A 56206-nucleotide genomic window follows, 5' to 3' on the forward strand; every position below is an offset into this window, starting at 1 on the left:
CCCGGCGCCGCCGCGATGACAGTCGCGGCGGACGGGCGCAGCGCCACCATCGACGCCAGCGGCAAGACGGTGGGCAGCACGACGATCACCGCCCATATCAAGGGTGCGCCGGATACGGCGCAGTACAAGGCCAGCTGCACCGTTACGGTGGTGACCATCGGCAGCGTGAGCGTCAGTCCCGGGAACTACACCATCTACACCCTGGCCGAGCCAAGGACGGTCCAGCTGACCGCCACGGTGACCCCGAACGCCGCCCCGGTCTGGAGCAGCAGCAACCCGGCCGCCGCGACGGTCAACCAGACCGGGCTGGTGACAGCGGTCGCGCCGGGGAACACGACTGTCACCGCCACGGTGGGTGGCAAGAGCGGGAGCAGCACCATCACGGTCAAAGACAAGATCCCCGTGACCTCGGTGACCGTCTCAGGCACCAATAGCTTGGTGCGCACCAGCGACAAGACCACCGTCACCACCCAGCTTGCGGCGACGGTCAAGCCGGACAATGCGCACTTCAAAGCGGTGAGCTGGGCGAAGACCGGCGGCAGCGCCAGCATCAACATCAACGCTTCCGGGCTGGTGACCGCCACCGCGGCGGGCAGTGCCACCTTCACCGCCACGGCTGACGGTGTGACCAGCACGCCCTACACTGTCACCGTGACCGACCAGAAGGTCACGGGCATTACCATCAGCGGTGAAAATTCCGTCTTGGTTGGGAGTGCGCTGAGCCTAACGGCAAACGTCGCGCCGTCCACGGCACTCAACCGCGATGTTACCTGGAGTATCGTTTCAGGCAGCGATTATGCTTCTGTAAGCAGTGTGGGGGCAGTGAGCGCTAAGGCATTCGGCAATGTTACGATACGCGCCTCTGCTAATGACGGGAGCGGAAAATTTGCCGAAAAAAACATCTTGGTCAGCACGGCGGCCGGGTCAGAAATTTCCTGGGGAGGAAAGACTTGGTGGCTGGCGGACAGTAACGGTTCGGACTACGGCGGCAATGCTGGGTCGGTGGTGTTGTTGCAAAGGGGAAATGTAGCGTACCGGCGTTTTGCGGCGAACTCCCGCAACTGGGAGGGCAGCGAGATACAGCAATATCTTAATGATACCTTTTACGAGGAGTTAGGAAGCTATAAAAGCAAACTGGCAGTACATAAGGGATTAGGAGGCAATAATCGAGTCTGGCTACCGAGCACAGGTGAAATATATGGCGCCAGTGGAAGACCCGCCTATGTGGGGAGCGGACCCGGAGAACTGCGGCAATTACAAATTTTCAACATGGCAGGTCAAACATACTCTAACTATAGCTATATTAAGACAGTATTTAACGGAATAAATAGCTGGACCAGAAGTCCATATCTCAACGCATATGGAAATATCGGAGTCTGTATAGTCCGAAAGGATACCGGGCAAATAACGCAGGGCTATTGCTATAATACAGATGTTTCACCGCGCGCAGCTATCATCCTCAACCCCTAATGCAGCCACAAAAGCGGGGCCGCTTCCAAAACAGGAAGCGGCCCCGCAGCCTTTTGAAAAACTAATTCAGAAGCGCCTTCAGTTTTTCCACGCCGGACAGGTTCTCCAGGCTAATGGGCTTGGTCCCTTTCAGCGTGCGCTTGACAAGGCCGCTTACCACCTTGCCGGGACCCACCTCGACAAAAAGCGCCGCGCCGTCGCGCTGCATGGCCATGAGCTCCCGGGTGAAGAGGACGGGGGAGAGCATATGCGCGTGCAGATAGCCGTACAGGTCGCCGAAGTCCTCCATGCACTCCCCATCCCGGTTGGAGTAGAAGGGCAGCGCCGGCCGGTTATAGGGGATTCCCCGCACCGCTTCGCAAAATTCGTCGGCCGCGCTCTGCATGAGCTTGGTATGGAAGGCGCTGGCTACCCCGAGCTTGACCGCCTTGGCCCCCAGCTCCTGGAATTTTTGCACCGCCGCCTCGGCGGGCCCATTTTCCCCGGCGATCACCGTCTGGATGGGGGAGTTGTAGTTGACCGGCAGCACATATCCTTCTGTTTCTTCGCAGACCCGCTCGACGGTGCTTTCATCCAGCCCGATGATGGCGAACATCACGCCCCCGGCGCTCTGCGCCGCGCGTTCCATCGCGGCGGCCCGCGCCTTGATGACGCGAAAGCCGTCCTCCATGCTCCAGACCCCGGCGGCGCTCAGCGCGCCGTATTCGCCCAGCGAATGCCCGCCGACGCAGAAGGGCGCGAGCCCCAGCTCCCGCTCCAGCACCCGGTACCCCGCCAGGGATACCGCGAAGATGGCCGGCTGCGCCACCGCGGTCGGGGCGAGGGCGGCCTCGTCCCCCTCGAAGCAGGTTTTTTGCAGGTCGAACCCCAGAATGTCGCTCCCGCACTCGAAAATTTCCCGCGCCGAGGCGAAGTTGTCGCAAAGCTCTTTGCCCATTCCGGGCGCCTGCGACCCCTGGCCACAGAATAAAACCGAAAGATTTTCCATATTTTTACTCCTTTTGCCCACTTGTTCAAAAAATATCTATTGACATCCCTGTCAAAAATCGGTATGATAATCGTAACATGCGTTACATTAACAACTGTTACATTTCTTTTAAATATTACCAGAATCCTAACATAAATTCAAGGGGGTCCTTTTATTGAATGGAATGACCATCGTCAGCACGGGGCGTTATATCCCGCAGACGGTCGTCAGCAACGACGACATGGCAAAAATTGTGGAGACCAACGACGAGTGGATTTCGACCAGGACCGGGATCAAGACCCGGTGCATGGCTGGGGGGGAGCCCACCTCCTACATGGCCGCCGAGGCGTCGAGGCATGCGCTCGAGGGATTTGACGGGAGTGCTTCGGACATCGGAATGATCGTCTGCAGCACCATCACGCCGGACTTTCACACCCCGTCGGTCGCCTGCCTGGTGCAGCAGGCCATCGGGGCTAAAAACGCCTTCTGCCTGGACATCAGCTGCGCCTGCAGCGGCTTTGTGCACGCTTTGGACCTGGCCTACCGTTACATCTCCTGCGGGGAGATCGAGCACGCGCTGGTGGTCAGCGCCGAGACCCTCTCGCACATCGCGGACTTTACCGACCGCTCGACCTGCGTGCTCTTCGGGGACGGCGCGGGCGCCTGCGTGGTGAGCCGGGGGGAAAATAAGTTCGCCTCCTATATGGGAGCGGACGGCGACGGCGCGCAGTTCCTTTACGCCGCCAGCGTCTATCCGCAGACCCCTTTCGAGACCGAAACCGGGCGGAACGGGCACAAGTCCTTCGATTATGCCGAGGACGGGTTCATCCATATGAACGGCAAGGAGGTCTATAAGTTCTCCACCAGCGTCATGCCGCTGGCGATCGGGAAGGCCTGCGAAAAGATGGGGATCGCGCCGGAGGAGCTCGACCTGATCATCCCGCACCAGGCCAACGTGCGGATCGTGCAGACCGCCATGAAGCATCTGCACCTGCCGATGGAGAAGGCCTATCTCAACATCGACAAATACGGCAACACCTCCTCCGCCAGCATCCCGATCGCGCTGGACGAGGCGGTGCGCGAGGGCGCTGTTAAGCGCGGGGACACCATCGCGGTGGTGGGCTTCGGCGCGGGGCTGACCTACGGCGCGTCGGTTTTTAATTGGTAGTAATATTTATCGGAACCACTTTTCTTTGTGTCCGAGTTCTGTTAGAATGGGTTCAAACGGCGCAGGGAAGCCGCCGAAAGTTGGCGGCAGTTTATAAGGATTAGAAAAAGGGGAATGCAATTTGGCTAAAACAGCATTGATTACCGGAGGCAGCCAGGGGATCGGCGCGGCCATCGCGCGGCGGCTGGCCGATGATGGGATGAACGTCGCCATCAACTGCCTGGACGAATACAACCGCGACACCCACGGCGAAGCCGTCGCCGCGGAGTGCCGGCAGCGCGGGGTGGAGGCCGAGTGCTTCATCGCCGACGTGTCGGTCCACGCCCAGTGCGATGAGATGATTAAGGCCATCAAGGAGCGCTTCGGCTCGCTCGACGTGGTGGTCAACAACGCCGGGATCACGGCGGACGGCCTGCTCGTCAGGATGAAAGAGGAGCAGTACGACAAGGTTATCGCGGTCAACCAAAAGAGCGTCTTTAACATCTGCAAATTTGCCGGGGCCGTGATGATGCGCCAGCGCAGCGGGCGGATCATCAACGTCTCCTCGGTGGCGGGGCTCTACGGGAACCCCGGGCAGTTCAACTATTCCGCCTCCAAGGCGGCCATTGTGGGGATGACCCTCACCGCCGCCAAGGAGCTCGGGCCCCGCGGGATCACCGTCAACGCGGTCGCGCCGGGATTCATCAAAAGCGCCATGACCGATGTGCTTTCGGATGAGCTCAAGGAGAAGATCCTCGCCCAGATCCCGCTCGGGCATTTCGGCCAGGTGGAGGATATTGCCAATACCGTGTCGTTTCTGGCATCGGAGAATGCGTCGTACATCACCGGCCAGGTGATCGTGATCGACGGCGGCATGATGATGTGAAGGTTTGAAAGACAAATCTTTCAAACTCACGGAATTTTCACCTTGGCGGTCCCCGGGCCGCCAGTTCGGCAGAGCCGGAACCGGTGTGAATTCTCGGGAAAGGAATGGTTATTAGTATGAGAAGAGTAGTCGTTACCGGCATGGGCGCGCTCTCCCCGATCGGGATGGACGCCGACAGTATGTGGCAGAGCATGATAGCCGGCAAGCACGGCTTTCGCAAGATCGAAGGCTTTGAGAGCGAGGACATGGGGATCACCTATGCCGCGCAGATTCATAATTTTGACCCGGTGGAGCACGGGATCGGCAAGAAGGAGGCCCGCCGCATGGACCGCTTCACCCAGTTTGCGGTGATCGCGGCAAGGCAGGCGGTCGGGATGTCGGGCTATTCGCTCGAGGGGGAGGACCCGTTTCGGGTCGGCGTGATCGTCGGCAGCGGGATCGGGGGCTTCAACACCATCAACACCGAGCACACCAAGTACATCGAAAAGGGCCCCTCGCGGGTGTCGGTCTTCTTTATCCCGATGATGATCTCCAACATGGCCGCGGGTTCCATCGCCATCGAGCTGGGGTATAAGGGCGCCAACTTCTGCACCGTCACCGCCTGCTCCTCGGGCGCGCACGCCATCGGGGAAGCGTTCCGCAACATCAAGCACGGCTACCTCGACTGTGCCCTGGCGGGGGGGAGCGAGGCCTCCCTCGAGCGGTTTTCGATGGCGGGCTTCAACAACATGGGGACCCTCACCAAATCCACCGATCCGGACCGGCTGTCCATCCCGTTTGACAAGGAGCGCAGCGGCTTCGTGATGGCCGAGGGCGCGGGGATCCTCTTTTTGGAGGAGCTCGAGCACGCCAAGGCGCGCGGAGCGAAAATCTACGGCGAGCTGATCGGCTACGGCGCGACCTGCGACGCCTATCACATCACCAGCCCGGACCCGCAGGGGCTCGGCGCCTCCAAGGCGATGGAGCTGGCGATCGAGGAGGGGCAGATCGCCTGCGAGAACGTGGGCTACATCAATGCGCACGGCACCTCCACCCCGCTCAACGACCTGTATGAGACCAGGGCGATCAAGGCCACCTTCGGCGCGCACGCAAAGAAGCTCGCCGTCAGCTCGACCAAGTCGATGACCGGGCATATGCTCGGCGCGGCGGGCGCCATCGAGGCGATCGCCTGCGTCAAGGCGGTCCAGAGTGGGATTATCCCGCCCACCGTGGGCTACAAGGTGCCGGACGAGGAGTGCGACCTGGATTACGTGACCGGGGGCGCCAGGGAGGAGCACAAGCTGCGCTTTGCGCTGTCCAACGCCCTGGGCTTCGGCGGACATAATGCGTCCCTGTGCTTTAAGAAGTACGAGGAAGAGGCGGGAGGTAACGAGGAATGAGCTATTCGGTGCAGGAGATCAAGGAACTGATCAAGGCCTTTGCGGACAATTCCCTCACCCGGCTGGAGATCGGCGAAGGGGAGTATTCCCTGAAACTGCGCCGCGAGTGCGGCGAGACTTTTGTGAGCGTTCCGGCCCCCGCCGCGGCCGCGGCGGCGCAGCCCGTGCCCGAGGCGGAGCCTCAGGCGGCTGCGGGGGACGAGGGCAGCTATGTGACCTCCCCGATCGTGGGCACCTTCTATGCCGCGCCCGCGCCGGACCAGGCGCCCTTCGTGCAGGCCGGCAGCGTGGTGCACAAGGGGGACGTGCTCTTCATCATCGAGTCGATGAAGCTGATGAACGAGGTCACCAGCGAGTGCGACGGCGTGGTGGCCGAGGTGCTGCTCGAGTCGGGCACTCCGGTGGAGTACGGCCAGCGCATCCTGCGCATGGAATAGGAGGCAAGCAGTAAATGGCTTTGATGGATAAGGAACAGATCAAGAAAATCATCCCGCACCGCGATCCCTTTCTTTTGATCGACGAGGTGCTCGAGCTCGAGCCCGGGGTGCGCTGCGTGGCGCAGAAATACATTGCGCCGGACAGCTTCTGGTTTGAGGGGCACTATCCCGGCTACCCGGTGACCCCCGGGGTGCTGATGGTCGAGATGCTCGCCCAGACGGCCGCCGTCTGCGGGATGAGCGTCAAGGGTAACGAGGGGAAGATTCCGCTCTTCGCCGGGGTGAACAAGGCGCGCTTCCGCCGCCAGGTGCTGCCGGGGGAGACTCTGCGCCTGGAGGTTGAGATTGCGCAAGCCCGCGCCTCGATCGGGGTCGGCAAGGGGACTGCCACGGTGGACGGCAAGCGGGCGGTCACCTGTGAGATGACCTTCGCTTACTCCGAAGCCAACGACCAGTAGGCTTTATATTTTTTACAGCAAGGTGTGTCGGTTATGTTTGATAAAGTCCTGATTGCCAACCGCGGCGAGATCGCAGTGCGGATCATACGCGCCTGCCGCGAGCTTGGAGTGCGCACGGTGGCGGTTTGCTCGACGGCGGACCGCCAGGCGTTGCACGCCCAGATTGCGGATGAAACGGTCTGTATCGGCCCCGCCCCGACCAAGGAGAGTTATCTCGATATGCGGGCCATCGTTTCGGCCTGCGAGGTCACCGGCGCGGATGCGGTCCATCCGGGCTTTGGGTTTTTGTCCGAGAACGCGGCCTTTGCGCGGCTGTTGCAGCGCTGCGACATCAAGTTTATCGGTCCGGACGCGGAGAGTATAGAGCGCATGGGCGACAAGGCCCAGGCCAAGATTACCATGAAGCGCGCCGGCGTGCCGGTGATTCCCGGCTCGGACGGGGTGGTGCGCTCCCTGGAGGACGCCAAGGCGATCTCACGGGAGATCGGCTATCCGGTGATGGTCAAGGCCAGCGCCGGCGGCGGCGGACGGGGAATCCGCAAGGTGATGGACGAGCAGGAGCTTGAGAAGGCCTATACCGCCGCGCAGCAGGAAGCGCTCAATTTCTTCGGCAGCGCCGAGGTGTACTTAGAAAAGTTTATCGAGAACCCCCGCCATGTGGAGGTGCAGATCCTCTGCGACGAGCACGGCAACGCCGTGCACTTCGGCGAGCGGGACTGCTCGCTGCAGCGGCGCAACCAGAAGGTGCTCGAGGAGACGCCCTGCCCCTCGCCCCAGATGACCCCCGCGCTGCGTCAAAAAATGGGCGAGGCCTCCCTCGCCGCCGCCAGGGCGGTGGGATACAAGAACGCCGGGACGGTGGAGTACCTGCTGGACGGGGAGGGCAACTTCTATTTCATGGAGATGAACACCCGGATACAGGTCGAGCACCCCATCACCGAGATGGTCTACGGGGTGGACCTGGTCAAGCAGCAGATCCGTATCGCGGCGGGCGAGCCGATCACCTTTAGGCAGGAGGAGATCGCCCCGCAGGGCCATGCCATCGAGTGCCGGATCAACGCCGAGGACCCCGCGCACGGCTTTCGGCCCTGCCCGGGCGAGGTGAGCTCCCTCTACATGCCCGGCGGCCCGGGGATCCGGATTGATTCCTCGGTCTATGCGGGCTACACCATCACCCCGTACTACGATTCGATGATCGCCAAGCTGATCGCCTACGCGCCGACGCGCATGGAGGCCATCGCCAAGATGCGCTGGGCGCTGGCCGAGTTCTTGGTTGACGGGGTGCAGACCAACATCGACTATCAGCTCTCGATTATCGCGGACCCCAACTTTATCGCCGGGGATTATGACAACGGCTATCTAACACGCAAGCTGGAGCAATAGGCCCCGGCTTTCACGAAAGGAGTGACTGTGCTTGATCCAGGAACTGTTCCAGCAGGTCAAAAGCCGGGTCGCCATGCCCATCATCTCGGCCGCCGACAAGAAGGTAAACGTCCCGACCGACCTGCTCTGGCGCTGCCCGCGCTGCGGCAACGTGGTGATGATGGACGACTATGAAAAGAACCACAAGGTCTGCGCGAGCTGCTCGTACCACTCCAGGCTCTCCGCCTTCGAGCGGCTGGCGCTGACCGCCGATCCGGATTCCTTTGTGGAGCTCGACCCGGACATGAAGAGCGTCAACCCCTTGGAGTTCCGCAACTATCCCAAAAAGCTCGAGCAGCTGCAAAGGAGCACCGGCCTTCGGGATGCCATCCTCACCGGGGAATGCACCATCAAGGGGCATCCCTGCGTGATTGGGATCATGGACTCCCGCTTTCTGATGGCCTCGATGGGCTCGGTGGTGGGGGAGAAGATCGCGCGCGCCTTCGAGCACGCTGCAAAGCTCCGGCTGCCGGTCATCCTCTTCACCGCCTCGGGCGGGGCGCGCATGCAGGAGGGGATCATCTCGCTCATGCAGATGGCCAAGACGGCCGGCGCCGTTTCGCGCCACAATGCGGAGGGGCTGCTCTATATCACGGTGCTCACCGACCCCACCACCGGCGGGGTGACCGCGAGCTTCGCGTCCCTCGGGGACATCATCATCGCCGAGCCGAAGGTGCTCGTGGGCTTTGCGGGGCGCAGGGTGATCGAGGGGACCATCAAGGAAAAGCTGCCGGACGACTTCCAGACGGCGGAATTCCTGCTCGAGCATGGATTCGTGGATATGATCGTCTCGCGCCACCAGCTGCGCCGCACCCTTGGGCATATCCTGAAAATGCACATTGAAAAACCGGCCGGGGAGGTGGGCGAGAATGGCTAAAACTGCACAGCCCAGCGCGTGGGACCGCCTGCAGATCGTGCGGGAGAAGACCCGGCCCACCGCGACCGACTATATCCCGATGATCTTTGACCGGCACTACGAGCTGCACGGCGACCGCTGCTTCGGTGACGACCATGCCATCTGGGGCGGGATCGCCAAGATAGACGAGATGCCCGTCACCGTCATCGCCCAGGTCAAGGGCCACAACCTCGAGGAAAACAAGCGCTCCAACTTCTCCATGCCCCATCCCGAGGGGTACCGTAAGGCCCTGCGGCTGATGAAGCAGGCCGAGAAGTTTCACCGTCCGGTGATCTGTTTCATCGACACCCCCGGCGCGTTCTGCGGCGTGGGCGCCGAGGAGCGCGGGCAGGGCGAGGCGATCGCCCGAAATTTGATGGAGCTCATGCAGCTGCGTACCCCCATCGTGTCCATCGTGCTGGGCGAGGGCGGCAGCGGCGGCGCGCTGGCGCTGGGTGTCTGCGACGAGCTGGCCATGCTCTCCAACGCGGTCTATTCGGTCATCTCCCCGCGGGGATTTGCCAGCATCCTCTGGAAGGACCCGAGCCGGGAAAAGGAGGCGGCCAATCTGATGAAGATCACCGCGCCCGACCTGGTAGAAATGAAGATTGCCGAGGCGATCATTGCCGAACCTGCCGGCGGGGCGCATATGAACCCGCCTCTGATGGCTAGTAATATCGCTGAATATCTACGGAGCACTCTGTTAAAATTAAACAAATTGCCTATTGATATTTTGTTACAGAAACGATATGATAAGTTTAGATTAATCGGGGAATACACCGAATAAACCCGGTTGTTTGATATTTAAAAACAGATAATCAGGAGGAAAATCAATGGATATTTTTGAGAAGGTACGTCAGCTCTTAGTCGAGCAGCTGGACGTCGATGCCGAGCTGGTCACCATGGAGGCTTCCATCACCGAGGATCTGGGCGCCGATTCGCTGGATCTCGTGGATCTGGTCATGGAGCTGGAGAACGAGTTCGATACCGAGATTCCGGATGAGGACATCCAGACCATCAAGACTGTGGGCGACGTGGTCAAGTACATCGAGAAAATGAAAGCCGCGGAATAAAGAAATACAAAAAAGGGCAGCCGACGGGCTGCCCTTCTTTGTTCTCTTTATTGGGAAAGGCCGATGGAGGCCCTTTCCGGCGAAGCCGCGCCTTGCGTCCGCGCGCCGCTTTCGCGGCGCTCGAAGGCCTGGAGCACCGGGGCTGAGGTGGTGCGCTCGCTGCCTGAGGCGTCGGTATAGGTCACTTCTCCCATCGTCCAGGTGTCCGTAAAGTCCCAGCCGGGGAAGGAGCTCTCGACGGCGAAAGCGGCTTCTCCGAGGGGTGCGGCTCCGCTGTTCGAGGCCGGGGAACCGATCCCATAGCTGGCGGAGCCGGACAAATAATAGGAATCCGAAACCGAGCCATAGTTGAAGGAGGAGTGGAGCAGGCGGCTTCCCACCACTGCGCCGGGGACGGCGGTGCCGCCCATGGCATTGGGGAGCGAATAAGAATTGTGCAGCTGCGCAGAATAGCCCGTGCTGCAAAAGAGATACCCGGCGATGCCGCCGCCCGCATGATAGGTATAACTTGAATTAGAGATGGTAATTTTTACTTCGACACCCGCACTGTAACAATCGGAAAGCGCCAGGTTGCCGCTTGAGGCATGAAAATAGCCCGCGATGCCTCCACAGGAGGGGGCCTCAAGGGTTCCGTTGATGGCCCGGCAGCCCCGGATGCTGGCATTATAATGAGAGGCGCCGACAATCCCACCAGCGCCGAACAACTTTCCGGAGAACGAGAAGTTTTCGACCCCAAAATTTTGAATGATGCCCTCGGAGACATAGCCGAAGACCCCTGAATCATAACCGTATGTGCCCATATCCGTCGCGTTGCCTGTGGCGCAGTAGCTCAGATTGTATAGGGAATGACCCGCGCCGTCGTACTGCCCGATGAAACCGGTATTGGCAGAGTGTTGCTTGGCGATCGGCACCCAGTTGCCGTTGTCGGGGTCGCTGTCCGCATCAAAGGGCCTCCCATCCCGGTAAAACGTGGGATCGAGCAGGTCGATGTCCCGGCTTTGGAGAAAGTACTGTCCGGCCCGCCTGTGCGCGTCGTGGTCGAGGTGGCGCAGCTGTGCGGGGCAGGAGACGATATAGGGATCGTCCGCCGTGCCGCTGCCGTAGAGGAAGCCGCCCTCCGCCGCGGTATGCCCGCAGACCGGCTGGGGTGTGAACACCTGCTCCTTGCTCGAGGCGGTATCCAGCCCCTCGCGGCCCGGCTCGGGCAGGGCGGTGACCTTGATCGTATAGGTCTTTTCCGGCAGGCATTCGACCGGCAGGAAAACCGTCTGCGCTCGGGTGATCGAGTCGAAGGACTTGGAGCAGACAGCCTCTTGGCTCCCCGCCTCATAGACCTCGAACCGGTAGCGCCCGGTTCGAGGGGAGGGGGTGAATTCCACCTCGATCCCACGCACGCTCTGATACCCTGCGGCCTGCGCCCCTGCCGCCGCAGTGGGCAGCGCCAGCCAAAGCAGCAGGAGCAGTAGCGCACAAAATCCCAATCGTTTCATCAATCTCCCTCGCCTTCTTGACCGCTAGAAAGGCTTGCATGCGGTCAAGTCAGGGCGGGATTCCTACCCTCGATGGAGGCAAAGGGGCAAAATGCTTGTAAAATTTTCAAGGATATGGTAAAATTAAGGTAGTTTTTCCAGGATTCCTGTTCTTTTCTCTGGGTTTTTGAGCATTCCATTAACAGATAAGACCGCCAGCAAGCCTTGCTCGCGGTCTTTTTTATGTCCGCAATCCTAATCCGAAAGGCCGATGGAGGCTTCTTTCAGAGGCGCGGCGCTTTGTATCCGCGCGCTGTTTTTTTGACGCTCGAAGACCTGGAGGACCGGAGCTGAGATGGTGCGCTCGCTGCCCGAGGCATCGGTATAGGTCACTTCTCCCATCGTCCAGGTGTCCACGAAGTCCCAGCCGGGGAAGGAGCTCTCGGCGGCGAAAGCGGCTTCTCCGAGGGGTGCGGCTCCGCTGTTCGAGGCCGGGGAACCGATTCCATAGCTGGCGGAGCCGGACAAATAATAGGAATCCGAAACCGAGCCATAGTTTTCAGAAACAGCCGCATCCAAATACCGGCTTCCTAAGACGGCGCCGGGCGTGACCACGCCTCCCATAGCATTTGGAATGGCGTAGGCATTTCGCAGCTGTACAGAATTTCCGGGATTACGGAACATGTGTCCTGCAATCCCGCCGCCGGCGTGGTAGCGCGACTCATAGTTGGTGATGGTCACTTGCATTCCGGCGCTGTAGCAGTCCGACACCACCTCGTTGCCCCATGACGCGTGAAAATACCCGCTGATGCCGCCGCAGGAAGGCCCTTTGAGCGTGCCGTTGACCGCCCGGCAGCGTTGTACGGATATTGCGTAGTGGGAAGCGCCGACAAACCCTGCGGCGCCGAAATTTCCACAGGAAAAATTGAAGTTCTCCACACTGAGATTTTGAATGCTTCCGCCACTGATGTAGCCGAAGAGCGCTGCGTTGCAATTGGTGGAGGTGGCGTGATAAGTCAGATTCTTCACTGAATGACCGCCGCCGTCGTATTGCCCGATGAAGCCGTCAGTGCTGAGATGCTCCTTGGCGATCGGCACCCAGTTGCCGTTGCCAGAATCATTGTCCGCGTCGTAGGGCCTCCCATCCCGGTAAAACGCAGGGTCGAGCAGGTCGATGTCCCGACTTTGGAGAAAGTACTGTCCGGCCCGCCTGTGTGCATCGTGGTCGAGGTGTCGCAGCTGCGCGGGGCTGGAGACGATATAGGGGTCGTCCGCCGTGCCGCTGCCGTAGAGGAAGCCTCCTTCGGCCAGGGCGTGCCCGCAGACCGGCTGGGGTGTGAACGCCTGCTCCTTGCTCGCGGCGGCGTCCAGCCCCTCGCGGCCCGGCTCGGGCAGGGCGGTGACCTTGATCGTATAGGTCTTTTCCGGCAGACATTCGACCGGCAGGAAAACCGCCTGCTCTCCAGTGAGCGAGTCGAAGGACTTGGAGCAGGCGGTTTCCTGGCTCCCCGCCTCATAGACCTCGAACCGGTAGCGCCCGGTTCGGGGGGAGGGGGTGAATTCCACCTCGATCCCGCGCACACTCTGATACCCTACGGCCTGCGCCCCTGCCGCCGCAGTGGCGGTGAGGAGCGTTCCCAGCAGGACGAGCGCGGCGAGACAGTATAACCTGATCTTTTTCATCGGATATTTCCCTTCCTTTATGACCGCAAGAAACGCATGCTTGCGGTCGCCAAAGCGCGGGAACCGGGCTGCAGGAGAGCAAAATAGCCGGGATGCTTGAAAAAAATGCAAGTATATGGTAAAATTAAGTCAAAATTTCCATGAAACTGTTTTGAATTTCCCAGTTTATGGGGAAAGGCCTAGAAATCCTGACCGCAAGCATGCGTTGCTTGCGGTCATTTTAATTGCAAAAAGGCCGCCGGACGTTCCGGCGGCCTTGGATTTATATAGGTGTTGGGGGGTGTAAAACGTTATTGAGCCGCCCCCAGGGCGATGGCGCGCTTGTTGGCGTCAATTAAATGCGCCTTGCGCGCGGGCACACACTTGTCGATCGCTTTGTCGATGCTCTCATTGCTCACGAAGGGACGCTCGGCAATCATCTTCCCGATCAGGATGATGTTTGCGAGCCCGTCGAGCCCCTGCTCCTTGCTGAGGCTGGTGGCGGGGACGTAGCAGACGGTGATGTCCTCTCTTTCGCACCTGCGGTCCACCAGCGCGCTGTCCAGGATGGCCAGTCCACCGGGTACCACCGCGTCGATGAACTTGTCATAGGACGGGGTGTTCATCGCCACCAGGATGTCCGGTGCGAGCACCAGCGGCGAGCCGATGGGATGGTCCGAAATGCAGACGCTGCAGTTGGCGGTGCCCCCGCGCATCTCAGGGCCGTAGGAGGGCAGCCAGCTGACCTGGCGCTCCTCCATCAGCCCCGCGTAGGCGAGCACCTTTCCCGCGAAAAGGATCCCCTGTCCGCCGAAGCCGGCAAGAAGAATGTTTGTCGCAGCCATCAGTTTTCCCCCTCCCCGGTTTTGTCCTTGTATACCCCCAGCGGGTAGTAGGGCAGCATGTTGTCCTTGAGCCAATCCAGCGCCTCCACCGGGGTGAGGCCCCAGTTGGTCGGACAGGTGGAAACCACCTCGACCATCGAGAAGCCCTTGCCCGCGAGCTGGGCCTGGAAGGCCTTCTTGATGGCGGCCTTGGCCTTGCGGATGTTCGGGATGTCGCAGACGGTCACCCGCTCGAGATAGGCCGGCCCGTCGAGGGTGGCGAGCATCTCACACACATGCACCGGCCAGCCGGCCACCTTCGGATCCCGCCCGTAGGGGGTGGTCTGGGTGACCTGCCCGGGCAGGGTGGTCGGGGCCATCTGGCCGCCGGTCATGCCGTAAATGGCGTTGTTGACGAAGATGACGGTGATGTTTTCACCCCGGGTCGCGGCATGCACCGTCTCGGCGGTGCCGATGGCGGCCAGGTCCCCGTCGCCCTGGTAGGTGAAAACCACGTTGTCGGGCAGCGAGCGCTTGAGCCCGGTGGCGACGGCGGGGGCCCGCCCGTGGGCGGCCTGCACCATGTCGCAGGTATAGTAGTCATAGGCCGTGACCGAGCAGCCGACCGGCGCCACGCCGATGGTGATCCCGTCGATCCCCAGCTCCTCGATGGTCTCGGCGACCAGCTTCTGGATGATCCCGTGGGTGCACCCCGGGCAGTAGGAGAGGGTCGCGTCGGTCAGGGTGGAGGGCTTCTTATATACGATGGCCATTATCTCTCGCCTCCCATCAGCTTCTTGATCTCACAGAGCACCTCGTCCGGGGTCGGAATGATCCCGCCGGTGCGCCCGTAAAACGCGACCGGCTTACGGCCGCTGACCACCAGGCGCACGTCCTCGATCATCTGGCCCATGCTCATTTCCACGCAGAGGAACCCCTGGACCTTGCCTGCCGCCGCCTCGATCGCCTTCTCGGGGAAGGGCCAGAGGCTGATCGGGCGGATGAGGCCCACCTGAAGGCCGCTTTCCCGCGCCGCGTCGATCGCGTTCATCGCGATGCGCGCGCTCGCGCCGTAGGCCACCACCGCGAGGGTGGCGTCCTCCATCCTGTATTCCTCCCAGAGCTGTTCATTCTGCTTGACCTGCTCATAGCGCTTGGCGCGCTCGAAGACGGTCTGCTCGAGCTGCTCAGGCTTTAAAAGCAGGGAATTGACGATGTTGTGCGTCCTCTTTCCCTTGTGGCCGTTGGTGGCCCAGGGCTTTTCGATCGCCTCGGCCTTGTCCTCGTCCGGGAAGGAGACCGGCTCCATCATCTGCCCGAGCATCCCGTCCGCCAGGATGACGGCGGGGATGCGGTAGGTGTCGGCCTTGTGGTAAGCGTTAAAGACGGTGTCCACCATCTCCTGCACGGTCGAGGGGGCGAAGACCAGTAGCTGCTTGTCGCCGTGCCCGAGGCCCCTCGTGACCTGCCAGTAATCCGCCTGGGAGGGCTGGATCCCGCCCAGGCCCGGCCCGCCGCGCATCACGTCCACGATCAGGCAGGGCAGGTCGCAGGCGGCTATGTAGGAAATGCCCTCGCTCTTGAGGGAGATCCCCGGCGAGGAGGAGGAGGTCATCGCCCGTACGCCGGCGGCCGCCGCGCCGAGCACCATGTTGATGGCGGCGACCTCGGACTCGGCCTGCAGGAAGGTTCCGCCGACCTTGGGCATGCGCTTGGCCATATAGGCCGCGATCTCGGTCTGCGGGGTAATGGGGTATCCGAAGTAGTGGCGGCAGCCCGCGCGGATGGCGGCCTCGGCCAGAGCCTCGTTCCCCTTCATCAGAACTCGTTCGCTCACTGCTAATCAACTACCTTTCTACGGTTATCGCGCTGTCCGGGCAGATCATCCCGCACATCCCGCAGCCGATGCACAGATCGGCGAATTTGACGATGGACGGGTTATAGCCTTTGGCGTTGAGCCTGTCCGGGTCCAGAATCAAAACCTTCTTGGGACAGGTATGTACGCAGAGGCCGCAGCCCTTGCAGACGTTCTCATCAATGGTAACTTTCGGCATTTCATATGCCTCCTTTATCGAATAATCTATAAATGCTGCCTGTTCCAGGGCTTGTCGACATACAGGTCGATGGGGTAAATATCCTCGACACTTTGCAGCTCCCCACAAAGCGCGCGCGGGGCCGTGGTGCAAAGCAGGGGCAGCGCGCACAGGGCGGAGAGCTCCCACGCGGGCCCCAAAGCCCTTTGGATCACTGCGGCGCTCGTCTCCTCGCCGAGGTTCGAGTTGTTGACGAGGAAGCCGCAGGTAAGTCTCGCGGCTCCGTTGATCCCGTCCAATATTTCCTTGGTTTCCTCGGCCCCGTTTTCGAGGAAACGGTAATGGTTGTGGACATAGAGCATGCTGTAGGGGCGCTTCGCGATCTCGGGCGCGTACCGCCCGAGGGCAATGGCCCCCGCATCGTCCCCGCCCACATCCACGATCACGGTTTTCTCCCGGTCACCCAGCGCGGCGGACACCCCCGCGCCCAGCACCGGGATGTCCAGGTTGGTGTTGGCGAACGGCGGCATGATCGTCTCGATCCCGCGTTGCTGCAGCAGTCCGGTGAAGTCGGCCGTGCGGAAATAGGGGTTTACGATGTCCAGATCGCACACCGCCACCCGCCGCCCCGCCTTCTGCAAATCCAGCGCCAGGTTGACGGAAAAATTGGTCTTCCCGCTGCCGTAGTGCCCGGTGACCAGGATGACCCGTTCAAGCTTATCAAAAAACAACTGTGGTTCCCTCCGGTGATCGGCCTACAGCCATAAGAATTTAAATATAGCTCAGCGTAAGCAAAGCAATAAAATTGGCCATGGACGTAGGCTGGCCATGAGAATTTTAAAAAATAGCTCAAAGAGCTATTTTTTATTATATCACAACTAAAAACAGTGTACAACGAAAAAAATCATCCAAACGCCGGCGGGCCGCCAAAGCTTTGGCGGCCCGCAAGGGGAGATTGTCAGGAGCAGCCCACCGTCCCGCCGTTGGGATGGAGCACCTGCCCGCTCATATAGCTGGAATCGTCCGAAGCGAGGAAAACATAGCTGCCCGCCACCTCATAGGGCTGCCCCGCCCGCTTCATCGGCACCTTGGAGGTGCCGGTGCCGAAGGTTTCGACCTGTTTTGGGGAGAAGGAGGCGGGGATCAGCGGGGTCCAGATCGGCCCGGGGGCCACCCCGTTGACCCGGATCCCGGCGCTCTCGAGGGACAGGGAGAGCGAGCGGGTCAGCGCGAGGATCGCCCCCTTGGTGGCGCTGTAGTCGATCAGGGTGGGCTCGCCCTGGTAGGCGGTGACCGAGGTGGTGTTGATGATCGAGGCCCCGCGCCTGAGATAGGGCAGGGCGGCCTTGATCATAAAAAAGAAGCCGAAGACGTTGGTGCGGAAGGTGTTTTCCAGCTGCTGCTCGCTGATGTCGAGGATGCTTTTCTGCACGAACTGCACGGCGTGGTTGTTGACCAGCACATCCAGCCGCCCGAAGGCGCCGATGGCCTGGCGCACCGCCTTTTGCGCTTCGCTCTCCTTGCGCAGATCGCATTGCAGCGCCAGGCAGCGCCGGCCCATCGCCTCGACGTGTTCGCGGGTTTCCTTGGCGTCCTGCTGCTCGTTCAGGAAAACGAAGGCGATATCCGCCCCCTCTGCGGCGAAGGCATAGGCCACCGCCCGCCCGATCCCGCTGTCCCCGCCGGTGATCAGGGCGACCCGCCTGGCGAGCTTGCCGCCCTCTTGGCGGTAGGGGTTCTCGCTGATCGGCCGGGGGGTCATCACCGCCTCGATCCCGGGCTGGACGTCCTGATGCTGCGGGGGGAACGCCAGCGGGATGTCTTCACATTTTTGCTCGGTGCCGAGATATTCATAAACCGGATACATCGTATCGCCGCCTCACTCTGTCATTTTTGCGCGGCTCCGCCCGGCTCAGACCGGACGGCGCCGCATCAAAAATATATTCGGCTCCCCGGCGTTCCATTCCGCACAGCACAAGGCGGTATGCCCGTCCTTTAAAGCTGGCTCTGCCACTCCCGGCGCAGAGCCTGCCAGGCAGAACGGGAGATCGCCCCGCGGCTGCACAAATCGTCGAGCGCGCCGATCTGCGCCTGGATGAAGGCGGAGTCCGCCCCCATGTGCGCCGGCGCGGGCGGATAGGCGGGATACCCGCCGCCCCGGCAGGCCGACATGGCCGGGGCGGGGGCGGGGGCGACGGGTACCTCCACCACCCTCGGCTGCCCGCTGAGCAGCGAACGGGTGTGCCGGCTTTCGAGCAGGGCGCGCATCTGGCAGATATTTTGCGCGAGGCTTGCGCCGAACATGAGCAGACAAAACCATACAAAACCTCCTAAGGAAAGGGAGCCCGCCGCGATCCCGCCGCCGGGCGAAAAATCATAGCAGAGCCATGCGGCCCCGCCGAGCAGGCTGCCGCACAGCGAAATCCAGGCGATCAGGCGCAGCAGCCCGATCCAGATGCGGCCGTAAGATTTTTTCATCAGAACTTGACTCCTTCCGGGCACACTCAAAGGGGCGCAAAGATAGGTTACGGACGCGCCCTTTTTGATTAGTATTCCTGTTTTGAGAGCCGGATAAGCAGATGAAGGAAATTTTAGAGCGGCCCCGGGCAAAAAAATTCCCCGCCATCGAGGCGGGGAAAACGAAAATACGCAAAATCCGAAAAAACAATGGTAACGCTTCCGCTTATTCCTGGGGGGAGGACGAGACCTCGCGGTACTTCCCGGGAGTGATCCCCTCGTATTTTTTGAAGGTGCGGATGAAGGTGTTGCTCCCCGTGAAGCCGCAGGACTCGGCGATCTCCTGGATGGTGCGCTCGGTGCCGGTGAGCAGGACCTTGGCCGCCTCGATCCTCGTCTTGTTGATGTAGTCGAGCAGCCCGAGGCCGTGCACCTCCTTGAAGCGCTTGGAGAGATAGGAGGGGGACAGGCTGAGCTGCTCGGCGATCTGGGTGATGCTCAGCGTCTCGTCGCTGTAGTGCTTTTGGATATACTGCACGGCGCGCCGGATCAAATCGCTCGCCTCGTTCTTTTCCCGGGTGTACTCGCACAGCCGGATGAGGATTTTGTTGAGCTCCATGTCCATCTCGGTCACCGATTGGCAGCCCAGCAGCCGCTCGACCGCGCCGAGCTCGCTGAGGTCGTTGTGGTCGGGGGCGGTGATCTCATAGATGGTCTTCATGATGGTGCTGGTGAGGTTGAACATGAAGCACTTGGTGATCATGCTCGGGAGGGAGAACTGCTTAAAGTTGATCTCGAACAGCTCGTTTAAAATCTTTTTGGCGTTGTTGTAGTCGCCGGACTTGATGAAGTTGGTCAGCTGGACCTCGACCTGCAGCGGGTAGTAGTAATAGTAGGTCTGGTTGCCCTCCTTGAGCCCGAGCTCGATGTCCCGGTAGGAGGTCAGGTCGGCCCGGCCCATTAGGATGTTGTATTCGGTCGCGGTATACGCCTCGGTATAGGCCGCCGGGATCTCTTCCAGGGAGTGCATGACGGTGCTCTGGGTGACGCTGATGTGGATCCCGAAGTTTTCCTGCAAGAATTGCAGACCCTCCCGCGCCGCGTCGGCGAGATCCCCCTCGGGGTCGGCAGCGCCGGGCGAGAGGTTGCACAGCGCCGCCTGCAAATCGTCCACCTCGGTCATCAATCCGAAGTGCTTACGGCCGATCAGCTCCTCGAACACGTTGCGGATGATGTAGCGGGCCAGCTGGAACTGCTTTTCGCGGTCCATACCGCCCAGGGCCTTGCCCTCGATCTCCTTGATGTAGAAGACCATCACCGCGAAATCGTCCGAGGAGAAGTGCAGATCGTAAAGCGAGAGCGCCTCCTGCACGCTCATCGAGGGGTCCACCCGCCCCTTTAAGAGCCTGCCGAGGAAGCTCTGGCGCAGGTGCTGCAGCTGTTTATCCAGCACCCGGTCCACCTTCTGCTTGTCGCCCAGGGTGGAGGAGAGCGCGTCCTCGATGAAGCCGAACTCGTTGTGCCGCTGATCGAACGGGATTCCCGCCTTGTCGGCGAGCACCCCGACGAGCTTGCGCACCGGCAGGTAGTTGCTCTTGACGAAGAACAGGGACATCACCAGCCCCAGCAGCAGGCTGCACAGGATGGTGATATAGGTGATCCGCCTGATGTCGTTGGACTTCTCGAAGAAGACCTCGTTGGGGGTGATCGAGACGTACTTCCAGCCGATCACGTCCGAGGTGGTGTGCGCGACGGTGTACGCCCGGCCGCTTTCGTCGGTGTAGGTGTACAGGTCGTTCTGCTCGTCCAGATTGGAGTAGCGCAATTCAGTGGGCAGGGTATACGGCTCGCTGGAGGCGAGGATGTTGTCGTTCTCGTCCAGCAGCAGCACGACGCTGCGGTCGATCCACTGGATGTTGCGGATGGTGTCGGTGAGCTGGGAGTTGTTGAGCAGGATCAGCAAGGTGGCGTTCACGTCCACCGAGCTGTCCAGCGGCAGGGATTGCAGCAGCGCCACCACGGTGCGCTCCTCGCCGGGACGGCTCTCCTCCTGCAGGGTGATGAACTCGCTGGCGTGCTTGTTCCACAACAGCGGGCGCAGCGGCTCGCCGTTTGAGAGCAGACGGTAGCGGTCGATCATCTGCTCGTACAAATCGTCGCGCAGCACGGTGACGTTGGAGAGCGCGGCGTTTTTATCCTTGAGCAGGATGTAAAAATTTTCGATGAAGCTGTTCGACATCCGGTAGACCTTGAAGTCCCGCATGATCAGGTTATAAGCGTCGGCCGGATAGTTTTCCGAACGGTCGGCGATCAGGGACTTGAGCCGCGGATTCCAGCCGATCTGCACCGAGAGGGTCTCGGTGTCGGATAGGCGCGCATCCACATCGCTCTTGACCTGGCGCAGGAGCGCCGCGTTGACATCGTTGATCTCGCTGCGCAGCGCGCGGGAGTAGCCCATATAGACCAGCCCGCTCACCAGCAGCGGCACGATCAAAATTGAGATATAGGACAGGAGCCATTTAAAGATGACGCTGCGGCGGTTCGGTACGAATTTTTCCAACGCTTTGCCCCCTCTACTCTGCCATTTGCACAAGTACAGTATAACACAACGATTGTATTTGCGCACTTCTCTAAAAAGGCCCATCCTCCGCCCCAACGGGCGAAAAGCCTGCCGTCATGCGGTTTGGTGGACCGCCGAAACAAAATATTGACGATGGAGTGCCGATTTGGGCGATGGGAAAATGCTGGATTTTGGGAACGAAAACCGAAACGGGAGATAGCTTTTTTATGAAAGCCGGTGCTACAATAAAATCACGCAAAGCGGCGGCAGACAGATCGCGGCACCCCGCCCGGCTTTATATGCAACCGAAATAAAGGGAGGAACGAGCAAGATGAAAAAAAGGATACTTTCCATACTGTTGGCGGCCTGCATGCTGGCTTCGGCCAGCTCCCTGACGGCCTGCTCGAGCAAGAGCGGGACGCCCGCCGCGAGCGGCGAACCCAAGACCCCCGCTTCCGAGGCCGGCAGCGAAGCGGCGCCGGAAGCTTCGTCCGAGGGGGCGAGCAAGATTACGGTGCTCATGCCCAAGCATGAGATGGACAACATCGGCTTCATGGAGAAGGAAACCCGAGGCTATGAAAGCGAGTCGGGCAACCAGGTCGAGCTGATCAACATGAGCTGGGAGAACGTGGCCGACCGGATCACCACCGAGATGGCGGCGGGCGGCGGTTCCTACGATGTGATCGAGTTCGACAACTCCTGGGTGCCGAAATTCGTCACCAACAACTGGATCATCCCGCTGGACGACTACGCCACCGACGAGATGAAGACCGGCATGCTGCCCGGGCTGATCGACAAGTTCTCCTACGACGGCAAGCTCTACGGGATCACCTGGAACAACGATACCCGCTTCTTTATGTACAATAAGGCCAAACTCGAGCAGGCCGGCTTCAGCGAGCCCCCCAAGACCTGGGAGGAGCTGAAGGAGCAGACCAAGGTCATGCAGGAGAAGGGGCTGACCAAGTTCGGTTACTCGGATTCCTATATGCAGGCGCAATCCTGTGTCAACGAGATGTTCTTCGTGGTCTACTCCTTCGGGGGCGACTTCTTTGACAGCGAGGGCAACCTCACCATCACCACCGACCCCGGGGTCAAGGCGGCCTACGAGTTCGTGGCGAACGGGCTCAACACCGATAAGATCGTCGACCCGGGCTCGATGACCTCCGACTATGAGACGGTCGCCAATATCTTCAACATGGGCGACACCGCCTTCTGCGTGCAGGCGTGGCCGGGAATCTATCAGTCCTCGAACGACGAGAGCACCTCCAAGGTGGTCGGCGAGATCGCCGTGGCCGATTACTCGGTCTCGGGCGACGGGCAGACCCAGGCGGTCCTGACCCTGCCGGAAGCGATGGCCATCCCGAAGGCGAGCAAGAACTACGACGCGGCCTGGGATTACATCAAATACATGTCCTCCAAGGAGTTCGACAAGCGCAAGGCCGAGGAGATCGGCGCGCTGCCGATCTGGAGCGAGCTCTTTAACGATCCCGACCTGCTGGCGAAGTACCCGCACTGGTCCGGCTTCGGCAAGCAGGCGGCCAACTCCAAGGGCCTGCCGAGCCTGCTTTGGTACGACGAGTTTGCCAACGTCGTGCTGGTGGAGTCCCAGAAGATCCTGCTCGGCCAGGTCTCGGTGGACGACGGGCTCAAGGAGATGGAAGAGCAGTGCAAAAAGATCCAGCCCCAGGCGTAGGGGATACGGATTGCCGGCGGCGCGGGTAAATGCCCGCGCCGCAGCTTTAAAAAGCGGTGGCGGCTGTCCCGCTGTGAAAGGATATGTGATGAAGTATGAGCAAAAACCAAGGCGGGCAGCGGCATGACGGCCGCCCGTTCCTGGATAGGCATCTGCCCCAGCTTCTGATTGCGCCAAGCATTTTGATCATCCTGGGCGTGCTGATCCTGCCGATCCTCTATTCGATCTATCTGAGCTTCCACGAGATCAACTTCTCCAGCAATACCTACCAGTTGGTGGGGCTCAAAAATTACATCGAAATGTTCCAGGACACCTATTACCTCAAATCGATCTCGCTGACGGTCTACTTTACGGTAATCACCGTCTTCACCGAAATCTTCATGGGGGTCGGGATCGCGCTGGTGCTCAACCAGAAATTCAAGGGCCGCGGCTTTGTGCGCGGGATCATGATCCTGCCCTGGGCCCTGCCCACGGTGGTCAACGCGGTCATGTGGAAGTGGATTTTCAACGCCAACTACGGCGTCTTCAACGCCCTGCTCCTGAAGCTGGGGCTGATCGACAGCTACCAGGTCTGGCTGGGCACCCCGTTGAGCGCGCTCAACTGCATGCTCTTCGCCAACATCTGGAAGGAGACCCCCTACGTCGTGCTGCTGACCATCGCGGCGCTGGCCAATATTTCCCCGGACATCTACGAGGCGGCCAGGGTGGACGGCTCGAACGTCTTTCACACCTTCCGTACCATCACCCTGCCGCTGATCAAGCCGGTGGTGCTGATTCTGGCCATCACCAAGACCATCTGGGCGCTGCAGACCTTCGATCTGGTCTTCATCCTCACCGGCGGGGGCCCCGCCTCGGGCACCGAGCTGATGACCTTCTTCATCCACAAGAACACCTTTAAATTTCTCAAGTTCGGCTACGGCTCGGCCATGTCCTACATGCTGTCGATGGTCTGCTTCGTGCTGACGTTCATCTATATCAAGGTGTTCGCCAGCAAGGAAGATTAGGGGGGAGCAAGATGAATAAAAAACTTAAACACGTCCTTAAGCGCACCGGGCTCTATGCGCTGGTGCTGCTGATCGTCGTTTATGTCCTGGCGCCCTATCTGTGGATGGTGATTTCGAGCATCTCCACCAAGGTGGACCTGATGGAGGTGCCGCTCAAGTTTATCCCCCGGCACCCGACGCTGCAAAACTACAAGGATATGCTGCTGGGGACCTCGAACTCCACCACCGACGCGGCCTCGCAGTTCATGCACGCGATGAAAAACAGTGCGATCGTCACCGTCTGCGTGACCGCCGTCTCGATGGCGGTGGGGATCCTCGCCTCCTACGCCTTCTCGCGTTTCCGCTTCCGCTTCAAGCAACAGACCTTCATGGCCATCCTCTTTACCCAGATGATCCCGCCGATCGCGATCATCATCCCGCTGTACATGATCATGCTGCGCGCGAAGCTGCTGGACAACATCTGGGCGCTGACGGTGGTCTATCTCTCCTTCGTGCTCCCCTTCGTCATCTGGATCATGAAGGGCTACATCGACGGGATCCCCACCGAGCTGGAGGAGTCGGCGATGATCGACGGCTGCGGGCGGCTGCGCTCCTTCTTCCTGATCGTGCTGCCGGTCGCCTCGACGGGGCTGGCGGCCACCACCATCTTCGCCTTCATCATCTCCTGGAACGAGTTTTTCTACGCGCTCAACTTTACCTCGCTGGCGGCCAAGACCCTGCCGGTGCTGATCACCGAGTTTTCCAGCAAGTACGGCGCGGACTACATCCTGACCTGCACCTCCGGCGTGATTGCGAGCTTGCCCCCGGTGCTGCTGGCGCTCATCTTCCAGAAGTACATCATCGCGGGCCTGACCTCGGGCGCGGTCAAGGGATAAATCAAAATTAGAAAAGCCCCGCCCCGGCAAACGCCGGGGCGGGGCTTTTAGCGCCTAAAGAAGGAAAAATTCGGGCTCTTTTCTGGCGGAAAACTTTTTGACGAATCCCGCCTTGGCAATCTTGTAAGCCGGCCCGCGAAAGGCGCGGGCGTGCTGCGGGCAGGCCGCGATACAGGCGGTGCAGGAGATGCACCGCTCCTTGTCGGTTTCCTGGGGGTACCTGGGGTCGATCGCCCCGGTGGGGCAAATTTTAGCGCAGGCCCCGCAGCGGGTGCAGGAGCGGTCCGCCGAGGGCTTCAGCGGGACCGGAGCGGGCGCGCGGTAAGGGGCGTGCCCCTTGACGCTGGGCCTGCCCGGCTGCGGCAGGCTCTCCAACAGCTTTGCGCACTTACCGGCAAAATTCTGAAGCTGCCGCAGATCCTCCTCGTCCGGCCGCCCGGCGGCGACGTCGGGGAAGATGGAGTGCTGCGCGATCGCGGCGGCCGCCGCGATCACCCGGAAGCCCTGTCCTTCCAGCAGCTCCTGCAGCTCGAGCAGCGCGTCGTCATAGTCCCGGTTGCCGTAGACCGCCGCGATGATCGCGGGCGTTTTGTCGCCGCGGACGCCGCGCAGCCGCTCGGCGCAGGGGGAGGGAATCCGCCCGGCGAAGACCGGCGCCCCGGCGATCAGCAGATCGTCCGGACCGAGCTCCGGCATAGGCTCGCGCTGGGCCAGCAGGTCGCATTCCTGCCACTCTTTTTGAATCCCGGCCGCGATTTGATTGACGGTTTTTTTGGTCGTTCCCGAGGGGCTGAAGTAGATGCACCAGGTGTTCTTTATCATATTGTCCGCCTCCGTTTGGTTTTATCATAAACCAAAAGCAGAAGAGATGCAATCATTCGCAGGCGAGAGGACATTCCATCATTTCATTTTCGGCGCGAAAGCCCTGCCGCTCATAAAAGGGGACGGCCCGCCCGCTCGGCCAGACAAAGAGCAGCTCATATCCGTTTTCTTTTGCAAAGGCTTTCACCCGTTCCATCAGCGCGCTGCCGATCCCGCGGCTGCGGTACTGCCGCAGGGTATGTACGTTGGTGACGTAGCCGATCTGTCCTTGCGCCTCGCGGGGGCTCGGTATCTTCGGCACCCGGCAGACCCAGACGTTCGAGATGATTTTCCCATCCTCCTCGGCCAAAAAGCAAAAATAGGATTTTTCTTCCAAGGCTTTTGCCAGAAAAGCCTCGCACAGCGGGAGAAACCGTGCTTCTGCCATCGGCTGATTTGAATCCTGCTCCCACTCGTGGAGCCAGCGCAGCCGCGCGAGCTGCGGGGCGTCCGCGGGGGATGCCAAGCGGTAGGTGAGCATTCGTTTCCCTCCTTTTAAAATTTTTGTGGCCGGCGTTCCAGCAATAAAAACAAGGGCGGACAGCGTATGCTGCCCGCCCGGATAGACAATCTCGAAGGCTTAGTTGGCGACCTTGAGCCGCAGGCGGAGCTTATCCGCAATCATGGCGATAAATTCGCTGTTGGTGGGCTTACCTCTCTGGTTGTGGATGGTATAACCGAAGTAGCTGTTGAGGGTGTCCACGTCGCCGCGGTCCCAGGCCACTTCGATCGCATGCCGGATGGCGCGCTCCACGCGCGAGGAGGTGGTGTCGTGCAGCTTGGCCACGTTGGGATAGAGCTGCTTGGTCACCGAATTGATGATTTCCGGGGTCTGCACACACATGATGATCGCATCCCGCAGGTAGTGATAGCCCTTGATGTGTGCGGGCACGCCGATCTGGTGGATGATCTCGGTGACCATCACCTCGAGGTCCACCTCACGATTCCCGCTCTTGCTGGTGAGGTCCATCGGATGCTCGTTGCCCGCCATCTGGACGATGCGTTCCGCCATCACCTCCACGTCGAACGGCTGCAGGAAATGATAGACCGAACCGGTGGCGGTCAGCTCCCGCTGGAGCACCTTGTTGTCGCAGGTGGACATCGTCATGAAGAGGGGCGCGTCGGGCAGGTCGCTCGAAGCGATCTCCTTCATCACCCCGATCGCGTCCAGATTGTGCATGAAGGCATCCATCAGCACCACGGTTGGATGCTGTGTTTTGATCATCTCGACCACCCGCTTGCCGTCCTTGGGGCAGGCGACTATGCTCACCCCGTAGTGGCGCAGGATCGATGCGAGCTGTGCGCAGAAATCTTTGTTGGAGTCGTCGCCGATGAGAACCTTGATTTTGGAATTCATGATGTTACCTCCGATTGTCTAATTGGAATTTTCTTACATTCCCTGATGACCGTAGTTTACCATATATTGGTAGTAATTGCAAGTGGCTGTCGTAAAATATACATTATATAGTTATTCAAACATTTCTGGAAAATTTTGTAATATATCACGAAGCCCTTGCTTCTTCCACTGCGACACCCTTCATGGTATGGTCCATATTCTCGACGAAGATCCCGTAACCTTTTGTCGGATCGTTGACAAAAACGTGGGTTACCGCGCCGACCAGCTTGCCATTTTGCAGGATCGGGCTTCCGCTCATGCCCTGTACGATTCCGCCGGTTTTGGCAAGTAATTTAGGATCGGTAATCGAAATAACCATATTCTTGGTGTCGGTTTCGCTGGCGCCGTTGAGGCGGTCGATATTCACCGAATAGATTTCCGGCGTTTCGCCCGAAACGGTGCACAAAATGCTGGCCGGTCCACGTTCGACCTCATAGGAATGGGCCATCTCCACCGGCTGGTTGTAGGGATAAGAGGAATAGAGCTTTCCAAATACGCCGGTCTCGTTGTTCACGTCCAGCGTGCCCATCGCCCGGTTGTCCACAAACATCCCCTTGAGCTCGCCGGGCGCGCCCGCGTGCCCGAGCGAGACGCCGCTGATGTTGGCGCGCACGATCTCGCCGGAATACAGCGGCATGACCATCTGGGTGTCGATGTCGCAGACCGCGTGCCCCAGCCCCGCGTAGCAGCCGGATTTGGGGTCGTAGTAGGTCATGGTGCCGATCCCCGCCGAGGAGTCGCGCACCCAGATCCCGGCCTTATATTGGCCGTCTATGCTGGAAAGGATGGGACTCAGCTTTAGATTAAAGACCTCATCCCCGCGCTTGAGCTGTACGCTCAGCGGCACGCCGCCGCTCTTTTGCACGATTTCGCCGACCTGCTCGTTGGAGGAGACCTTGGTGCCGTTTATGCTCATCACGATGTCGCCGATCTGGATCCCGCACGCCTTGGCCGGATTGAGCAGCCCGGCGTCGGTGTCGACGTCCGACATGCCGACCACGATCACCCCTTCGGTAAACATTTTGATCCCGAAGGGAATCCCGCAGGGGACCACCATCTTGCGGTCCACCACCTGTACCTGCACCTGCTTGACGCTCACCCCGCCGAACATCCGCAGGTTGAGCGCGTAGGTGTTGCCCGCCGTGTCGTAGGATTCGATCGGCAGCATGGTGTTCTGCGCCTCGGGGTGCAGCTCAAACGGATAATGGATTTTGAGCTGTTCGCCCTGTGCGACGTAGAACTGGTCTGGAAGCGTGTTCCCGACGTATATGGCGAGAGACAGCACGCCCATCACACAGATGGACAGCACGCCTGCCACCGCCTTGTAGAACCTTCTCATTGGAATAACCGCCTTTCCCGCCCGCCTGAAACAGACGGATGCCATCCGGCAAACATTTTGATTTGGATTGCACCAGACAATCCAAACTTAATTTCCCACGGGTCGGGCGATAATATGATAGGCAAATCCTTTTGCTTTTAGATAGAAATTCCGCGTGCCTCCCGGCACGGGATATTTCCAAGCCGCAAAATTTTCTTGCTCCCGGAAGGAAAATTAAAGGCATAAAATACTAGAATTTGTATTATTTTCAGGAAAATTGTACCATCCTTATTTTAACCCTAATTTCCGGATGCTTCAAGCCCCATTCTGCTAATATTACATACAATTTCAAAATTAAACCCCGAATTTTCGAACATGGCTTCAAGATTGTCGCGGTGTTCGTTGTAATAGTTTGGAAGATACTTCTTGACGTGGTCGGTGAGGCGCAAAATATCCGCGCCGTGCCCGCGCAGGGTTTTGTTCAGTGCGAGATTGATCAGCTGCCGGATTTTGCGTTCCTGCATCTGCTGCACCAGGGGAACGATCTCCTGAGTGATGTCTCCGCCCTCGTCCGAGATCAGCTCGCGCAGCGCGCTGTCGCAGCGGATCTTCACATCAAAAACCAGCCTGCCCTCCTCAAGGCGGGGCTTCATGCGCGAGGAGCACTCCAGTATCTCCAGCGCGGCGCTGCCCTTTTCGGGCAGGGAGACGGTCATGGTCGCGTCCTCCATTTTGCCCAAAAACCAGATGATCCCCTGGATCTCCTGCTCGGTGAGGGTGTCCACCATCTTGTCCTTTTTAATGAGCGCCCCGCCATCGATCTCCACCTCGGGCTTCCCGCTCTGCTGGCTGAGCTTTACCATCGGCACGTCCACCGAGTCGTGGCCGGTTTCCAGCTTGGACACCACGTCCACCATCCGCCCGCCGTTCATGTGGCGGTGGTTCATCGCGTTGTCGGCCACCTGCTCGATGGCCGAGGCCGGGACGATCCCCCGGCTGATCTGCGCGGTGACGATCTTCGAGGCCGACTCCTCGGCGATCATCAGGTAGACGCTCGGATGGAGCTGATGGTTGGCGTTAAAGTAGTCCACCGCTTTTTTGAGGTTTTCCTCGGCCATCGCCTTTCCGATGACGATGATCTTGTTTGAGCCGAAGAAGATCTGCTTGCCCTCCTTGCGGGTGGCCTCGCTCACCGCCTCGGTGATGGTGTCGCCCTCGCTGCGGATGATGTTGTTGTTGAGCTCGGATGCGTCGAAGGCGGTCTGCCCGCCGCTGCCGCTGGGTACGAAGTATTGGAAGGTGAGCTGGAATTTTTGGTCCTCATAGTCCACCCCGACGGCCTGCACGATGGCCCGGTCCTTGAGGCGGATGGTCTCCATGCAGCCGCAAAGCGGCAAGGAAAGGGACAGCACAAGGGCAATCAGCAAAGACAAACGTTTCATGCCTTATCCTCCTTCCTGCGCCGCCCCGGGATGAGGATCAGCAGCACCGGCACCAGGAGGACCGCCACATAGAGCGGGATGCCGGTGAGGGTGAAGTTATACAGCGCCTGGTAGGCGGTGAAGTAGTGCGCCAGCAGCAGGGAGCAGAGGATGGTGATCCCACCCAGGGCGAGCAGGATGGTGTTTTTGCGCTTGGCGCCGAAGAGGAAGCACAGGCAGCGCTGCGCGATAAAGAGGTAGAGCGCGCTCTTGATCAGCCCGATCATCGTCCAGATGACCATATGGACCGCATCCATGCGCTGGAAGTAGAACAGCCGCGCCATCTTGGCCACCGCGTAGAGCGGATAGGACTGGGTGACGGCGTATTGCCCGACGGTGCACAGGGTGACGAAGATCATCCCCTCCAGCAATGCGAACACCCCCAGCACCCACCACAAAAACCCCTTTTTGACGTTCCCCTTGAGGTAGGGGATGAAGAGCAGGACCAGCATGAGCTCGCTGGATTCGTTGACGGTGACCGCCCCGCCCTGCACCACCGGCCTGACCCCACCCAAGAAGGGGGAGATCAGCCCAACGGTGTCAAACTCCCGGGCCAGGGAGAGGACGATCATCACCAGCGAGCCCAGCAGCAGGATCAGCGCCAGCCCCGAAAAACGGGCGGTGGATTCCAGTCCCAGATAGACCATGTAGAGCGCCACCAGGGTGAACAGCACCACAAAGATCACGTTGGAGTCGTTGGGATAGACGGCCGAGGTGATGAACACGGCAAAATGGACCACGTTGTCGATGGCGACGCTCAGCGCCAGCAGCGCAAAGAGGGTGGCGCAGGCGAAGCCCGCCCCCTGGGAGCGCTGGTAGGCGAATTCGATCAGCCCGACCCCCTTCTGGCGGCGCAGGATCAGAAAGCTCGGCAGCATGATGAGCACGCTGAATACGACAAAGAGGACCAGGCTCGCGAGCCCCGCCGACCCGCTCGCCGACTCGCGCAGTCCGGGCACGATGGTGAAAAAGGAAAAGGAGCGGCAGAGGAAGAGCATGATGAAAAATTGTGAAACTGTGATCTGGGGCAAAAGCCAGGACTCCTTTCTTTATTGCCTTGAATCGTCGACCTCGCTGCCTGGCAGGTCCTGCACCTGGAGCTGCTGCTGGCCGAGGGTGCGCCAGCTCACCCGGGTGAAGATGTCGCGCATGGGATAGGCCGAGAAGGGGGAGGCGGGGGCGGTCTCGGGGATCCCCATCGGGCGCTTGGCGCAGAGGTTGCAGAGCATTGCCGTCAGCCCCAGGGTGATCCCGAACACACCCAGCGTCCCCCCGATGAGGATGAAGGCGAAACGCAGCACGGTGATCGACTGGTAAAGGGTGGGGATGACGAACGAGCTGATCGCGGTGACGGCGACCACCATCACCATCGGCGCGCCGATGAGGCCCGCCGTCACCGCCGCATCCCCGATGACCAGCGCGCCGACGATGCTCACCGCATGCCCGATGGGGCGGGGCAGGCGCAGCCCGGCCTCGCGCATCAGCTCATAGATAAAGTGGATGATCAGCGCCTCGAACATCAATGGGAAGGGGGTGCTCTCCTCGCTGGTGGCGATGTTGAAGAGCAGGGCGTTCGGGAAGAGCTCGGGGTCGAAGGTGGCCAGCGCGACATAGGCCCCGGGCAGCAGGATGGTCAGAAAGAACGCCGCATATTTGAGGAAGCGGATGAAGGTGGCGTAGTAGGGCCGGTGGGTGTAGTCGTCGATGCTCTGGAAGTTTTCGTTAAAGAGGTAAGGGGTGATCAGCGCGAAGGGGGTGCCGTCCACCAGCACCGCCACGCGTCCCTCGCAGATTTTGGCCACCAGGGTGTCCGGGCGCTCGGTGGTGCCCACGCCGGGGAAAAGGGAGAGCGGCCCCTCCTCCAAAAATGGTTCGAGGTAGCCCGATTCGAGCACCACGTCCAGCTTGGCGCTGCGCAGCCGGCCGCGCACCTTGTCGAGCAGGGAGCCCGAGACGGTGTCGGACATGTAGACCAGGCAGATGTCGGTCTTGGAGCGCACGCCGCAGGACATGATCTCAAAGCGCAGCGCCGGGGATTTGATCCGCCGGCGGATCATGGTCATGTTGATCCGCATGGGCTCAACGAACCCCTCCCGGCTGCCGCGCACGTTCACCTCGCTCGACGGCTCGGAGATCGAACGGAAGGAAAAGCCCTGCATGCCGCAGGCGACGCCGAGCGCCTCGCCCTCGATGAGCAGGACCGCGAAGCCCGAGTCGAGGAAGGTGAAGAGCTCCGCATAGGTATAAAATTCCTTCTGGTCCATCCCGAGCAGCGAGAGGGTGCGGGTAAACTGCAGCACCTCCTGCGGGGTGCTGTCCGGCCCGAGGCCTGAGTTCATCAGCGGCTCGGCCATGATCTCGGAAAAGGTCGCGAGGCTCACCATCCCTTCGCTGATGAGCACCGCCATCTCGACCCCGCCCACCGCGATGCGCCGGTCGGTCAAATCGGAGGAATTGCCGCACAGCCCCCGTATTTTGATCATGTTGTCGGACAGCGAGGCCACAAGCCGTTCATTCTCACCCGGCACGGGGCTCGGCGGCTGGTATTCCCGGCGTTTTTCCTGGCGCACCTTTTTCTTTAAAAATGAAAACAAACGAATCGCCTCCTATCAACATAAGCGGGCACAGCTAACGCTATTATTACCAGCTTTGGCGGGTATATTTATGGTGGGAAAAACAATACTAATGGAAGTTAAACGTACAAAACGGATTGGAGTGTAAGGCCGGATGTTTACAATCTTTTTCAAAACCATCATCCTCTATGCGCTGATCATCGTCGGGCTGCGCCTGATGGGCAAGCGCCAGCTCGGCGAGCTGCAGCCCTCGGAATTTGTGGTGACCATCCTGATCTCAAACATCGCGACCCTGCCCATCGAGGACGTTGACATCCCGCTGCTGACCGGCATCCTGCCGATTTTGACCTTGGTCAGCTGCGAGGTGATCATGTCCACGGTGGCGCTCAAGAGTAAGCGTGCGCGCAAGATTCTCTCCGGGTCGCCCAAGATCGTGATCCGCGACGGGGTGATCGACCAGCGCCAGCTGCGCGACCTGCGCTTTTCGATCGACGATTTGATGGAGCAGTTGCGCCAGAACAACGTCTTTGACATCGCGGACGTGGCCTTCGCCATCGTGGAGACCACCGGAAAGGTGTCGGTCTATCAAAAGTTCGAGGCCCGCAATGTCACCGCCGAAATGCTGAACCTGCCGAGTGACGGGCAGGAGAGCGCCCCGCCGGTGGTAATGATCTCGGACGGGCAGCTCATCGAGGAGGCGCTGCGCTACTGCAACCTGCGCCATGAGTGGCTGGAAAAGACCCTGGGGGATCAGAAGGTGCGGCTCGAGGACATTTTTTTAATGACCTGCAACCGGCAGGCGAACTACCACATCATTAAGAAGGAGAAGGTGGCCTGATGGGACGCTTTTATATTTCCCTGGCGCTCCTGGCGGCAATCCTGGGAGTCTGTACCTTTTCGCTGCACCAGTACAGCACCGCGGCCGAGGAGATGACCGCCCAGCTTGACAGGATTGAGCAGGCCGCCCTTTCGGGGGAGGCGGGCCCGGATAAGCTCTCTGAAATGTGCCGCCTATACGGCGAGCAGTGGGAGGATAGGGAGGAGCGCCTGCTGCGCTTCATCCGCCATCCGCAGCTCGACGAGATCACCTCGCTGACCGCCGAGCTGCAATACCTGGCTACCGACGACAGCCCGAGCCACCTGCTCGCCTCAATCGAGCGGATCAAGGTGAACATCAAGAAAATCGGTACCGCGGAATTTTTTAACGGCTGACAAAAAAGAAGCGTCAAAACCATTTGGTTTTGGCGCTTCTTTTGCCCATCCCAGCTTTTTGTATTATAATGGAGAATACAACGACATCTATAAAAGGAGCGGCCTATGCTGGAAAGTAAAGTCAGAACGCCACAGGAGCAGGAAGCCTATCTAAAGGAGCTTCGGGAGTGGCTAAGCTCGGTGCGGGAAGAGGCGCCCGAGGAGATGGCGGATTTTTTTCACAACAGGATCGGCATTTACGAGGACAGACACCTCGGGCGCTGGGCAAAGGAATACGAGCACATCGCCGACTATTTTCCGGGGGATCCCCGGAGCCTGCTGGACATCGGCTGCGGCACCGGGCTGGAGCTCGCTTCGGTGTTTCGCCGCTTCGACCAAATCGAGGTCACCGGAATCGATTTGTCGGGCACCATGCTGGGGAAGCTCCGGGAAAAGTATCCCGGCCGCCGGATCACGCTCATTCAGGCGGATTATTTTGCATATCCATTGGGGGAGGAGCGTTTCGGCGCGGCCCTCTCCTTTGAGACGCTGCACCACTTTAAGCCGGACAAAAAGCAGGCGCTCTACGAAAAGCTCTGCCGCGCGATCAAGCGGAGAGGGTGCTATCTGGAATGCGACTATGTCGCCTGCTGCGACGAGGAGGAGCGGCTCTGCCTGGAAGGGTACGAATACCGGCGGCAGAAATTTGGCATCCCGCCCGGGCAGTTTGTCCACATCGACATCCCGCTGACCCTGGAGCACCAGCTGACACTTCTGAAAAACGCGGGCTTTCAGAAGGCGGAGGCGCTCTACGAAAACCGCGGTACGGTGATCATCCGGGCAAAAAAATGACAGCTGCAGGGTTTTATGCAAAACGGGGCCCCGCGCCGTTTGGAATGCAGCGATTTGTCTCAAACGAAGAAAAATGATATACTGATCCTATTGTAAATTTTGGAGGCTGACAAAATGGACAGCGAAACCGTCGCACTGATCCTGACCCAACTGGAGTACCTGCTTCGCCTGGTGATAGCCGCCGTCTGCGGCGCGCTGATCGGCTTCGAGCGCAAGAACCGGCTCAAGGAGGCGGGGATACGCACCCACCTGATCGTGTCCCTCGCTTCGGCGCTGATGATGCTCATTTCAAAGTACGGTTTTTACGACGTGGTGATCTACGACAGCATAAATCTCGACCCCTCCCGTGTGGCCGCGGGCATCGTCACCGGCGTCGGCTTCCTGGGAGCCGGGATGATTTTTGTGCGCCGGCAGGGGGTCAGCGGGCTGACCACTGCGGCGGGGATATGGGCGACGGTGGGCGTCGGGATGGCGATCGGCGGCGGGATGTACGTCATCGGGATCGCCTCCACATTGCTGATCATCCTGGTGCAGGTGCTGCTGCACAAGGACCTGCGCTGGATGAAGATCCCGGTTGCCGAGCAGATCTACATCGAGCTGGACGACTCCTCGGTGGAGACGGTCGACGCGCTGCGGGAAATCCTGCGCGAGCACGGCATTCAGGTGCTGGGCGTCAAGGCGAAAAGGCACAAGAGCGGGGCGATCGACATGGAATTCACCGCCAAGTTCCCCGAAGCGTACGACGTCGCGGACATCATGAACCTCTTTTCAGATGCCGCGCATGTGCGCACGATCGAGGTGTAAGTGGTTGATACAGTAAGAACAAAGCGGCCCGGCAGAATGCCGGGCCGTTGTTATTTCGCCTGCTTTTTCCGGGAGGGCGGGCCCCGGCGGCGCTTCTTGACCGAGAAGCCGAAGGTGCCGATCCGCTTGCCCAGCGCGAAATACTCTCCATGGGCATAGGCGGCGAGGTTGCATTTGCCGAGGTTGAGCCTGCCGTTTTCATCCACCAGAGAGGCATCCACCTGCACCGCCACGATCTCGGCCAAAAACATCTCGTGCGAGCCGAGCGGCAGCGCCTTTACAACCCGGCATTCGAGGCTCAAGGGGCTCTCTGCGAGCAGGGGGGCGGAGATTTTCTCCGCCTTTTGCGGATGGAGATGGGTGGCTTCAAACTTGTCCAGGTCCTTTCCCGAGCGCACCCCGCAGAAGTCCGCCGCGCGCACCAGCGCGCCGGTGGTCAGGTTGATGGCGAACTCTCCGCTCTCCTTGATCAGCCCGTAGGAGTACCGCTCGGGCCGGATCGAGACGTAGGTCATGGGCGGATTGGAGTTGACGATCCCCGTCCAGGCCACGGTGAGCAGGTTCGGGCGCTCCATCGACCCGCAGGTGACGATGGCGGGCGGCACCGGGGAGAGCAGGGTGCCGGGCTTCCAGATTTGTTTTTCCATTGTACTACTCCGTTTCCAGATAAAGATAAAAACCGGTCCCCACCGGGCTTCCCCGGCGGGCACCGTCGATTCATAAGGTTTTGCCGAGATAGATCATGTCCACGCATTGCTCGCCCTCGTCGTAGACCGGCTCAGGGTAATTGTCGGTAAAAAAGTTCTTGAGCACCCGCTCCCGGCGGTAGCCGCATTTTTCATAAAAGTCCAGGTTCCCGTGGCTGGTGTCCGCCGTGCCCACCGTCATACGGGAGGCGCCGCGCTTTTGACATTCCCGCTCGCAGGCGGCGATCAGCGCCCGGCCAAAGCCCCTGCGGTGCATATCCTCGCGCACCGCAAGGTTTTTGATCTCCCAGCATTCCGCCGCCTCGGGCACCGCGACAATTACGCCCACAGCCTGCCCGTTTTCCACTGCGGCGAGCATGACCCCGCGGCCGAGATAGCGCTCCACCATCTCCACGCAGGGGTCGGCGAGCAGCAACAGCTCCATGTATGCGCGGCGCTCCCCGAGCGGGCCGACAGAAAGAAAGGCCAACGTTTGACCCGCTTCCTTAAAAGCCTTCATGGTCACTTCACTCCCATACGAAATAGGAAAATCACCTTGCCCATCAGGGCGGAATCGTCCGGCATGCCCACCGAGCTGTGCCGGCTGTCGAGCGATATCTCGCGGTTGTCGCCCAGGACGAACATCTGCCCCGGCGGCACCTCGAGCGGGAATTCGACGTCGTACTTCTGCTTGGTCCCGGTGCTGATGTATGGCTCGTCGAGCTGCTCGCCGTCGACCAGGACCGTGCCCCGCCTAAAATTAATGTCCACCGTCTGTCCGCCGGTGGCGATCACCCGCTTGAAGACGGGCGCCTCGCCCTCGCCGGGGCGAAAGAAGACAATGTCCCCCGTCTGCGGGGTCTTATAGAGGCGCAGGATGAGCGCCAGGTCCCCGTCGCTCAGGGTCGGATACATCGAATTGCCGGAAACGAACACCAGCCCGACGACATAGGTCATCACCAGCCAGACGATGACGGCCGCCAGCAGCAGGACGAATATCTTGCGCCGGCGGCGTTTTTTGCGTTGCAGCGCGTCCAGCTGTTTTTTGATCTGTTCGCGCATGGCGTTTGGATTTGTAGCCGTTATCTGAGTTGCCAAAAAGTCCCCCTCCAATCAGCAACCGGTATAAAAACATTTTATCACAGTTTCTGGCAAAAGAAAACACATTCTTTTCGTCCCCGCTGGATTTTTGCCTTCCGGTGGGGTAGAATGGAAGCCAGCCACGCAATTCCCGAGAGAGGGGTAAGGATAGGGATGAAAACAATCATCGCCGGGATTAACGCCAAATACATCCACACCGCGCTCGCCGCGCGCGGCCTGGCCGCCTATGCGGCACAGCGGGGGATTGACGGGGTACGCGCAATGGAATTTACCATCAACCAGCACCCCGATGCGATTTTGCGCGCGCTCTACGCCGAGAGGGCGGACTGCTACCTCTTCTCCTGCTATATCTGGAACTGGGAGCTGGTGTGCCGTCTCGTGCGGGACCTGCGCACCCTCTGCCCGCGGGCGGCGATCTACCTCGGCGGGCCGCAGGTCTCCTTCCACGTGGGGGAGCTGCTAAGGTCCCTGCCCGGCGTTGACGGCATCCTGCGCGGCGAGGGGGAGGAGCCGCTCTGCCGCCTGCTGCGCGCGCTCAGAAGCGGCGGGGACCTCTCGGCGGTCCCGTCGTTGACCTTTTGGCGGGAGGGGGAGGTCTGCGAAACCCCAATGTGCGCGCCGATGGAGATGCGCGAGCTGCCCTTTTGCTATCCGGACCTTGATGGGCTGCGCCACCAGATCGTCTACTACGAGTCCTCGCGCGGCTGCCCGTTTCATTGCACCTATTGTTTGAGCTCGCTGGAGCGCCGGGTGCGCCGAAAGCCCCTGGAGCTCGTACTCCCCGAGCTTGGGCACTTCCTCGCCGCCGGGGTGCGGCAGGTGAAATTCTGCGACCGCACGTTCAACTGCGACAGGGAGCACTGCATGGCCATCTGGCGCTACCTGATGGAGCGGGACAACGGGTTTACCAACTTCCATTTTGAAATCACCGCCGAGCTGCTGGGCGAGGAGGAGCTGGGGCTCCTGGGCCGGGCACGCCCCGGGCTCTTCCAGTTCGAGATCGGGGTGCAGTCGGTGAACCCCGACACCCTGCGCGCCATCCGGCGCGGCGCCGACCTTTCGCATCTTCGCGAGGTAATGTCCCGGCTGCGCGAAAATGGGAACATCCACCTGCACCTCGATCTGATCGCCGGGCTGCCGCTGGAGGACTACCAAAGCTTTGCCCGCTCCTTCGACAGCGTCTTTGCGATGGGGCCGGACCAGCTCCAGCTCGGGTTTTTAAAGGTGCTGCCCGGCTCAAGGATGGAGCGGGATGCGCCCCGCTATGGGATCGTCTCCCGCGCCTGCCCTCCCTATGAGGTGCTGTTTACCGATCACCTTTCGGCGGACGAGCTCTTCACCCTCAAGGGGGTGGAGGAGATGGTCGAAAGCTACTACAACAGCGGCGCCTTCGCGCATACGCTTCGCTTCCTGCTCGAGGGCCGGGGTGCGTTTGACACCTTTCATGCGCTGCGGCGCTTTCTCGAGGAGGGCGGCTGGACGGGGGAGAGCCTCTCGCGCACCACCCTTTACGACTGGCTCTACGCCTTCGGCACGCGGCGCTGCGGGGCCGAAGGCCCGCTGCTGGGGGAGCTCATCCTGCTGGATATCTGCCTGGAGGGCAAACCGAAGAAGCTGCCCGCCTGCCTCGCCGGTCGGGACCAGACAAAGTGGTACCGCCCCATCCGGACCTTTTACGAGGAGCCTCATAACCGCGGGAGGTACCTGCCGGACTATGAGGGGGAGGACCCCGCCGTGCTGCGGCGGATCACCCATCTGGAGGTCTTCTCCTTCGACCTGCTCTCCCCGGGGAGGGAGCGGGCCGGGTGTGCGCTGCTCTTCGACTACCGCAAGCCCAAGGCGCGGCGCGCGGTAAAAGTGCCCTTGGAATAAGATGCGCGCCAATGCAAAGAACCGGCCCCGAGCAAAAGCCCGGGGCCGGTTACTTAATTTTATTTAATCCGCGCGATGTATTGGCAGTAGACATAGACATTTTTGATCTTCTTGGCCTCCACCCCGTCGCCCGCCTCGATGACCGGCTGGGTCTCGGAGGGGGTCTCGTACAACTTGAAGGCGATGGCGTCCTGCCCGGGGCGCATATTGCGCACATGCTTATACTCGTACTCCTTGCGCGCGATCCCGAGGTAATTGAAGATGATGTCCTCGATCCCATTGTTGGTGAAGCACTTGATAATATCCTTCTCATCGTACATTTCGATGATGGCCTTCGCCTCATGGAAGGAGAGGTTGGAGCACTTAAACTCCCCCTCGTTGACGACCGACATCATGTTCCCGTTATCTAGCAGCAATAGTGGATTGTCGTTTGCTTTCGGCATGGTAAAAAGCCTCCTTCTGTCCGTGTGCGCGATAGTGATCGGTTTCCTGTTTCCATTCTATCCATGATTTTATAAAATGTCAATTTAATTTTAGACAAATTCACTATATTATTTTGTGATAAAGGATAAGGAAACGAAGGGGCTCCTATAACTTTCCCCGCTTGCGGTAGCTGACCAGCCAGAAGTCTGCCGTGGTGCGAAGGCGTTCGAGCCCGGCCAGCCGCTTTGCGCCCTCGATGGGGGTCTTATAATAATAGGGGGTCATCATGAAAAGGCTTTGCAGCACCTGCGCCCCCTCGGCGGTAAAGTCGTAGCAAAGGCGGCGGCGCCCGGTGATGGAAAAACCCTCGAGCTCGAAGCTCTTTTCCTCGTTTTCATAGGGGTGCTCGTAGAGCACCTCCTTGAGGGAGTAGAGATGCCGCGCCGCCGGATAGACCGCCACAAAGTGCCCGCCCCGGCGCAGCACCCGGTGGAACTCCTGCGGGCAGAGGGGGGAAAAGACGTTGTAAACGAGGTCCAGGCAGTGCCCGGAGAAGGGCAGCTCGAAGATGCTCGCCACCGCGAAGCGCCCCTTAGGGCAGCGCCGCGCGGCGTGGCGCACCCCATGCTTCGACAGGTCGATCCCGTAGAGGGTGGGCTCCCAGCCCAAGGCTTGCAGGTAGGCGCAGAGCCCGTCTATGTAATACCCCTCGCCGCAGCCCGCATCCAGGATGGCGGGGGAAGGGGAGGTGCACAGCGCGCCGATCGTCTCACAGAGCGCCTCGCGCAGCGGGGCGTAGCCCCCGCTTTCAAGGAAGGTGGTGCGCGCGCGGATCATCCCCGCGTTGTCGCCCGGGTCGCGGCTGCCGCCGCGGTTGGGCGGCAGGAGGTTCACATACCCCTGTGCGGCCAGGTCGAAGCTGTGCCCCGCGGCGCAGCACAGCGCGCGCTGCTGCACAAACAGGGGCCGCTGACAGAGCGGACAGCAAAACAAACCGGGCTCCTCCTCTTCAATAATTTTCTGCCCGGCGCTCCCGGCGCAGGTTGCGCCGGCGCACCCCCGCCTCCCACTCGGTGCGGTCCTCCTCGCTCTCCAGGATCAGCGGGGGCACCGGGGTGGGCTGCTCGTGCTCGTCGAGCGCGACCATCACCAGGTATGCGCGGTTGATCATCTGGCGCCGCCCGTCGAGCTCCTCGACAAAGGCGTCCACCCGCACCTCCATCGAGGTGCGCCCGACATAGGTGATCCGCCCGATCAGCACAACGGTGCTGTTGATGTGGGCCGCGGCCTTGAACTGCAGGTTGTCGATCGCGGCGGTGGTCACCTCCCGCCCGGAGTGGCGGCGGGCCACCACCCCGGCGACCACGTCGATCCATTCCATCAGCTTGCCGCCGAAGAGGCGGCTGTAGCCGTTGATGTGCTCGGGCATCAAAATCTGTATCTGCTCGGTGCGCGATTGCGCGACCGTCTTGGCTTGCAGTTCCATAGCTACTCCTTTATCCATCATATCGGCGTTTGGCTTTATATTGTCCCCGTATCGCCTGGGGCGTGCAGGCAGTAGACCAGCTTCCCGCCCTGCTCCCCTTCGATTTTCATCCCCAGCCGCTCGGCCACCCGGCGCGCGGGCAGGTCCGAAGCGGGTACCGGCGCCACCACGAAGGGGGAGCGCAGGGCCTCAAAGGCATAGGACAGGCAGCGCGCCGCCCCCTCGGCGGCAAGGCCCCGGCCCCAAAAGGCGGGCAGCAGCCCGTAGTAGAGGCCGCACAGCCGCCGGCCGCCGAGCGTGCAGGAGAATAGCCCCATCGCGCCCGCCGGCTCATTTTCGTACAGCGCCGCGAGGCAGCCATACCCCTCCGGCTGGCCCTCGTCGCTCAGCCATCCGGGAAAGTGCGGCAGGCGCTGGAGCGCGGCGCGCTGCTGCCCTCCGGGCAGGCAGAGAAGGAGGTGTTCGGTTTTTAAAATCAGCCCGTTCATCCCTTTAGGAAAAACTTTTCCAGGTAGCCATAGGCGAAAACGACCAGCACGATCAGCGGCAGCAGGAAGGTCACATAAAAGCGCGCCCACTTCGGGAAGCGCAGCCCCTTGCCGGTGTCCGCCTCGGCGATGAAGTTGTCCCATCCCCAGCCGTAGCGGGTGACGCAGAAGAGCAGGTAGACCAGCGACCCCAGCGGCAGGAAGTTGTTGGAGACGAGGAAGTCCTCGAAATCGAGGATGGTGCTTCCCGCCCCCAGCGGTGTGATCCCGGAAAGATAGTTGTAGCCCAGGGCCGCGGGCAGCGAGAGCAGGAAGATGAGCAGGATATTGATCACCACCGCCTTTTTGCGGCCCCACCCCCAGAGGTCCATGGCGAAGGAGAGGATGTTTTCAAACACCGCCACGATGGTCGAGAGCGCGGCAAAGGTCATGAAGACGAAGAAGAGCGTCCCCCACAGCCGCCCGGCCGGCATGGCGCCGAAGATATTGGGCAGGGTTTTGAAGACCAGTCCCGGCCCGCTGTCCGGATTGACCCCGAAGGCGAAGCAGGAGGGGAAGATGATGGCCCCCGCCAGCAGGGCGACCAGGGTGTCCAGCGCGGTGACGCTGACCGCCTCGCCCGTCAGACGGCGGTCCTTGCCGATATAGCTGCCGAAGATCGCCATTGATCCGACGCCTATGCTCAGCGTGAAGAAGGCTTGGCCCATCGCCGCAAAGACGGTGGTGGCAAAGCCCTGCTCGCGCATGCGCGAAAAGTCGGGGTAAAGATAAAAGCGCAGCCCCTCGCCGGCCCCCGGCAGGGTGACGGCGCGCACCACCAGGACGAGCATCACCACAAAGAGGCTGGACATCATCACCTTGGTGATCCGCTCCACCCCATTCTGCAGCCCGAGCGAGCAGATGCCAAACCCCAGCAGCACGGCCAGCAGCATCCAAAGGACCATCCCCTTGGGGTCGGCGAGCATGGCGTCATAGACCCCCGGCACCTCCTGCGGGCTGAGGCCCACAAACTCCCCGCGCAGCATCTTGAAAAAGTAGGCGAGCATCCATCCGCCGATGGTGGTATAGAACATCATGAGCAGGTAGTTGCCCGCCATCGCCACATAGCCGAACAGGTGCCAGTGCGAGCCCTGCGGCTCGAGCACCCGAAAGGAGGCCGCGGCGCTCCTGCGGCTGGCGCGGCCGACCGAAAACTCCATCACCATGATGGGTAGCCCCAGGATCACCAAAAAGAACAGGTAGATGAGCACGAAGGCCGCGCCCCCGTAGAGCCCGGCGATGTAGGGGAAGCGCCAGACGTTCCCCAAACCGATTGCACAGCCCGCCGAAATGAGCAGAAAGCCGAGGCGGGAAGAAAATTTTTCTCGTTGCAAACGAATCCCTCATTTTTAGCTAATACTCTTAGTATGCCTCAAACAAACGTTTCTATCATCCTTTATCCCCATAACAGGGCGAGCAGGATCAAAACGGCGCTCAGCCAGATATAGGCGGCGATCCCGGGGGAGGTGAAGAAAAGGCGGTATTTGAGCTTTTCCGGCCAGCCCATCGGTCCGCGGGGGAGCAGGAGCTGCTGCCGGCGGAAGGTGAGGATCAGCACGCTCCCCAGAATGGTGAGCAGCACGAACTCGCTCAGGATGAGCGTGACGGCCAGCATGCCGACCGCCTGACGGCCGAACTCGACCATCTGCTGGGGCTGCCGCTCGAGGGCGTAGAGCATCTGCGGGCCGAGCAGCCCGAGGATCAGCGCGCCGGGCAGGTTCAGAAGCATGTGCAGCAGCACGCTGTAGCGCAGCCTGCCGAAGCGCAGCACCACATAGCCGAGCACCAGTCCGACCGCGAAGGCGTAGAGCAGCTGGGAGAGGTTGCCATGCGCCAGTGCGAAGACGGCGGCCGAGGCGAACATGCAAAAGCGTTCGCCCCAGTGGCGCAGCCGTTCGAGCAGCACCCGCCGGAAGATGTACTCCTCCAGAATGGGGCCGATCACCACCATGAACAAAAACAGCACCGGGAAGGGCAGGGTGCCCGCCAGGGAAAAGAGCGGGTTTTCATAAGGCCGCCCGAGCAGCTCGCCAAAGGCGGTGGTCAGCAGAACTGTGACGAAGTTGCAAAGATATCCCAGCCCGAAGGCGCAGACCAGCGCCCCCAGGAACTGGAGCGGGCGCATGGGCCGCGCCTCGGGGGCGGCGAGGGGCTTCACGGGCAAAAGAAGCAGGCAAAGCAGCGGATAGCCGATGAGCATGGGCAGCAGGATGGACAAGGCGGGGGCGTACCACACAAGGCCGGCCAGCGCGGGGAACAGCCGGGGCAGCAGCCAAAGGCAGACGATCCCCACCAGCTGCGTGAGGAGGACCATCGCGAAGAGGGACCAGCCGATCCGGCTGCAGCGCGCCCGCTCGCGGTCGGGCGAGAAGTCGTAAAATCCGTTCATCTGCGGCCAATCCTCCCAATCTCAAAGATTAGATTACCCTCATAAAGGCGATTATAGCAGCGCAAAATGAGGGCTCTCGATCATTTCCTTCATCCGGCACAGGCAGAAGGGATGCCCGGCGGGGTCGAGCATGACCCGCCAGCCGTCGGAAAATTGCTTCTGGGCGACGGCCGCCCCGCATTGGACGGCGTGCTTCACCGCCTCTTCGAGATCGTTGACGGCGAAGTCCAGGTGGGCCATCTGCTGCTGCGCTTCAGGCTCGTCGGGCCATACCGGAGGCCGGTAGGCGGGATTCTTTTGAAATGTGATGCCGGGATACGCCCCCTGGGCCGCGCCCGGGGCGCCGAGGCACGCGAAATCCTCATCGTGATACGGGATTTCCCACCCCAGCAGCGCCGCATAGAACTTGGCCAGCCCGTAGGGGTCCGTGCAGTCCAATGTGAAAGAATAGAGTTTGATTTTCAGACTATCGTCCATTGTATGGTTACCTCCATTTTTTCTGTGCGGTCAATTTCCATTATAAACTATTTTACCCGCCAATACAAGGAAATAGCGCCTGACGGGGAGCCGGGACGCAAAAAGCTTGCGCCCCGTGTTATAATAGTCCTATGACAACGATTAACACGACAGGGAGAATGGATATGCCCCAGCCTTTGAGTCAGCCCCAGCGCGTCATTCTGGTGGCGGTGGATTTGGGAGAATATGACGTCGAGGTCTCGCTCGACGAGCTGCAGGAGCTCGCCTCCACGGCCGGGGCCGAGGTGGTGGGCCGGCTCTGGCAGCGCCGCCAGGAATTCGACAAGGCCACCTGTATCGGCGCGGGGAGGGTGGCCGAGCTGCGCGAATATGCAAAGAACCTTGAGGCTCAGCTCGTGGTCTTCGACCACGAGCTGGGCGCCAGCCAGCTGCGCAACCTCGAGCGGGAGGTCGGGGTGCCGGTGATCGACCGGACCATGCTGATTTTAGACATCTTCGCCCAGCGCGCCGTCACCAGCGAGGGCAAGCTGCAAGTCGAGCTCGCGCAGCAGCGCTATCTGCTGCCGAGGCTGGCGGGGCTCGGCGAGAGCCTGTCCCGCCTCGGCGGCGGGATCGGTACCAGGGGTCCGGGAGAGAGCAAGCTGGAGAGCGACCGGCGGCATATCCGCCGCCGGATCCAGTCGTTGGAGCGCAAGCTCGCCGCGCTCAGCGCCCGGCGGGAGAACATGCGCGCACGGCGCAAAAAGACCGGGCAGCTGATTGTGGCGGTGGTGGGATACACCAACGTTGGGAAATCCACCCTGCTCAACGCCCTGACTGGCGCGCAGGTGCTCTCCCAGGACAAGCTCTTCGCCACTTTGGACCCGACCGCCCGCGCACTCGCGCTGCCGGACGGGAGAGAGGTGCTGCTCATCGACACCGTCGGTTTTATCCGGCGGCTGCCCCACCATCTCATCGAGGCGTTTAAATCCACCCTGGAGGTGGCGGCCACCGCCGACCTGATCCTCAATGTCTGCGACATCACCAGTCCCCAGTCGGACGAGCAGCTGCGCGTCAGCCGCCAGCTGCTCCTGGAGCTGGGGCTTCGGGACACCCCCATCCTCACCGTCTACAATAAGTGTGACCGGCTCGCCGCGCTGCCCGAAGTGTTCGGGCGGGATACGGTGCTCATCAGCGCCAGGACCGGGATGGGGTTCGAGGATCTCCTCGCGGCCATCGCGCGCACGCTGCCGCCCGCTCAACAGCAGGTAAGGCTGCTGATCCCGTATGAAAGCGGGGCCCTGCTCGCCGAGCTGCGCCGGGAGGGCAAGGTGCTCAGCGAGGAATACACCGACGCGGGCACCCGGGTGGTTGCGCTCGCGCCAAAACGCCTGCTTTATAAGTTCGAGGGGATGCTCATCGGCGAGTCTTGACAGCGGGCGGGTGCCGTGATATACTGGGCGCAAATCGAGAATAGTCAGGAGATGAAAAGGTGCGCAAGTAATTCTTGCTGAAAACTGGACATGGGCCGCGGCCGGGAGGAGTTCCGGCTTTGGTGGTGTTATGTCCCAACGCAAGAATAGCGCACGCCCCTTTTCCATCATCCGATGTGTGAAAAGCGGCTTTGGCCCATTGCGGGCTGAAGCTGTTTTTGTATTTGCAAGCTGCAAGCCGCGGGGAGTTGTGTGCTTTTCTTGAAGGATTTTAATACTTTGAGAGGGGCGCCGCAGCAACCTGCAACTTGTAGATAAAAAAGCGCGCCCCTTAGAAGGGGGAACCACACATGTCGTTGATACAAATTCAAAACCTTACCTTCCAATATGACACCAGCCATGAAAACATCTTTGAGGACGTATCCCTCTCGCTGGACACCGACTGGCGGCTCGGCTTTGTCGGGCGCAACGGGAGGGGGAAGACCACCTTCCTAAACCTCCTGCTCGGGCGGTACCGCTACAGTGGGAGCATCCAGGCGAGCGTTTCGTTCGACTACTTTCCCTTCCCAATAGAGGACGAAAGCATGATCGCCCTGCGGGTGCTCAAAGAAGCCGTCGCCCCGTTTGAGCGCTGGGAGCGTGAGATGGAGGAGGCCCTGGAGCAGGGGGACATCGACCGTTACGGCCAGCTGCAGGAGCGTTACCTCGCGCAGGACGGTTACCAGATCGAGGAGCTGCTCGCGCGCGAGGTCTCCCGCCTGTCGGTGGACCCTGAGGTGCTGGAAAGGCCCTTTTGTACCCTCAGCGGCGGGGAGCGCACCAAATGCTGCCTGGCCGCGCTCTTCCTCAAAAAGGAGCGCTTCCTGCTCATCGACGAGCCGACCAACCACCTCGACAGCGAAGGCCGGCGGGTGGTGGCAAACTACCTCTCCGGGAAACGGGGGTTTATCCTCGTTTCCCATGACCGCGCGCTGCTCGACGGGGCGGTGGACCATATCCTCTCGCTCAACAGGCGGTCGATCGAGCTGCAGCGGGGGAATTACCAGAGCTTCCGGGAGAACCGCCGCCGCCAGGACGAGTACGAGCTTGCGCGCGACGAGGCGCTGCGCCGGGAGATCGACCGCCTGTCGGCCGCCGCCAAGGGAACCGCCTCCTGGTCGAACGCCTTGGAAAAGACGAAGTATGGCCATTACAACTCCGGCTTAAAGGTGGACCGGGGCTATATCGGCCACAAGTCGGCCAAGATGATGAAGCGCGCCAAGGTCATCGAGGCGCGCCAGCAGCGCCAGATCGAGGAGAAGGAATCCCTGCTCCAGGACCTCGAAGAGAGTGAGGAGCTGGCGCTCAGCCCCCTGCGCTACCCCTCCCAGCGGCTGCTCGAGGCGCGGGAGCTCTCGGTCGGCTACGGCTCACAGCCGCTCTTTACAGGGCTTAATTTCACCCTCGGGCGGGGGGAGCGGATTGCGCTGTGCGGGCGCAACGGCTGCGGAAAATCGAGCGTGCTGCGCCTCCTGCTCGGCGAGGCGGTGCCCCACACCGGGGCATTACAGCCCGGCAGCGGGCTCGTCGTCTCCTATGTGCCGCAGGACACCTCCTTTTTGCGCGGCAGCCTGCGCGGATACGCGCGGGACGAGGGGGTGGACGAGAGCCTCTTTCTGGCCATCCTGCGAAAGCTGGGGTTCTCGCGCACCCAGTTCCAAAAGGAGCTCTCCTGCTACAGCGAGGGACAGAAAAAGAAGGTGCTCCTCGCGCGCAGCCTCTGCCAGCGGGCGCACCTCTACGTCTGGGACGAACCGCTCAACTACCTCGACATCCCCTCGCGCGAGCAGATCGAGGAGCTGCTCGGGCGGTACCAGCCCGCCATGCTGCTGGTGGAGCACGATGAGCGTTTTCTGGAGAACATCGGCGCGCGGCGGGTGCCGGTGGGGGAGTAGGGAAAATTTTCGGCCCCTTGCGAAGGCGGGGGGATGGTGGTATACTGGCAGGGCCGGGGCAACCCCGGAATCTGATTCGTTTCGACACCCAGGAGGGAACGGCGTAAGAGTTCCATTCACGCTCAAAATCGCCTACGGCGACAAGGAGGTTCATATGAAGACCGAATTGAGAAGGATACCCGGCGTGGGGGAGAAGACCGAGGAGGACCTGATCGCGCTGGGCTACACGACCATCGCCTCGCTGAGAGGGCAGGACCCGGAGGACATCTATGCGCGCGACTGCCTGCGCAGGGGATGCCCGATCGACCGCTGCCAGCTCTACGTCTATCGCTGCGCGGTTTATTTTGCGGAGCATGAAAACCCCGACCCTGAGAAGCTAAACTGGTGGTACTGGAAGGATAAGCCCCTGCGCGAGGAAATATCCATCCTGCCCGCCGTGCAGAAGAGCCAGATACAGGAGCTGTGCCAGGTGGCCGACGAGGTGTGGCACGAGCACTACGCGGGGATTCTAAGCGAAGGCCAGATCGACTACATGGTCGAAAAGTTTCAGTCCCCTGAGGCGGTGCGCCGGCAGATGAAGGAGGAGGGCTACCAATACTTCCTCCTGCGCCTCGGCGAGGAGACCGCGGGCTATTGCGGGATCAAGGTGGAGGAGGACCGGCTCTTTTTAAGTAAGCTCTATCTGCGCCAAAGCTGCCGGGGCCACGGGATCGCCCGCAAGGTGATGGAATTTTTAGAGGATATGTGCCGGCGCAATTTACTGCGGGCCATCTGGCTGACGGTGAACAAATACAATTCCGGCTCGATCGCCGCCTATGAAAAGATGGGCTTTCACAAGGCCTATACCCAGACCACCGACATCGGGAGCGGCTATGTGATGGACGACTATATTATGGAAAAGCCGATCGATTGATCAAAAAAACACCCCCTCCATTTGGAGAGGGTGTTTTTGGATTGTTGCAGAGCTAGAACAACGAAAGCTGGGAGTTCCCATACCCCGCCTTGTAGGCGCGCACGATGTCGCTCATGCGGTAGAGCAGCCCGCGCGCCTCGCATTCTTCGCTGAACGCCCGCCAGAGCTGGCGGAAGTTTGGCGTGCGGCACTCGTAGCGCTCGCGAAAGACCCGCTCATACCGCGCGCGCAGGCCGGGGAAGCGCAAGTCCAGCTGGCGGTAGAAGTGCTGTCGCTGCCGGTCGCGCAGGGTCACGCCGAAGGCGGGGTAGACAAAGCGCGCGCCGCTCTCCTGCGCCAGGCGCACCAGAGCGCGCACGTTCTCCTCGCTGTCCTCGATGAAGGGGAGCACCGGCATGAGCAGTACCCCGCAAAAGAGCCCCTCCGAGGCGAGCGCGGCGAGGGCCTGCAGCCGCTCGCTCGTGGGGGCGACGTTCGGCTCGACCTTGCGGCAGAGCGCGTCGTCGGCCGCGGTGGCGGTCATTTTGATGAGCACCGGCGAGTGGCTGCGGATGTCCAGCAGCACGTCCCGGTCCCGCAGGATCAGCGGACTCTTGGTGGCGATCCCCACCCCGAAGCCGAAGGCGTCGCACAATTCGAGCGCGTGGCGGGTCAGCTCGAGCTCGCGCTCAAAGGGGTTATACGGGTCGCTCATCGAGCCGGTGCCGACCACCCCGGTTTTTACCTTGCGGCGCAGGTCGTCCCGGATGATCTGCAATGCGTTCTCCTTGACCTTCACCGTGTCGAAGTCGTCGTTGTGATAGCATTCGCTGCGGCTGTCGCAATAGATGCACCCGTGGCAGCAGCCGCGGTAGATGTTCATGTTGTAATCCAGCCCGAACCAGCTGGTGTCCTTTGTGCGGGTCACAATGGTCTTGGCGGGGATGGTCTGCATGCTGCGTCCTCCCTTTTGGCGTCTGCGTTCCGGTTCCCAGTATACCACATGGGAACCAGCCTCGAACAGACAAAAAAGAAGGAATATTTTCTCTCAAAAAGCAATTGACAGTGAAATAACAAAGGAGTATGATGAAACCACAGGCTTCTGAGTTCTTAAGGCGTTGCCGCCTGAGATAAAGAGGACGTGAACATGGCTTATCCGGCGAGGGGCGAAGTCCGTCGCTGTGGGCTCGTATATCCGTCGAACTTTAGGGAGCGGATATGCGGGCTTTTTGTATGCCGACCGTTTTCGGGGCCTGCACAATCAAAGAGGGAGGAGACGCAGCATGCAAACAAAGATCGCGCTCATCGGGATTATCGTGGAGGAGCCCGGGAGCGTGGAGAAGACCAACAACCTGTTGCACGAATACTCGCGGTACATCGTCGGCCGGATGGGGCTGCCTTACCGGGAGAAGGGGATCAGCATTATCTCCATCGTGCTCGACGCACCCCAAAGCGAGCTGAGCGCGCTGGCGGGCCGGCTCGGACAGATCGGGGGGATCAGTGTCAAGACCATGACCGCCAAGACTGCAAACCTGGAGTGACATGAGTGGAAGCGAAGATCACGATCGATCGGATGGCAAGGGGCTATCTGCCGATGACCGAGGAGCTCGAGCAGGTCCTCGCGATGAAGGACGACACCTATCTGCTGCATACGGCGGACGAGGTGCGCCAAAAGGCGGTGGGGGACACGGTCCATATCCGCGGGATACTGGAGTTTTCCAACCATTGCCGCTGCGGCTGCTTTTACTGCGGGCTGCGCGCGCAAAACGACAAGCTCCCCCGCTACCGCATGGAGCCCGGTGAGATCATCGAAACGGCGAAGGCGGCAAGCGAGGCGGGCTACCGCACTGTGGTGCTCCAGTCCGGGGAGGACATGTGGTACACAAAAGAGAAGCTGTGCTCGGTCATCGAGGGGATCCGCCGGGAATGCGGGGGGATGGCCATCACGCTGAGCGTGGGCGAGCGCCCGTTTGAGGAGCTGCGCGCCTTTCGCGAGGCGGGGGCTGACCGTTACCTCATCAAGCACGAGTGCAGCGACGCGCGCATGTATGGCAGGATCTGCGACGGGAAGGCGCTGGTGAACCGGATCGGCTGCCAGCGCAACCTAAAGAAGCTCGGCTACGAGCTGGGCGGGGGCTTCATGGTGGGGCTGCCGGGCCAGCGGGCCAGGGTGGTGGCGAACGATCTGCTCATGCTGCGCCGGCTCGGCTGCGACATGGCCGGGATCGGCCCGTTCATCCCCCATCCCGACACGCCGTTCGGCGGTTATCAGCCGGGCAGCGCGCGGCTCACCCTGCGTGCGGTGGCCCTCGCGCGGCTGCTGCTGCCAAAATCGAACCTCCCGGCGACCACCTCGCTGGGCGTGCTCGACAAAAACGGGCGGGACGCGGTCTTCTCGGGCGGGGCGAACGTCATCATGCGCAAGGTAACGCCCTGGGCTTACCGCCGGCAGTATGAAATTTATCCCACCGACTTCGGTGAGGAGACAGATCTGGCCACCGCCCGGCGCGAGCTGGAGGAGTATATCCGATCGATCGGGAAGGTTCCGCTTTGACTCCGACTTAAAAGAAGGAGACAGGAATTATGTATAACCCGAAATCAATGAACGCTGTGGATTTCATCGACGATAGTGAAATCCTCGAAACCCTGGAGTATGCCGAAGCGCATAAGCACGACCGGGCGCTGATCGATTCGCTGCTCGAGCGCGCGCGCGACTGCAAGGGGCTTTCCCACCGCGAGGCGGCGGTGCTGCTCGCGTGCGACCTGCCCGACGAGGAGGAGAAGATGCACGCCCTGGCCCAGGAGATCAAGGACCGCTTTTACGGGAACCGGATCGTCCTGTTCGCCCCGCTCTACCTTTCCAATTACTGCGTCAACGGCTGCGTCTACTGCCCGTATCATTATAAAAACAAGAACATCCGGCGCAAGAAGCTCACCCAGGAGGAGATCCGCCAGGAGGTCGTTGCGCTGCAGGACATGGGCCATAAGCGCCTGGCGCTCGAAACCGGCGAGGACCCCCAGAACTGCCCGATCGAATATGTGCTCGAGAGCATTGACACCATCTATTCGATCAAGCACAAGAACGGGGCCATCCGCCGGGTGAACGTCAACATCGCGGCGACCACGGTGGAGAACTACCACCGCCTCAAGGAGGCCGGGATTGGCACCTACATCCTGTTCCAGGAGACCTATAACAAAAAGAGCTACGAGCTGCTCCATCCCACCGGCCCCAAGAGCAACTACGCCTACCACACCGAGGCGATGGACCGGGCCATGCAGGGCGGGATCGACGACGTGGGCTGCGGGGTGCTCTTTGGTCTCAACCTCTACCGCTACGACTTCGTCGGATTGCTCATGCACGCCGAGCACCTCGAGGCGGTGCACGGGGTCGGTCCGCACACCATCAGCGTGCCGCGCATCCGACCGGCGGACGACGTGGACCCCGGCGACTTCTCGGACGCCATCTCGGACGAAACCTTCCAGAAGATCGTGGCGGTGCTGCGCATAGCGGTGCCCTATACGGGGCTGATCATCTCCACGCGCGAGTCGCAGAAGACCCGCGAGAAGGTGCTGCACCTGGGGGTCAGCCAGATCAGTGGCGGCAGCCGCACCAGCGTGGGCGGCTACGTCACGCCGGAGGAAGAGGAGGAGAATTCGGCCCAGTTCGACCTGGCCGACACCCGCACCCTCGATCAGGTGGTGAACTGGCTGCTCGGCATGGGGTATATCCCCTCGTTCTGCACCGCCTGCTACCGGCTCGGGCGCACGGGGGACCGCTTCATGTCCCTGGTCAAGTCCGGCCAGATCGCCAACTGCTGCCAGCCCAACGCCCTGATGACCCTCAAGGAATACCTCACCGACTACGCCAGCGACGACACCCGCCAAAAGGGCGAGGCGTTGATCCTGCGGGAGCTCGGAAAAATTCCCAACGAGAAGGTGCGCCAAAAAGCAATCGAAAACCTCGGGCTGATCGCGCACGGGCAGCGGGACTTCCGCTTTTAGGGGGAGACGGTATGCCGGTCAATGAACTAAGTCAGACCCCCAACGCCTCGCGGCTGCACATCGCCCTGTTCGGGCGGCGCAACAGCGGCAAGAGCTCGCTGGTAAACGCCTTGTGCGGGCAGCAGGTGGCGCTGGTGAGCGATTTTGCGGGCACCACCACCGACCCGGTGTATAAGCCGGTCGAGCTCTATCCCTTGGGCCCCTGCGTGCTGATCGACACCGCCGGGTTCGACGATGAGGGGGAGCTCGGGCGCCTGCGGGTCGAAAAGAGCCGCCAGGTGCTCGAGCGCACCGACTTAGCACTCCTGGTGCTCACGGCGGGGCAGCAGGACCTTTCCCAGGAGGAGCAGTGGCTCGAGCTGCTGCGTGCGCACAAGAAGCCGGTGGTGGTCGCCGTCAACAAGTCCGACCTCTCCACGGAAATGCCGGCGCTCATCAAGGGCCTCCCCCACGCGCTGGTGAGCGCCAGGACGGGGGAGGGCGTCGCACTGCTCAAGGAAAAGCTGATCGAGGCCGCGCCGAAGGACTGCGAGCTGCCCTCGATCACCGGGCATCTGGTGGGGGAGGGGGACCATGTCCTGCTCATCGCCCCGCAGGACATCCAGGCGCCGAAGGGGCGGCTGATCCTCCCGCAGGTGCAGACCATCCGGGACCTTTTGGACCTGCGCGCCTGCGTCTCGGTGGCGACCACCGACAAGCTGGCACAGGCCCTCTCGCTCTACCGGGAGCCGCCCGCGCTGATCATCACCGATTCCCAGGCCTTCGGGGAGGTCTATCCCCTCTGCCCGAAGGGGACCCGGCTCACCTCCTTCTCGGTGCTGATGGCGCGCTATAAGGGGGACATCGAGGAATATGTGCGGGGCGCCGCAGCGCTGGACACCCTGTGCGAAAGCGATAAGGTGCTGATTCTGGAGGCCTGCTCCCATGAGCCGCTCGACGGGGACATCGGGCGGGTCAAGATTCCGGCGGCGCTGCGAAAGCGGGTCGGCCAGGGGCTTTCGATCGAAGTGCGCCGGGGCGCGGACATCCCGCAGGACCTGACCCCCTATGCGCTGGTGGTCCACTGTGGGGGGTGCATGTTTAACCGCGCGCACGTCCTCTCGCGGATCGCGAAATGCAAGGAGCAGGGCGTGCCGATCACCAACTATGGGATTCTGCTGGCCAAGCTCGGAGGAATCCTGGATAAGGTCGTCTATTGAAGAGCTCCCCGCCTTTGGCGGGGAGCTTTTGCATGAGGCGGTTTTTTGCGCTATAATAAGGAAATCAAAGGAGAGGGGGAAGCGGTGTGCGAATCGAGCTGCCAAGGACGGTGGAGCGCATCCTCGAGCTGCTGCGGGGTAGCGGCTATTCATCCCAGGTGGTGGGCGGCTGCGTGCGCGACAGCCTGCTCGGCGAATGTCCATGCGACTGGGATGTCGCCACCAGCGCCACCCCGCAGCAGGTGCGCGCGCTCTTCGCTCCCCTTTGCCGGGTGGTTTCCACCGGGGAGCGCCACGGCACCGTGACCCTGATCCTCGACGGGGAGCAAGTTGAGGTGACCACCTACCGGATCGACGGCAGCTACAGCGACGGCCGCCGCCCCGATGGGGTGCGGTTTACAAGCCGGCTGTGCGAGGACCTCGCGCGGCGGGATTTCACCGTCAATGCGATGGCCTACAGCCCCCGGGAGGGACTGTGCGATCCCTTCGGCGGGCAGGAGGACCTGCAAAGACGGGTGCTGCGCTGCGTGGGGGAGCCGGACCGCCGCTTCGGCGAGGATGCCCTGCGGCTGCTGCGCGCGCTGCGCCAGAGCGCACAGCATGGTTTTTCGGTCGAGCGGGAGACGGAAAAAAGCCTTCTGCGCAACCGCTCGCTGCTGCTGCGTATTTCACCCGAGCGCGTCGCCAGGGAGCTGATATTGCTCCTCTGCGGGCGGGAGTGCGGACGGGTGCTGCGTCGATACTGGCAGGTGTTGGCGGTGGTGCTGCCCGGAATCGAACCGATGGTGGGACTCGATCAGCACAACCCTTACCACCGCTTTGACGTATTCGAGCATACCGTGCGCGTGCTCGAGGCGGTTCCGCCCGAGCCGGTACTGCGCCTTTGCGCCCTCTTCCACGACATGGGAAAGCCGGAGTGCTTCACGATAGACGGGCAGGGGATCGGGCATTTCCGGGGCCATCCGCTCATCAGTGAGCGGATGGCGCGCGCGTCGCTCACCGCGCTGCACCTGCCGCGGCGCACGGTGGAGGAGGTCTCTGCCCTGGTGCGCCACCACGACCGAAAGCTCCCGCCCGAGCGCGCCGCGCTGCTGCGCGCGCTGCACGAGCTGGGGGAGACGGCCGTTCGCCGCCTGCTCGTCTTTCGCCGCGCCGACTGGACCGGGCAGGGGACCTGGCCCGAGCGGCTGGTGGAGGTGGACCGCGCACAGGCGCTGTTGGAAGACTTGCTGAAAGAGGGGGCCTGCTACCGCGAGCGGGACCTCGCGCTGTCCTCCCGGGAGCTGATGGCCCTCGGGGTGCCGGAGGGCCCGTACCTCGGCGTGCTGCGGGGACGGCTGCTCGACGCCGTGATCGAGGGCCGGGCGGAAAACGAGCGCGAGGCGCTTCTGTCAGAAGCACGGCGTTTGATCGAACAGGAATAAACAACGAAAACCAGGGGCAAAACCGTCTGTTGCGGACGGTTTTGCCCCTGGTTTCATAGAATAGGGGGTAAGAGTTGGTTGTTCCAAAGAAGGGGAGGGAAGCGGGGATGTGTCAAAACCCTGTGGAGGAAAACGCACTGCTCATGGTGTCCGCAGCGATCGCTTCCTCCCTTGCCGAGGGGAGGAGCATCGAGGACATCTCGGTGATGTCCGCCCTGCTGGAGGTCGTGGGGGACCAGCTGGCGCTGATCGCGACCCTGCGGGGCAGCTGCGCGAGCAAGGAGCGCATCGGCGTACCTCCCCGGGACGACGAAAGCCGGACTACTTGAGGCCCATGGTCTCGACCGGGTCGACCCACTTGCCGGCCTGCTTGAGGCCAAAGTGGATGTGGTTTTCCAGGCTGATCTCGCAGGGGACCTTGTCCGCCTTGCCGATCACGTCCTTGACCTTGACCTGCTGGCCTTCCTGGACGCCGAGGGTCTGGTTGTCCAGCCCGCAGTAGACCGAGACGAGGGAGCCCGCATGCTCGATTTCCACACAGGTGCCCCAAAGCGCGTCGTCGTAAATCTTCGATACGGTGCCGTCGGCGCAGGCCATCACGTCGGTACCCTTGGCCGCCTTGATGTCGATCCCGTCGTGGGTGCGCCAGTCGTTGAGGGTCACGTTCTTGACCAGCTCACCGCCGCTGTAGGGGTTAAACACCTCGGACATCACGGGCAAGCTGTAGGCCAAGATCGGCTGCTCGGACGAGCCGGCGGGTTTGGAGAAGAGATCGAGCACATCGGCAGACGGCTCGGATGACAAGGCCTGCTGCGGCTGCGCGGGTGAGGAGGTAGAGGACTTGCTCTCCTCCTTTTTCTCCTCGGGAGCGCTGGAGGAGGAAATCTCGACGTCCTCCACCTTCCTCTCGGCCTCTTTCAAGTCTGAGAAGCCCCAGTCCAGTTCGTCGCCCGCCTCGCCGCTGTCTGCCTGCGAGGAGGCTGCCGGAGGGTTTTGCAGTTTTTTTTCGTCCTGTGCCGTGATCGAGTTCATGGTGGAATCGATCGCTACCCATGCCGCGGCGCCGGCGCCTACCACGCAGACCGCAAGCGCGATGTAAAACCCTTTTGAGGAAAGAAATTTACCAAATTTAGAATGGTTGCTCATATGCTTTTAGCACCTCCGAACATAGTTTGTGCCCCTGCGAAGCGGTTTA

At 61.1% G+C, this 56206-nt stretch carries 57 protein-coding genes; 27 read left to right on the top strand and 30 right to left on the bottom strand.

The window, feature by feature from the left end; translation table 11 throughout:
* The coding region (locus EDD78_RS04585) for an Ig-like domain-containing protein (RefSeq protein WP_207668653.1) at positions 1-1470 on the top strand (1470 nt) is incomplete at its 5' end.
* A 61-nt stretch (positions 1471-1531) separates the two neighbouring features.
* Here the strand turns inward: EDD78_RS04585 and EDD78_RS04590 are convergent.
* Positions 1532-2458: an ACP S-malonyltransferase gene (locus tag EDD78_RS04590; RefSeq protein ID WP_132084132.1), complete on the bottom strand. Its 927-nt coding sequence runs from the start codon at positions 2456-2458 to the stop codon at positions 1532-1534.
* A 163-nt stretch (positions 2459-2621) separates the two neighbouring features.
* On the opposite strand from EDD78_RS04590, the gene EDD78_RS04595 reads away from it, so the two are divergent.
* The 9 genes from EDD78_RS04595 (at position 2622) to EDD78_RS04635 (ending at position 10134) form a co-directional block, all read left to right on the top strand.
* Complete coding sequence (locus EDD78_RS04595; protein ID WP_079698840.1) at positions 2622-3605, top strand: beta-ketoacyl-ACP synthase III; 984 nt, start codon at positions 2622-2624, stop codon at positions 3603-3605.
* Positions 3606-3726: 121 nt separating this feature from the next.
* Positions 3727-4470 (top strand): 3-oxoacyl-[acyl-carrier-protein] reductase, encoded by a 744-nt coding sequence (gene fabG, locus EDD78_RS04600; RefSeq protein WP_079698841.1) that lies wholly within the window; start codon positions 3727-3729, stop codon positions 4468-4470.
* 116 nt (positions 4471-4586) lie between these two features.
* Complete coding sequence (gene fabF / locus EDD78_RS04605) at positions 4587-5849, top strand: beta-ketoacyl-ACP synthase II (protein WP_079698842.1); 1263 nt, start codon at positions 4587-4589, stop codon at positions 5847-5849.
* Positions 5846-6286 carry an acetyl-CoA carboxylase biotin carboxyl carrier protein gene (accB, locus tag EDD78_RS04610; RefSeq protein WP_079698843.1) on the top strand — a complete coding sequence of 147 codons (441 nt, stop codon included), beginning with the start codon at positions 5846-5848 and terminating at the stop codon, positions 6284-6286. Before fabF ends, accB begins: the two co-directional genes overlap by 4 nt.
* A 14-nt stretch (positions 6287-6300) precedes the next feature.
* On the top strand, positions 6301-6744 hold the full coding sequence (fabZ, locus tag EDD78_RS04615; RefSeq protein WP_079698844.1) for a 3-hydroxyacyl-ACP dehydratase FabZ: 444 nt from the start codon (positions 6301-6303) through the stop codon (positions 6742-6744).
* A 33-nt stretch (positions 6745-6777) separates the two neighbouring features.
* Positions 6778-8127 carry an acetyl-CoA carboxylase biotin carboxylase subunit gene (gene accC / locus EDD78_RS04620; protein WP_079698845.1) on the top strand — a complete coding sequence of 450 codons (1350 nt, stop codon included), beginning with the start codon at positions 6778-6780 and terminating at the stop codon, positions 8125-8127.
* A gap of 31 nt (positions 8128-8158) precedes the next feature.
* Positions 8159-9043 carry an acetyl-CoA carboxylase, carboxyltransferase subunit beta gene (gene accD / locus EDD78_RS04625; protein ID WP_434059180.1) on the top strand — a complete coding sequence of 295 codons (885 nt, stop codon included), beginning with the start codon at positions 8159-8161 and terminating at the stop codon, positions 9041-9043.
* Positions 9036-9848: an acetyl-CoA carboxylase carboxyltransferase subunit alpha gene (locus tag EDD78_RS04630; protein WP_079698846.1), complete on the top strand. Its 813-nt coding sequence runs from the start codon at positions 9036-9038 to the stop codon at positions 9846-9848. Before accD ends, EDD78_RS04630 begins: the two co-directional genes overlap by 8 nt.
* 46 nt (positions 9849-9894) lie before the next feature.
* Positions 9895-10134, top strand: a complete 240-nt coding sequence (locus EDD78_RS04635) for an acyl carrier protein (RefSeq protein WP_079698847.1) — start codon at positions 9895-9897, stop codon at positions 10132-10134.
* 47 nt (positions 10135-10181) lie between these two features.
* Here EDD78_RS04635 and EDD78_RS04640 read toward each other — a convergent pair whose 3' ends face one another.
* The 10 genes from EDD78_RS04640 to EDD78_RS04685 all read right to left on the bottom strand — a co-directional run bounded on the left by EDD78_RS04640 (position 10182) and on the right by EDD78_RS04685 (position 21139).
* Positions 10182-11624 (bottom strand): hypothetical protein, encoded by a 1443-nt coding sequence (locus EDD78_RS04640; RefSeq protein WP_132084133.1) that lies wholly within the window; start codon positions 11622-11624, stop codon positions 10182-10184.
* 234 nt (positions 11625-11858) lie between these two features.
* The gene (locus EDD78_RS04645) at positions 11859-13286 is read right to left on the bottom strand and encodes a hypothetical protein (protein WP_132084134.1); all 1428 of its coding nucleotides are present in this window, start codon (positions 13284-13286) and stop codon (positions 11859-11861) included.
* Positions 13287-13576: 290 nt separating this feature from the next.
* Positions 13577-14110: a 2-oxoacid:ferredoxin oxidoreductase subunit gamma family protein gene (locus EDD78_RS04650; RefSeq protein WP_132084135.1), complete on the bottom strand. Its 534-nt coding sequence runs from the start codon at positions 14108-14110 to the stop codon at positions 13577-13579.
* Positions 14110-14862: a thiamine pyrophosphate-dependent enzyme gene (locus tag EDD78_RS04655; protein ID WP_132084136.1), complete on the bottom strand. Its 753-nt coding sequence runs from the start codon at positions 14860-14862 to the stop codon at positions 14110-14112. The genes EDD78_RS04650 and EDD78_RS04655 overlap by 1 nt, the downstream gene beginning before the upstream one ends.
* A complete protein-coding gene (locus EDD78_RS04660) occupies positions 14862-15926 on the bottom strand; it encodes a 3-methyl-2-oxobutanoate dehydrogenase subunit VorB (protein ID WP_132084137.1) in 1065 nt (354 codons plus the stop codon). Before EDD78_RS04660 ends, EDD78_RS04655 begins: the two co-directional genes overlap by 1 nt.
* A gap of 10 nt (positions 15927-15936) precedes the next feature.
* A complete protein-coding gene (locus EDD78_RS04665; RefSeq protein ID WP_079698852.1) occupies positions 15937-16143 on the bottom strand; it encodes a 4Fe-4S dicluster domain-containing protein in 207 nt (68 codons plus the stop codon).
* A 26-nt stretch (positions 16144-16169) separates the two neighbouring features.
* Positions 16170-16853: a nucleotide-binding protein gene (locus tag EDD78_RS04670; protein WP_132084138.1), complete on the bottom strand. Its 684-nt coding sequence runs from the start codon at positions 16851-16853 to the stop codon at positions 16170-16172.
* Between the two features lie 227 nt (positions 16854-17080).
* The gene (locus EDD78_RS04675; RefSeq protein ID WP_132084139.1) at positions 17081-17989 is read right to left on the bottom strand and encodes an SDR family oxidoreductase; all 909 of its coding nucleotides are present in this window, start codon (positions 17987-17989) and stop codon (positions 17081-17083) included.
* Positions 17990-18117: 128 nt separating this feature from the next.
* Positions 18118-18600 carry a hypothetical protein gene (locus tag EDD78_RS04680; protein WP_132084140.1) on the bottom strand — a complete coding sequence of 161 codons (483 nt, stop codon included), beginning with the start codon at positions 18598-18600 and terminating at the stop codon, positions 18118-18120.
* A 205-nt stretch (positions 18601-18805) separates the two neighbouring features.
* Positions 18806-21139, bottom strand: coding sequence for an AraC family transcriptional regulator (locus tag EDD78_RS04685; RefSeq protein WP_165873110.1), 2334 nt, complete (start codon positions 21137-21139; stop codon positions 18806-18808).
* A 331-nt stretch (positions 21140-21470) separates the two neighbouring features.
* Here EDD78_RS04685 and EDD78_RS04690 point away from each other — a divergent pair, with 331 nt between their 5' ends.
* From EDD78_RS04690 to EDD78_RS04700, 3 genes are all read left to right on the top strand, one after another.
* A complete protein-coding gene (locus EDD78_RS04690; RefSeq protein WP_132084142.1) occupies positions 21471-22832 on the top strand; it encodes a sugar ABC transporter substrate-binding protein in 1362 nt (453 codons plus the stop codon).
* A 95-nt stretch (positions 22833-22927) separates the two neighbouring features.
* Positions 22928-23836, top strand: a complete 909-nt coding sequence (locus tag EDD78_RS04695) for a carbohydrate ABC transporter permease (protein ID WP_132084143.1) — start codon at positions 22928-22930, stop codon at positions 23834-23836.
* Between the two features lie 11 nt (positions 23837-23847).
* Complete coding sequence (locus EDD78_RS04700; protein WP_132084144.1) at positions 23848-24711, top strand: carbohydrate ABC transporter permease; 864 nt, start codon at positions 23848-23850, stop codon at positions 24709-24711.
* Between the two features lie 54 nt (positions 24712-24765).
* On the opposite strand, the gene EDD78_RS04705 is transcribed toward EDD78_RS04700, so the two are convergent.
* From EDD78_RS04705 to EDD78_RS04735, 7 genes are all read right to left on the bottom strand, one after another.
* Positions 24766-25533, bottom strand: a complete 768-nt coding sequence (locus EDD78_RS04705) for a 4Fe-4S binding protein (protein ID WP_132084145.1) — start codon at positions 25531-25533, stop codon at positions 24766-24768.
* A gap of 52 nt (positions 25534-25585) precedes the next feature.
* On the bottom strand, positions 25586-26053 hold the full coding sequence (locus EDD78_RS04710) for a GNAT family N-acetyltransferase (RefSeq protein WP_132084146.1): 468 nt from the start codon (positions 26051-26053) through the stop codon (positions 25586-25588).
* Between the two features lie 99 nt (positions 26054-26152).
* Complete coding sequence (gene spo0A / locus EDD78_RS04715; protein WP_079698862.1) at positions 26153-26929, bottom strand: sporulation transcription factor Spo0A; 777 nt, start codon at positions 26927-26929, stop codon at positions 26153-26155.
* Positions 26930-27074: 145 nt separating this feature from the next.
* Positions 27075-28307, bottom strand: a complete 1233-nt coding sequence (spoIVB, locus tag EDD78_RS04720) for a SpoIVB peptidase (protein WP_159448950.1) — start codon at positions 28305-28307, stop codon at positions 27075-27077.
* A gap of 278 nt (positions 28308-28585) precedes the next feature.
* Positions 28586-29728, bottom strand: a complete 1143-nt coding sequence (locus tag EDD78_RS04725; protein ID WP_079698864.1) for a Ger(x)C family spore germination protein — start codon at positions 29726-29728, stop codon at positions 28586-28588.
* Complete coding sequence (locus tag EDD78_RS04730) at positions 29725-30798, bottom strand: GerAB/ArcD/ProY family transporter (RefSeq protein ID WP_132084147.1); 1074 nt, start codon at positions 30796-30798, stop codon at positions 29725-29727. The genes EDD78_RS04725 and EDD78_RS04730 overlap by 4 nt, the downstream gene beginning before the upstream one ends.
* Positions 30799-30816: 18 nt before the next feature.
* The gene (locus EDD78_RS04735) at positions 30817-32361 is read right to left on the bottom strand and encodes a spore germination protein (RefSeq protein ID WP_242942132.1); all 1545 of its coding nucleotides are present in this window, start codon (positions 32359-32361) and stop codon (positions 30817-30819) included.
* Positions 32362-32494: 133 nt separating this feature from the next.
* On the opposite strand from EDD78_RS04735, the gene EDD78_RS04740 reads away from it, so the two are divergent.
* From EDD78_RS04740 to EDD78_RS04755, 4 genes are all read left to right on the top strand, one after another.
* On the top strand, positions 32495-33178 hold the full coding sequence (locus EDD78_RS04740) for a DUF421 domain-containing protein (protein WP_242942133.1): 684 nt from the start codon (positions 32495-32497) through the stop codon (positions 33176-33178).
* Positions 33178-33552 carry a DUF4363 family protein gene (locus EDD78_RS04745; protein WP_132084148.1) on the top strand — a complete coding sequence of 125 codons (375 nt, stop codon included), beginning with the start codon at positions 33178-33180 and terminating at the stop codon, positions 33550-33552. The genes EDD78_RS04740 and EDD78_RS04745 overlap by 1 nt, the downstream gene beginning before the upstream one ends.
* 105 nt (positions 33553-33657) lie before the next feature.
* On the top strand, positions 33658-34383 hold the full coding sequence (locus EDD78_RS04750; RefSeq protein WP_132084149.1) for a class I SAM-dependent methyltransferase: 726 nt from the start codon (positions 33658-33660) through the stop codon (positions 34381-34383).
* Positions 34384-34497: 114 nt separating this feature from the next.
* Complete coding sequence (locus EDD78_RS04755) at positions 34498-35187, top strand: MgtC/SapB family protein (RefSeq protein WP_079698869.1); 690 nt, start codon at positions 34498-34500, stop codon at positions 35185-35187.
* A 50-nt stretch (positions 35188-35237) separates the two neighbouring features.
* Here EDD78_RS04755 and EDD78_RS04760 read toward each other — a convergent pair whose 3' ends face one another.
* The 3 genes from EDD78_RS04760 to lepB all read right to left on the bottom strand — a co-directional run bounded on the left by EDD78_RS04760 (position 35238) and on the right by lepB (position 36971).
* On the bottom strand, positions 35238-35834 hold the full coding sequence (locus EDD78_RS04760) for a flavin reductase family protein (RefSeq protein WP_132084150.1): 597 nt from the start codon (positions 35832-35834) through the stop codon (positions 35238-35240).
* A gap of 70 nt (positions 35835-35904) precedes the next feature.
* Entirely contained in the window at positions 35905-36393 is a 489-nt protein-coding gene (locus EDD78_RS04765) for a GNAT family N-acetyltransferase (protein ID WP_132084151.1), read from the bottom strand.
* A 2-nt stretch (positions 36394-36395) separates the two neighbouring features.
* Positions 36396-36971, bottom strand: coding sequence for a signal peptidase I (gene lepB, locus EDD78_RS04770; RefSeq protein ID WP_132084152.1), 576 nt, complete (start codon positions 36969-36971; stop codon positions 36396-36398).
* 156 nt (positions 36972-37127) lie between these two features.
* Here lepB and EDD78_RS04775 point away from each other — a divergent pair, with 156 nt between their 5' ends.
* The gene (locus tag EDD78_RS04775; RefSeq protein WP_165873111.1) at positions 37128-38846 is read left to right on the top strand and encodes a B12-binding domain-containing radical SAM protein; all 1719 of its coding nucleotides are present in this window, start codon (positions 37128-37130) and stop codon (positions 38844-38846) included.
* 59 nt (positions 38847-38905) lie between these two features.
* Here the strand turns inward: EDD78_RS04775 and EDD78_RS04780 are convergent, their stop codons facing one another.
* The 7 genes from EDD78_RS04780 to EDD78_RS04810 all read right to left on the bottom strand — a co-directional run bounded on the left by EDD78_RS04780 (position 38906) and on the right by EDD78_RS04810 (position 44148).
* Entirely contained in the window at positions 38906-39289 is a 384-nt protein-coding gene (locus tag EDD78_RS04780) for a hypothetical protein (protein ID WP_079698874.1), read from the bottom strand.
* 145 nt (positions 39290-39434) lie between these two features.
* On the bottom strand, positions 39435-40262 hold the full coding sequence (locus EDD78_RS04785) for a putative RNA methyltransferase (RefSeq protein WP_132084154.1): 828 nt from the start codon (positions 40260-40262) through the stop codon (positions 39435-39437).
* A 16-nt stretch (positions 40263-40278) separates the two neighbouring features.
* Positions 40279-40755: an acyl-CoA thioesterase gene (locus EDD78_RS04790; RefSeq protein ID WP_242942134.1), complete on the bottom strand. Its 477-nt coding sequence runs from the start codon at positions 40753-40755 to the stop codon at positions 40279-40281.
* A gap of 35 nt (positions 40756-40790) precedes the next feature.
* On the bottom strand, positions 40791-41243 hold the full coding sequence (locus EDD78_RS04795) for a GNAT family N-acetyltransferase (RefSeq protein ID WP_132084155.1): 453 nt from the start codon (positions 41241-41243) through the stop codon (positions 40791-40793).
* Complete coding sequence (locus tag EDD78_RS04800; RefSeq protein WP_132084156.1) at positions 41240-42616, bottom strand: sodium-dependent transporter; 1377 nt, start codon at positions 42614-42616, stop codon at positions 41240-41242. The genes EDD78_RS04795 and EDD78_RS04800 overlap by 4 nt, the downstream gene beginning before the upstream one ends.
* A gap of 62 nt (positions 42617-42678) precedes the next feature.
* The gene (locus tag EDD78_RS04805; RefSeq protein WP_132084157.1) at positions 42679-43671 is read right to left on the bottom strand and encodes a CPBP family intramembrane glutamic endopeptidase; all 993 of its coding nucleotides are present in this window, start codon (positions 43669-43671) and stop codon (positions 42679-42681) included.
* Between the two features lie 51 nt (positions 43672-43722).
* On the bottom strand, positions 43723-44148 hold the full coding sequence (locus EDD78_RS04810; RefSeq protein WP_132084158.1) for a VOC family protein: 426 nt from the start codon (positions 44146-44148) through the stop codon (positions 43723-43725).
* Positions 44149-44306: 158 nt separating this feature from the next.
* On the opposite strand from EDD78_RS04810, the gene hflX reads away from it, so the two are divergent.
* From hflX to EDD78_RS14245, 3 genes are all read left to right on the top strand, one after another.
* A complete protein-coding gene (gene hflX, locus EDD78_RS04815) occupies positions 44307-45560 on the top strand; it encodes a GTPase HflX (RefSeq protein WP_132084285.1) in 1254 nt (417 codons plus the stop codon).
* A gap of 350 nt (positions 45561-45910) precedes the next feature.
* Positions 45911-47494 carry a ribosomal protection-like ABC-F family protein gene (gene abc-f, locus EDD78_RS04820; RefSeq protein ID WP_132084159.1) on the top strand — a complete coding sequence of 528 codons (1584 nt, stop codon included), beginning with the start codon at positions 45911-45913 and terminating at the stop codon, positions 47492-47494.
* A 154-nt stretch (positions 47495-47648) separates the two neighbouring features.
* Positions 47649-48407: a GNAT family N-acetyltransferase gene (locus EDD78_RS14245; protein ID WP_159448952.1), complete on the top strand. Its 759-nt coding sequence runs from the start codon at positions 47649-47651 to the stop codon at positions 48405-48407.
* 52 nt (positions 48408-48459) lie between these two features.
* Here EDD78_RS14245 and EDD78_RS04830 read toward each other — a convergent pair whose 3' ends face one another.
* Positions 48460-49341, bottom strand: coding sequence for an SPL family radical SAM protein (locus tag EDD78_RS04830; RefSeq protein ID WP_132084160.1), 882 nt, complete (start codon positions 49339-49341; stop codon positions 48460-48462).
* Between the two features lie 328 nt (positions 49342-49669).
* On the opposite strand from EDD78_RS04830, the gene EDD78_RS04835 reads away from it, so the two are divergent.
* The 6 genes from EDD78_RS04835 to EDD78_RS04860 all read left to right on the top strand — a co-directional run bounded on the left by EDD78_RS04835 (position 49670) and on the right by EDD78_RS04860 (position 55340).
* The gene (locus EDD78_RS04835; RefSeq protein WP_132084161.1) at positions 49670-49927 is read left to right on the top strand and encodes a TM1266 family iron-only hydrogenase system putative regulator; all 258 of its coding nucleotides are present in this window, start codon (positions 49670-49672) and stop codon (positions 49925-49927) included.
* A gap of 5 nt (positions 49928-49932) precedes the next feature.
* The gene (gene hydE, locus EDD78_RS04840) at positions 49933-50940 is read left to right on the top strand and encodes a [FeFe] hydrogenase H-cluster radical SAM maturase HydE (RefSeq protein WP_286170731.1); all 1008 of its coding nucleotides are present in this window, start codon (positions 49933-49935) and stop codon (positions 50938-50940) included.
* Between the two features lie 29 nt (positions 50941-50969).
* Positions 50970-52388, top strand: coding sequence for a [FeFe] hydrogenase H-cluster radical SAM maturase HydG (hydG, locus tag EDD78_RS04845; protein WP_132084162.1), 1419 nt, complete (start codon positions 50970-50972; stop codon positions 52386-52388).
* Positions 52389-52399: 11 nt separating this feature from the next.
* A complete protein-coding gene (gene hydF, locus EDD78_RS04850; protein ID WP_132084163.1) occupies positions 52400-53587 on the top strand; it encodes a [FeFe] hydrogenase H-cluster maturation GTPase HydF in 1188 nt (395 codons plus the stop codon).
* Between the two features lie 86 nt (positions 53588-53673).
* Positions 53674-55011, top strand: coding sequence for a CCA tRNA nucleotidyltransferase (locus EDD78_RS04855; protein WP_132084164.1), 1338 nt, complete (start codon positions 53674-53676; stop codon positions 55009-55011).
* Between the two features lie 107 nt (positions 55012-55118).
* Positions 55119-55340: a hypothetical protein gene (locus EDD78_RS04860; protein ID WP_079698900.1), complete on the top strand. Its 222-nt coding sequence runs from the start codon at positions 55119-55121 to the stop codon at positions 55338-55340.
* On the opposite strand, the gene EDD78_RS04865 is transcribed toward EDD78_RS04860, so the two are convergent.
* Complete coding sequence (locus tag EDD78_RS04865) at positions 55333-56157, bottom strand: M23 family metallopeptidase (protein ID WP_079698901.1); 825 nt, start codon at positions 56155-56157, stop codon at positions 55333-55335. The genes EDD78_RS04860 and EDD78_RS04865 overlap by 8 nt on opposite strands.
* Positions 56158-56206: the final 49 nt, after the last annotated feature.

The sequence above is a fragment of the Harryflintia acetispora genome, from assembly GCA_004340125.1.
Lineage (GTDB): Bacteria > Bacillota > Clostridia > Oscillospirales > Ruminococcaceae > Harryflintia > Harryflintia acetispora.

Excerpts from the sequence above, each read along its gene's own strand:
- EDD78_RS04710 (WP_132084146.1), bottom strand. The coding sequence starts at position 26,053 with ATGCTCACCTACCGCTTGGCATCCCCCGCGGACGCCCCGCAGCTCGCG.
- EDD78_RS04795 (WP_132084155.1), bottom strand. The coding sequence starts at position 41,243 with ATGAACGGGCTGATTTTAAAAACCGAACACCTCCTTCTCTGCCTGCCC.
- EDD78_RS04790 (WP_242942134.1), bottom strand. The coding sequence starts at position 40,755 with ATGGAACTGCAAGCCAAGACGGTCGCGCAATCGCGCACCGAGCAGATA.
- EDD78_RS04645 (WP_132084134.1), bottom strand. The coding sequence starts at position 13,286 with ATGAAAAAGATCAGGTTATACTGTCTCGCCGCGCTCGTCCTGCTGGGA.
- EDD78_RS04690 (WP_132084142.1), top strand. The coding sequence starts at position 21,471 with ATGAAAAAAAGGATACTTTCCATACTGTTGGCGGCCTGCATGCTGGCT.
- EDD78_RS04740 (WP_242942133.1), top strand. The coding sequence starts at position 32,495 with ATGTTTACAATCTTTTTCAAAACCATCATCCTCTATGCGCTGATCATC.
- spoIVB (WP_159448950.1), bottom strand. The coding sequence starts at position 28,307 with ATGAGAAGGTTCTACAAGGCGGTGGCAGGCGTGCTGTCCATCTGTGTG.
- EDD78_RS04745 (WP_132084148.1), top strand. The coding sequence starts at position 33,178 with ATGGGACGCTTTTATATTTCCCTGGCGCTCCTGGCGGCAATCCTGGGA.
- EDD78_RS04640 (WP_132084133.1), bottom strand. The coding sequence starts at position 11,624 with ATGAAACGATTGGGATTTTGTGCGCTACTGCTCCTGCTGCTTTGGCTG.
- fabZ (WP_079698844.1), top strand. The coding sequence starts at position 6,301 with ATGGCTTTGATGGATAAGGAACAGATCAAGAAAATCATCCCGCACCGC.
- EDD78_RS04765 (WP_132084151.1), bottom strand. The coding sequence starts at position 36,393 with ATGAAGGCTTTTAAGGAAGCGGGTCAAACGTTGGCCTTTCTTTCTGTC.
- EDD78_RS04675 (WP_132084139.1), bottom strand. The coding sequence starts at position 17,989 with ATGTATCCGGTTTATGAATATCTCGGCACCGAGCAAAAATGTGAAGAC.
- fabF (WP_079698842.1), top strand. The coding sequence starts at position 4,587 with ATGAGAAGAGTAGTCGTTACCGGCATGGGCGCGCTCTCCCCGATCGGG.
- EDD78_RS04650 (WP_132084135.1), bottom strand. The coding sequence starts at position 14,110 with ATGGCTGCGACAAACATTCTTCTTGCCGGCTTCGGCGGACAGGGGATC.
- EDD78_RS04725 (WP_079698864.1), bottom strand. The coding sequence starts at position 29,728 with ATGAAACGTTTGTCTTTGCTGATTGCCCTTGTGCTGTCCCTTTCCTTG.
- hflX (WP_132084285.1), top strand. The coding sequence starts at position 44,307 with ATGGATATGCCCCAGCCTTTGAGTCAGCCCCAGCGCGTCATTCTGGTG.
- EDD78_RS04750 (WP_132084149.1), top strand. The coding sequence starts at position 33,658 with ATGCTGGAAAGTAAAGTCAGAACGCCACAGGAGCAGGAAGCCTATCTA.
- EDD78_RS04655 (WP_132084136.1), bottom strand. The coding sequence starts at position 14,862 with ATGGCCATCGTATATAAGAAGCCCTCCACCCTGACCGACGCGACCCTC.
- EDD78_RS04865 (WP_079698901.1), bottom strand. The coding sequence starts at position 56,157 with ATGAGCAACCATTCTAAATTTGGTAAATTTCTTTCCTCAAAAGGGTTT.
- abc-f (WP_132084159.1), top strand. The coding sequence starts at position 45,911 with ATGTCGTTGATACAAATTCAAAACCTTACCTTCCAATATGACACCAGC.
- EDD78_RS04835 (WP_132084161.1), top strand. The coding sequence starts at position 49,670 with ATGCAAACAAAGATCGCGCTCATCGGGATTATCGTGGAGGAGCCCGGG.
- hydF (WP_132084163.1), top strand. The coding sequence starts at position 52,400 with ATGCCGGTCAATGAACTAAGTCAGACCCCCAACGCCTCGCGGCTGCAC.
- EDD78_RS04760 (WP_132084150.1), bottom strand. The coding sequence starts at position 35,834 with ATGGAAAAACAAATCTGGAAGCCCGGCACCCTGCTCTCCCCGGTGCCG.
- EDD78_RS04780 (WP_079698874.1), bottom strand. The coding sequence starts at position 39,289 with ATGCCGAAAGCAAACGACAATCCACTATTGCTGCTAGATAACGGGAAC.
- EDD78_RS04805 (WP_132084157.1), bottom strand. The coding sequence starts at position 43,671 with ATGAACGGATTTTACGACTTCTCGCCCGACCGCGAGCGGGCGCGCTGC.
- EDD78_RS14245 (WP_159448952.1), top strand. The coding sequence starts at position 47,649 with ATGAAGACCGAATTGAGAAGGATACCCGGCGTGGGGGAGAAGACCGAG.
- hydG (WP_132084162.1), top strand. The coding sequence starts at position 50,970 with ATGTATAACCCGAAATCAATGAACGCTGTGGATTTCATCGACGATAGT.
- accC (WP_079698845.1), top strand. The coding sequence starts at position 6,778 with ATGTTTGATAAAGTCCTGATTGCCAACCGCGGCGAGATCGCAGTGCGG.
- EDD78_RS04595 (WP_079698840.1), top strand. The coding sequence starts at position 2,622 with ATGACCATCGTCAGCACGGGGCGTTATATCCCGCAGACGGTCGTCAGC.
- EDD78_RS04590 (WP_132084132.1), bottom strand. The coding sequence starts at position 2,458 with ATGGAAAATCTTTCGGTTTTATTCTGTGGCCAGGGGTCGCAGGCGCCC.
- EDD78_RS04810 (WP_132084158.1), bottom strand. The coding sequence starts at position 44,148 with ATGGACGATAGTCTGAAAATCAAACTCTATTCTTTCACATTGGACTGC.
- EDD78_RS04705 (WP_132084145.1), bottom strand. The coding sequence starts at position 25,533 with ATGATAAAGAACACCTGGTGCATCTACTTCAGCCCCTCGGGAACGACC.
- EDD78_RS04755 (WP_079698869.1), top strand. The coding sequence starts at position 34,498 with ATGGACAGCGAAACCGTCGCACTGATCCTGACCCAACTGGAGTACCTG.
- EDD78_RS04630 (WP_079698846.1), top strand. The coding sequence starts at position 9,036 with ATGGCTAAAACTGCACAGCCCAGCGCGTGGGACCGCCTGCAGATCGTG.
- EDD78_RS04635 (WP_079698847.1), top strand. The coding sequence starts at position 9,895 with ATGGATATTTTTGAGAAGGTACGTCAGCTCTTAGTCGAGCAGCTGGAC.
- accB (WP_079698843.1), top strand. The coding sequence starts at position 5,846 with ATGAGCTATTCGGTGCAGGAGATCAAGGAACTGATCAAGGCCTTTGCG.
- EDD78_RS04775 (WP_165873111.1), top strand. The coding sequence starts at position 37,128 with ATGAAAACAATCATCGCCGGGATTAACGCCAAATACATCCACACCGCG.
- EDD78_RS04860 (WP_079698900.1), top strand. The coding sequence starts at position 55,119 with ATGTGTCAAAACCCTGTGGAGGAAAACGCACTGCTCATGGTGTCCGCA.
- EDD78_RS04665 (WP_079698852.1), bottom strand. The coding sequence starts at position 16,143 with ATGCCGAAAGTTACCATTGATGAGAACGTCTGCAAGGGCTGCGGCCTC.
- EDD78_RS04695 (WP_132084143.1), top strand. The coding sequence starts at position 22,928 with ATGAGCAAAAACCAAGGCGGGCAGCGGCATGACGGCCGCCCGTTCCTG.
- EDD78_RS04830 (WP_132084160.1), bottom strand. The coding sequence starts at position 49,341 with ATGCAGACCATCCCCGCCAAGACCATTGTGACCCGCACAAAGGACACC.
- spo0A (WP_079698862.1), bottom strand. The coding sequence starts at position 26,929 with ATGAATTCCAAAATCAAGGTTCTCATCGGCGACGACTCCAACAAAGAT.
- EDD78_RS04680 (WP_132084140.1), bottom strand. The coding sequence starts at position 18,600 with ATGAAAAAATCTTACGGCCGCATCTGGATCGGGCTGCTGCGCCTGATC.
- EDD78_RS04700 (WP_132084144.1), top strand. The coding sequence starts at position 23,848 with ATGAATAAAAAACTTAAACACGTCCTTAAGCGCACCGGGCTCTATGCG.